The 55,701-nt window shown below is 60.0% G+C and carries 56 protein-coding genes (2 of these 56 only partly in view); 27 read left to right on the top strand and 29 right to left on the bottom strand.

Annotation, left to right across the window (positions count from 1 at the left end):
• The 3 genes in view from ED661_RS01535 to ED661_RS01525 are tightly spaced (each overlapping or abutting the next) and all read right to left on the bottom strand, a layout consistent with a single transcriptional unit that may run on beyond the window.
• Positions 1–5 carry the beginning of a DUF4159 domain-containing protein gene (locus ED661_RS01535; protein ID WP_122072187.1) on the bottom strand. Its footprint begins 2,800 nt before the window's first position, so the window shows 5 of its 2,805 coding nt (coding positions 1–5); the start codon lies at positions 3–5; its stop codon lies beyond the left edge, outside the window.
• Positions 2–913 (bottom strand): DUF58 domain-containing protein, encoded by a 912-nt coding sequence (locus ED661_RS01530; RefSeq protein WP_122072186.1) that lies wholly within the window; start codon positions 911–913, stop codon positions 2–4. The genes ED661_RS01535 and ED661_RS01530 overlap by 4 nt, the downstream gene beginning before the upstream one ends.
• Positions 910–1,917 (bottom strand): MoxR family ATPase, encoded by a 1,008-nt coding sequence (locus tag ED661_RS01525; RefSeq protein ID WP_122072185.1) that lies wholly within the window; start codon positions 1,915–1,917, stop codon positions 910–912. Before ED661_RS01525 ends, ED661_RS01530 begins: the two co-directional genes overlap by 4 nt.
• A 64-nt stretch (positions 1,918–1,981) precedes the next feature.
• Between ED661_RS01525 and ED661_RS01520 the strand changes: the two genes are divergently transcribed.
• From ED661_RS01520 to ED661_RS01510, 3 genes are all read left to right on the top strand, one after another.
• A complete protein-coding gene (locus tag ED661_RS01520) occupies positions 1,982–2,569 on the top strand; it encodes a DUF1285 domain-containing protein (RefSeq protein ID WP_122072184.1) in 588 nt (195 codons plus the stop codon).
• A gap of 132 nt (positions 2,570–2,701) precedes the next feature.
• The gene (locus ED661_RS01515; RefSeq protein WP_122072183.1) at positions 2,702–3,460 is read left to right on the top strand and encodes a hydroxypyruvate isomerase family protein; all 759 of its coding nucleotides are present in this window, start codon (positions 2,702–2,704) and stop codon (positions 3,458–3,460) included.
• Between the two features lie 101 nt (positions 3,461–3,561).
• Positions 3,562–3,798, top strand: a complete 237-nt coding sequence (locus tag ED661_RS01510; RefSeq protein WP_122072182.1) for a DUF2798 domain-containing protein — start codon at positions 3,562–3,564, stop codon at positions 3,796–3,798.
• Between the two features lie 397 nt (positions 3,799–4,195).
• Here ED661_RS01510 and polA read toward each other — a convergent pair whose 3' ends face one another.
• The 4 genes from polA to ED661_RS01490 form a co-directional block, all read right to left on the bottom strand.
• Entirely contained in the window at positions 4,196–7,003 is a 2,808-nt protein-coding gene (gene polA, locus ED661_RS01505) for a DNA polymerase I (protein WP_122072181.1), read from the bottom strand.
• 127 nt (positions 7,004–7,130) lie between these two features.
• Complete coding sequence (locus ED661_RS01500) at positions 7,131–7,616, bottom strand: flavodoxin family protein (protein WP_122072180.1); 486 nt, start codon at positions 7,614–7,616, stop codon at positions 7,131–7,133.
• Positions 7,617–7,674: 58 nt separating this feature from the next.
• Entirely contained in the window at positions 7,675–8,322 is a 648-nt protein-coding gene (locus tag ED661_RS01495) for a TIGR02117 family protein (RefSeq protein WP_254054732.1), read from the bottom strand.
• 44 nt (positions 8,323–8,366) lie between these two features.
• Positions 8,367–8,549, bottom strand: coding sequence for a zinc-finger domain-containing protein (locus ED661_RS01490; RefSeq protein WP_122072265.1), 183 nt, complete (start codon positions 8,547–8,549; stop codon positions 8,367–8,369).
• Between the two features lie 82 nt (positions 8,550–8,631).
• Between ED661_RS01490 and ED661_RS01485 the strand changes: the two genes are divergently transcribed.
• Positions 8,632–9,561, top strand: a complete 930-nt coding sequence (locus tag ED661_RS01485; protein ID WP_122072178.1) for an ABC transporter ATP-binding protein — start codon at positions 8,632–8,634, stop codon at positions 9,559–9,561.
• Positions 9,562–9,886: 325 nt separating this feature from the next.
• Here ED661_RS01485 and ED661_RS01480 read toward each other — a convergent pair whose 3' ends face one another.
• Together ED661_RS01480 and ED661_RS01475 are read right to left on the bottom strand one after the other, a co-directional pair.
• Complete coding sequence (locus tag ED661_RS01480; protein WP_122072264.1) at positions 9,887–10,669, bottom strand: IS5 family transposase; 783 nt, start codon at positions 10,667–10,669, stop codon at positions 9,887–9,889.
• Between the two features lie 110 nt (positions 10,670–10,779).
• Complete coding sequence (locus tag ED661_RS01475; RefSeq protein ID WP_122072177.1) at positions 10,780–11,244, bottom strand: DUF1203 domain-containing protein; 465 nt, start codon at positions 11,242–11,244, stop codon at positions 10,780–10,782.
• Positions 11,245–11,553: 309 nt separating this feature from the next.
• On the opposite strand from ED661_RS01475, the gene ED661_RS01470 reads away from it, so the two are divergent.
• The 8 genes from ED661_RS01470 to ED661_RS01435 all read left to right on the top strand — a co-directional run bounded on the left by ED661_RS01470 (position 11,554) and on the right by ED661_RS01435 (position 19,556).
• Positions 11,554–11,802, top strand: coding sequence for a hypothetical protein (locus ED661_RS01470; protein WP_122072263.1), 249 nt, complete (start codon positions 11,554–11,556; stop codon positions 11,800–11,802).
• A complete protein-coding gene (locus tag ED661_RS01465) occupies positions 11,799–12,206 on the top strand; it encodes a hypothetical protein (protein WP_122072176.1) in 408 nt (135 codons plus the stop codon). Before ED661_RS01470 ends, ED661_RS01465 begins: the two co-directional genes overlap by 4 nt.
• A gap of 110 nt (positions 12,207–12,316) precedes the next feature.
• Entirely contained in the window at positions 12,317–13,834 is a 1,518-nt protein-coding gene (gene gpmI, locus ED661_RS01460) for a 2,3-bisphosphoglycerate-independent phosphoglycerate mutase (RefSeq protein WP_122072175.1), read from the top strand.
• A gap of 27 nt (positions 13,835–13,861) precedes the next feature.
• On the top strand, positions 13,862–15,010 hold the full coding sequence (locus ED661_RS01455) for a murein hydrolase activator EnvC (RefSeq protein WP_122072174.1): 1,149 nt from the start codon (positions 13,862–13,864) through the stop codon (positions 15,008–15,010).
• A gap of 7 nt (positions 15,011–15,017) precedes the next feature.
• Positions 15,018–16,358, top strand: coding sequence for a S41 family peptidase (locus tag ED661_RS01450; protein WP_122072173.1), 1,341 nt, complete (start codon positions 15,018–15,020; stop codon positions 16,356–16,358).
• Between the two features lie 202 nt (positions 16,359–16,560).
• Positions 16,561–17,658 carry a ribosome small subunit-dependent GTPase A gene (gene rsgA, locus ED661_RS01445; RefSeq protein ID WP_254054731.1) on the top strand — a complete coding sequence of 366 codons (1,098 nt, stop codon included), beginning with the start codon at positions 16,561–16,563 and terminating at the stop codon, positions 17,656–17,658.
• Between the two features lie 90 nt (positions 17,659–17,748).
• Positions 17,749–18,813 (top strand): bifunctional transcriptional activator/DNA repair enzyme AdaA, encoded by a 1,065-nt coding sequence (locus tag ED661_RS01440; RefSeq protein ID WP_122072172.1) that lies wholly within the window; start codon positions 17,749–17,751, stop codon positions 18,811–18,813.
• Positions 18,810–19,556: an isocitrate lyase/phosphoenolpyruvate mutase family protein gene (locus tag ED661_RS01435; RefSeq protein ID WP_122072171.1), complete on the top strand. Its 747-nt coding sequence runs from the start codon at positions 18,810–18,812 to the stop codon at positions 19,554–19,556. Before ED661_RS01440 ends, ED661_RS01435 begins: the two co-directional genes overlap by 4 nt.
• A 32-nt stretch (positions 19,557–19,588) precedes the next feature.
• Here ED661_RS01435 and ED661_RS01430 read toward each other — a convergent pair whose 3' ends face one another.
• From ED661_RS01430 to ED661_RS01420, 3 genes are all read right to left on the bottom strand, one after another.
• Entirely contained in the window at positions 19,589–19,969 is a 381-nt protein-coding gene (locus tag ED661_RS01430; protein WP_122072170.1) for a hypothetical protein, read from the bottom strand.
• A 10-nt stretch (positions 19,970–19,979) separates the two neighbouring features.
• A complete protein-coding gene (locus ED661_RS01425; protein WP_122072169.1) occupies positions 19,980–20,741 on the bottom strand; it encodes a DUF6478 family protein in 762 nt (253 codons plus the stop codon).
• Positions 20,742–20,864: 123 nt separating this feature from the next.
• On the bottom strand, positions 20,865–21,821 hold the full coding sequence (locus ED661_RS01420) for a hypothetical protein (protein ID WP_122072168.1): 957 nt from the start codon (positions 21,819–21,821) through the stop codon (positions 20,865–20,867).
• 256 nt (positions 21,822–22,077) lie between these two features.
• Between ED661_RS01420 and ED661_RS01415 the strand changes: the two genes are divergently transcribed.
• From ED661_RS01415 to ED661_RS01400, 4 genes are all read left to right on the top strand, one after another.
• Complete coding sequence (locus ED661_RS01415; protein ID WP_122072167.1) at positions 22,078–25,275, top strand: ABC transporter transmembrane domain-containing protein; 3,198 nt, start codon at positions 22,078–22,080, stop codon at positions 25,273–25,275.
• Positions 25,272–26,162 (top strand): CPBP family intramembrane glutamic endopeptidase, encoded by an 891-nt coding sequence (locus ED661_RS01410; protein WP_122072166.1) that lies wholly within the window; start codon positions 25,272–25,274, stop codon positions 26,160–26,162. Before ED661_RS01415 ends, ED661_RS01410 begins: the two co-directional genes overlap by 4 nt.
• 74 nt (positions 26,163–26,236) lie before the next feature.
• On the top strand, positions 26,237–27,181 hold the full coding sequence (accD, locus tag ED661_RS01405; protein ID WP_122072165.1) for an acetyl-CoA carboxylase, carboxyltransferase subunit beta: 945 nt from the start codon (positions 26,237–26,239) through the stop codon (positions 27,179–27,181).
• A 100-nt stretch (positions 27,182–27,281) separates the two neighbouring features.
• Positions 27,282–28,556, top strand: a complete 1,275-nt coding sequence (locus ED661_RS01400) for a folylpolyglutamate synthase/dihydrofolate synthase family protein (protein ID WP_122072164.1) — start codon at positions 27,282–27,284, stop codon at positions 28,554–28,556.
• A gap of 172 nt (positions 28,557–28,728) precedes the next feature.
• Here ED661_RS01400 and zapE read toward each other — a convergent pair whose 3' ends face one another.
• On the bottom strand, positions 28,729–29,802 hold the full coding sequence (zapE, locus tag ED661_RS01395; protein ID WP_122072163.1) for a cell division protein ZapE: 1,074 nt from the start codon (positions 29,800–29,802) through the stop codon (positions 28,729–28,731).
• Between the two features lie 117 nt (positions 29,803–29,919).
• Between zapE and ED661_RS01390 the strand changes: the two genes are divergently transcribed.
• Both ED661_RS01390 and ED661_RS01385 read left to right on the top strand, forming a co-directional pair.
• Positions 29,920–30,489, top strand: a complete 570-nt coding sequence (locus ED661_RS01390; protein WP_162929995.1) for a hypothetical protein — start codon at positions 29,920–29,922, stop codon at positions 30,487–30,489.
• Positions 30,490–30,607: 118 nt separating this feature from the next.
• A complete protein-coding gene (locus ED661_RS01385) occupies positions 30,608–31,852 on the top strand; it encodes an MFS transporter (RefSeq protein WP_122072161.1) in 1,245 nt (414 codons plus the stop codon).
• Between the two features lie 53 nt (positions 31,853–31,905).
• Here the strand turns inward: ED661_RS01385 and ED661_RS01380 are convergent, their stop codons facing one another.
• The 9 genes from ED661_RS01380 to ED661_RS01335 all read right to left on the bottom strand — a co-directional run bounded on the left by ED661_RS01380 (position 31,906) and on the right by ED661_RS01335 (position 40,166).
• A complete protein-coding gene (locus ED661_RS01380) occupies positions 31,906–32,838 on the bottom strand; it encodes an alpha/beta fold hydrolase (RefSeq protein WP_122072261.1) in 933 nt (310 codons plus the stop codon).
• Positions 32,835–33,752, bottom strand: coding sequence for an ornithine cyclodeaminase family protein (locus tag ED661_RS01375; RefSeq protein ID WP_122072160.1), 918 nt, complete (start codon positions 33,750–33,752; stop codon positions 32,835–32,837). The genes ED661_RS01380 and ED661_RS01375 overlap by 4 nt, the downstream gene beginning before the upstream one ends.
• Positions 33,749–34,369, bottom strand: a complete 621-nt coding sequence (locus tag ED661_RS01370; protein ID WP_122072159.1) for an HAD family phosphatase — start codon at positions 34,367–34,369, stop codon at positions 33,749–33,751. Before ED661_RS01370 ends, ED661_RS01375 begins: the two co-directional genes overlap by 4 nt.
• A gap of 27 nt (positions 34,370–34,396) precedes the next feature.
• Complete coding sequence (locus ED661_RS01365) at positions 34,397–35,359, bottom strand: DMT family transporter (RefSeq protein WP_122072158.1); 963 nt, start codon at positions 35,357–35,359, stop codon at positions 34,397–34,399.
• Positions 35,360–35,923: 564 nt separating this feature from the next.
• Entirely contained in the window at positions 35,924–36,262 is a 339-nt protein-coding gene (locus tag ED661_RS01355) for a hypothetical protein (protein WP_122072156.1), read from the bottom strand.
• Positions 36,263–36,292: 30 nt separating this feature from the next.
• Entirely contained in the window at positions 36,293–36,751 is a 459-nt protein-coding gene (locus tag ED661_RS01350; RefSeq protein ID WP_122072155.1) for a YaiI/YqxD family protein, read from the bottom strand.
• Positions 36,748–38,265 (bottom strand): Si-specific NAD(P)(+) transhydrogenase, encoded by a 1,518-nt coding sequence (gene sthA / locus ED661_RS01345; protein ID WP_371412380.1) that lies wholly within the window; start codon positions 38,263–38,265, stop codon positions 36,748–36,750. The genes ED661_RS01350 and sthA overlap by 4 nt, the downstream gene beginning before the upstream one ends.
• A gap of 3 nt (positions 38,266–38,268) precedes the next feature.
• Positions 38,269–39,102, bottom strand: coding sequence for an S-formylglutathione hydrolase (gene fghA / locus ED661_RS01340; RefSeq protein ID WP_122072153.1), 834 nt, complete (start codon positions 39,100–39,102; stop codon positions 38,269–38,271).
• A 134-nt stretch (positions 39,103–39,236) separates the two neighbouring features.
• Entirely contained in the window at positions 39,237–40,166 is a 930-nt protein-coding gene (locus ED661_RS01335; RefSeq protein WP_122072152.1) for an AEC family transporter, read from the bottom strand.
• Positions 40,167–40,503: 337 nt separating this feature from the next.
• Between ED661_RS01335 and ED661_RS01330 the strand changes: the two genes are divergently transcribed.
• Positions 40,504–41,130 (top strand): TetR/AcrR family transcriptional regulator, encoded by a 627-nt coding sequence (locus ED661_RS01330; RefSeq protein WP_122072151.1) that lies wholly within the window; start codon positions 40,504–40,506, stop codon positions 41,128–41,130.
• 24 nt (positions 41,131–41,154) lie between these two features.
• Here the strand turns inward: ED661_RS01330 and ED661_RS01325 are convergent, their stop codons facing one another.
• Positions 41,155–41,694, bottom strand: a complete 540-nt coding sequence (locus tag ED661_RS01325) for a cytochrome c (RefSeq protein ID WP_122072150.1) — start codon at positions 41,692–41,694, stop codon at positions 41,155–41,157.
• Between the two features lie 496 nt (positions 41,695–42,190).
• Between ED661_RS01325 and ED661_RS01320 the strand changes: the two genes are divergently transcribed.
• From ED661_RS01320 to ED661_RS01310, 3 genes are all read left to right on the top strand, one after another.
• Positions 42,191–42,892 (top strand): helix-turn-helix transcriptional regulator, encoded by a 702-nt coding sequence (locus ED661_RS01320; protein ID WP_122072149.1) that lies wholly within the window; start codon positions 42,191–42,193, stop codon positions 42,890–42,892.
• Complete coding sequence (locus tag ED661_RS01315) at positions 42,885–43,334, top strand: hypothetical protein (RefSeq protein ID WP_122072148.1); 450 nt, start codon at positions 42,885–42,887, stop codon at positions 43,332–43,334. The genes ED661_RS01320 and ED661_RS01315 overlap by 8 nt, the downstream gene beginning before the upstream one ends.
• Positions 43,335–43,411: 77 nt before the next feature.
• On the top strand, positions 43,412–43,759 hold the full coding sequence (locus ED661_RS01310; protein ID WP_122072147.1) for a DUF2794 domain-containing protein: 348 nt from the start codon (positions 43,412–43,414) through the stop codon (positions 43,757–43,759).
• Between the two features lie 27 nt (positions 43,760–43,786).
• Here ED661_RS01310 and ED661_RS01305 read toward each other — a convergent pair whose 3' ends face one another.
• From ED661_RS01305 to ED661_RS01295, 3 genes are all read right to left on the bottom strand, one after another.
• The gene (locus ED661_RS01305) at positions 43,787–44,548 is read right to left on the bottom strand and encodes an NlpC/P60 family protein (protein ID WP_371412383.1); all 762 of its coding nucleotides are present in this window, start codon (positions 44,546–44,548) and stop codon (positions 43,787–43,789) included.
• Positions 44,542–45,948: a M17 family metallopeptidase gene (locus tag ED661_RS01300; RefSeq protein WP_122072145.1), complete on the bottom strand. Its 1,407-nt coding sequence runs from the start codon at positions 45,946–45,948 to the stop codon at positions 44,542–44,544. Before ED661_RS01300 ends, ED661_RS01305 begins: the two co-directional genes overlap by 7 nt.
• A 292-nt stretch (positions 45,949–46,240) precedes the next feature.
• Positions 46,241–46,600, bottom strand: a complete 360-nt coding sequence (locus ED661_RS01295; protein ID WP_122072144.1) for a hypothetical protein — start codon at positions 46,598–46,600, stop codon at positions 46,241–46,243.
• A 177-nt stretch (positions 46,601–46,777) separates the two neighbouring features.
• On the opposite strand from ED661_RS01295, the gene ED661_RS01290 reads away from it, so the two are divergent.
• Positions 46,778–47,428 (top strand): carbonic anhydrase, encoded by a 651-nt coding sequence (locus ED661_RS01290; RefSeq protein ID WP_122072143.1) that lies wholly within the window; start codon positions 46,778–46,780, stop codon positions 47,426–47,428.
• A gap of 4 nt (positions 47,429–47,432) precedes the next feature.
• Here ED661_RS01290 and ED661_RS01285 read toward each other — a convergent pair whose 3' ends face one another.
• The gene (locus tag ED661_RS01285) at positions 47,433–48,662 is read right to left on the bottom strand and encodes a DUF3095 domain-containing protein (protein ID WP_371412379.1); all 1,230 of its coding nucleotides are present in this window, start codon (positions 48,660–48,662) and stop codon (positions 47,433–47,435) included.
• Between the two features lie 81 nt (positions 48,663–48,743).
• Between ED661_RS01285 and ED661_RS01280 the strand changes: the two genes are divergently transcribed.
• The 4 genes from ED661_RS01280 to ED661_RS01265 all read left to right on the top strand — a co-directional run bounded on the left by ED661_RS01280 (position 48,744) and on the right by ED661_RS01265 (position 53,495).
• The gene (locus ED661_RS01280; RefSeq protein ID WP_122072142.1) at positions 48,744–49,916 is read left to right on the top strand and encodes an MFS transporter; all 1,173 of its coding nucleotides are present in this window, start codon (positions 48,744–48,746) and stop codon (positions 49,914–49,916) included.
• 79 nt (positions 49,917–49,995) lie between these two features.
• Complete coding sequence (locus ED661_RS01275) at positions 49,996–51,018, top strand: aspartate-semialdehyde dehydrogenase (protein WP_122072141.1); 1,023 nt, start codon at positions 49,996–49,998, stop codon at positions 51,016–51,018.
• Between the two features lie 127 nt (positions 51,019–51,145).
• A complete protein-coding gene (locus ED661_RS01270; protein ID WP_122072140.1) occupies positions 51,146–51,511 on the top strand; it encodes an aspartate-semialdehyde dehydrogenase in 366 nt (121 codons plus the stop codon).
• A 313-nt stretch (positions 51,512–51,824) separates the two neighbouring features.
• Complete coding sequence (locus ED661_RS01265; protein WP_122072139.1) at positions 51,825–53,495, top strand: DUF4139 domain-containing protein; 1,671 nt, start codon at positions 51,825–51,827, stop codon at positions 53,493–53,495.
• A gap of 264 nt (positions 53,496–53,759) precedes the next feature.
• On the opposite strand, the gene ED661_RS01260 is transcribed toward ED661_RS01265, so the two are convergent.
• A complete protein-coding gene (locus ED661_RS01260) occupies positions 53,760–54,830 on the bottom strand; it encodes a branched-chain amino acid ABC transporter permease (protein WP_122072138.1) in 1,071 nt (356 codons plus the stop codon).
• Positions 54,827–55,701 carry the 3' portion of a branched-chain amino acid ABC transporter permease gene (locus ED661_RS01255; RefSeq protein ID WP_122072137.1) on the bottom strand. The gene runs 157 nt beyond the window's last position, so only the last 875 of its 1,032 coding nucleotides appear in the window; the start codon falls outside the window, past its right edge; the stop codon is at positions 54,827–54,829. Before ED661_RS01255 ends, ED661_RS01260 begins: the two co-directional genes overlap by 4 nt.

Here is a 55,701-nt window from a genome sequence, read left to right as displayed (position 1 = left end):
GTCATATCTGACCCCGATCCATCGCGTGATAGAGCCACATCAGGGCGACAAGCGCCGGATCACTGCTGTGATGCTGTCCCATCCGCCAGCCTGCCACGCGACACAACCGCTCCAGCGCATCGCGACGCTCGGCCAGGCGTTCCAGGTATTCATCGCGCAGTGATGCGGCCTTGAGTGTTTCATGAGTAAGCGCGCCACTAACGCTTTCAAATCGGGTACGCCCGGCAAAGGGAAAGCGTTCCTCGGCAGGGTCCAGTACCTGCAGCAACACGCCATGCACGCCGCGATCCGCCGCTTTGGCGAGGGCGCGTTCCAGCGGTTCAAACGGGCCCAGAAAATCAGAAATGAACAGGGCGCGGGCATGGGGTGCCATAGCGCGGTCCTCAGGTGGGGCATAGTCCTGGCTATCATCAGCGCTCAGTGCATCTGCAAGGCGCAGGATCTGTAGATTGCCCCGCCGTGGCGGCAGGTTGCCCCCGGTGAGGCCAACCCGTTCCCCGCCGCGCAGCATCAGGATTGACAGGGCAAGCCCGATCAGTCGGGCTCGGTCAATCTTGCGGGGCAGGGCGGGCGTTGAGGCAAAGCGCATCGAGGCGCCCTGATCGATCCAAAGATGCACCGTCTGGGCAATCTGCAATTCGCGTTCACGGACAAACTGCTGGTCGCCCCGGGCAGAGCGGCGGTGATCAATCATGCGGCGACTGTCGCCCTGTTGCAGCGGGCGGTACTGCCAGAAATCATCGCCCAAGCCTGCGCGCCGCCGCCCGTGATCGCCGCCTAGCACCGAGCCGGCCAGTTGCTGCGCCTGCACCAAAAGCGGCGGCAGCGCACTGGCGGCAGTTTCGGCACTGCTGCGCAATTGAACTGCCTCGGTAGTAGACGTGACAGTTTTGGGGGCGGCGAACTGGGTCATGCAGCGATCCCGTTTTGGCCCAGATCAGCCGCGGTCTGGGCAATCAGATCGCTGAGGCTATCGCCGCGCGCCCGGGCGGCAAAGCTCAATTGCATACGGTGGCTCAGCACTGGCAGCGCCATGTCGAGCACGTCTTCGGCGTTAGGGGCCAGACGGCTTTGCAACAGAGCACGGGCGCGCACTGCCAGCATCAGGGCCTGGGCTGCACGCGGGCCGGGCCCCCAGGCGACAGTCTGCGCTACCCGCTCCGAGACATCGGGCTCTTCGGGGCGGAACGCGCGCACCAGATCAAGGATCATTTCCACCACTGAATCACCCACCGGCATGCGGCGCAGCAGCTCTTGTGCTGCGATCAGATCCTCAGGGGCAAAGACCTGATGTGCCTTGTCCTCTTCCAGCCCAGTGGTGGCCAGCAGGATCTCGCGTTCGGTGTCACGGGTGGGATAGGGCACGTCGATCTGAAACAAAAACCGGTCGAGCTGTGCCTCTGGCAGGGGGTAGGTGCCCTCCTGCTCGATCGGGTTCTGGGTGGCCAGAACATGAAAGGGCAGCCCCAGGGGCCTGTTCTCACCGGCGACGGTCACCTGGCGTTCCTGCATGGCCTGCAACAGGGCGGATTGGGTGCGCGGGCTGGCGCGGTTGATCTCATCCGCCATCAAAAGCTGGCAGAACACCGGGCCCGGCACAAAGCGAAAGGCGCGACTGCCGTCCGTCTTGGTATCCAGCACCTCAGAGCCGAGGATATCAGCAGGCATCAGATCCGGGGTGAACTGCACCCGTTTGCCATCCAGTCCCATGACGGTAGACAGGGTTTCCACCAGCCGGGTCTTGCCCAGGCCGGGCAGGCCCACCAGCAGACCATGGCCGCCACAGAGCAGAGTGGCCAGCGTCAGGTCCACGACCCTCTCCTGTCCGATGAAGCGGCGGGTGATCGACTCCCGCGCCAGTTGTAGCTTTGCTTCCAGAGCTTCAATCTGGACCAACAGATCGTCGGGTTCGGACATGACATTCCTTTCGCGGCGGATATATGCTCTTACTCTATCGCGGTTGAGGGAAATGGCAAAAGCAATGAGTGGACAAAAAACTGTGACACCATCGGCAGATGGGCTTGCGGCTTCGATCCAGGCGGCAGGCAAGGCCGGGGTACGCGGCGGATTGCCGCCGGTGCATCTGTGGAACCCGCCCTTTTGCGGTGACCTGGACATGCGGATCGCCCGGGATGGCACCTGGTTCTATCTTGGTACGCCCATTGGGCGCTTTGAACTGGTCAAGCTGTTTTCTTCGATCCTAAAACGGGAAGAGGGCAAATATTTCCTGGTCACCCCGGTGGAGAAGGTCGGCATCACCGTGGACGATGCCCCCTTTGTGGCGGTGGATTTTGAGGTCAGTGGCACAGGCGAAACGCAGCAGCTGCAGTTTACCACCCATGTGGGTGATCAGATGCTGGCGGGGCCGGATCATCCGATTCGGGTGGAGCGCAACGCTGAGACCGGTGAGCCCTCCCCCTATGTTCTGGTGCGCAGCGACCTGGAGGCGCTGATTGATCGCAAGAGTTTTTATCGGCTGGTGGAGCTGGGATGCCATCACGAGGATTGGTTTGGGCTCTGGTCGGGTGGCGAATTCTTTCCAGTGATCCCCTCGGATGAATTGCCCTGATGTAACGCCCTTAGGGCCACCCTGGTTATGGCGGGGCATCGTAGGTTAGAAAAAATGCGTTGTTTTCTCTGCTTGGCTGGAAGGTCGCGTTGGGGCTAGACCATTGGCGACGACAGACAGGAGGCCTCTGACATGCCACGATTTGCGGCAAATATATCAATGCTCTTTGCAGAGCTGCCCTACCTGGATCGTTTTGCCGCGGCTGCAAATGCAGGGTTCACGGCAGTGGAGATCCTGTCGCCCTATGAGTATGCCGCCAAGGAGACCCAGCGGGCCCTGCTCTCCAATGGGTTGGAGCTGGTGCTGATCAACGCGCCACCGCCCAATTATACTGGCGGTGAGCCGGGCTATGCGGCGCTGCCGGACGGGGTGGATCGGTTCCAGCGCGACATCCGCCGGGTGCTGCGCTACGGCGAGATGCTGAATGTGGGCCTCATCCATGTCATGGCCGGCTATGCTAAGGGCGATGAAGCCCGTGATACCTTTATCACCAACCTGCGCTGGGCGGCGGATTTTGCCCCAAAACAGCGCATTTCCATCGAGCCATTGAACGCCGGCGATCAGCCGGGCTATTTTCTGGATGATTACAACCTTGCAGCCGAGGTTCTGGAGGCGGTGAATCGACCCAATGTAGGGCTGCAGTATGATGCCTATCATGCCCAGATGATCCACGGCGATGCGGCCCAGGTCTGGGAGAGTTTTGGCAAACAGGCGGTGCATGTACAGATCGGAGCGGCGCCCAGTCGCTGTGAGCCGGGAACCGGACCAGTAGATTTCGCTACCCTGTTTCAAGCCATCGATGACAGCGGCTACCGCGGCTGGGTGAGCGCGGAATACACCCCATCCACCCTGCGGACCGAGGACAGCCTGGGCTGGATGTTGGTGGAGTGAGGTTTGAGTATTTACATATTGTTATTGGAATGTATATTGCGCAGTGACCGCGGGCATATGCCTGAGGTGAAGACTCCGATGCTTGATCAAGGACAGATGTAATGATCCCTGCCCGCCTTGCCCCCGCAGTTGTTGGTTTTATCCTCTCGGGGCTGATGTCCTGTATCGTGACTCTGGTGGCTTCCGTCAAAACGGTTGGTCTGGGCGATCAGGTTGTTTCAACCTGGCTGAGTGCCTGGTTCTTTGGCTGGCCGATTGCCTTTGTTGTGGTGCTATTCGCAGGACCGGGCGTGCGCCGACTGGTCGCGACTTGGGTAAAGCCCTCCCCTTCAGAGTAAGACCTGTGAGGCCGGTCTGCAGCTCCGCAATCGGGAAGTTGGTTTATTGTGTCGGTGGTGCTCCCGCCAATTCCGAGACATCCCGAGGGATGTCCCTTTTTTGTTGGGGGTGGCGCCGCGCTGACGCGCGGCGCAAAAAAAGAGCTGCTGAGAGGTGCTTCAGGGGCAGGTTTGCCCTAAAGCACCAGTGCCAGCGTCACAACAGTCCGAGTCGCCTCAAGGGCAAGCCGCGCAGGGCGCGGCGGCTCTGCCGCCCTTGACCCGAATCGGACCAACTCGGAGGATGGGTTGCGATTTGGCACTGCCGCGCCGCGCGTCAGCGCGGCGCCACCCCCGACGGGGGAGGACCAATCTTTGATTGTTCCGAGACGGGCGGGAGCCCCCCGCACAGGATTGCCTAATGGGCTTCGGCCCAGTTGCTGCCCTGTCCTGCGTCGACGCTGAGTTTCACGTCCAGATGTACCGCTGGATCCGCGGCGTTTTCCATGACTTGGCGGGCCGTCTCGATGGTTTCTTCCACGGCTGCTTCGGGCACTTCGAACAGCAGTTCATCGTGCACCTGCAGCAGCATGCGGGCAGGCAGATGGGCGATGGCCTGGGGCATCCGCACCATGGCGCGCCGGATCACATCGGCAGCCGTGCCCTGGATCGGCGCATTAATAGCGGCGCGTTTGGCAAAGCCGGCGCGCGGGCCTTTGGCTGCTATCTCGGGCGTGTGGATCTTGCGGCCAAACAGGGTCTGCACATAGCCGTGCTCTTTGGCGAATTCCACAGTCTGATCCATATAGGTACGGATGCCTGGGAAGCGCTCAAAGTAGCGGTCGATAAAGCCCTGGGCCTCGGCCCGCGGGATGCGCAGATTGCGGGCCAGACCAAAGCCGGAAATCCCGTAGATGACGCCAAAGTTGATCGCCTTGGCCTGTCGGCGAATATCCGAGGTCATCTGATCCAGCGGCACGTCGAACATCTCTGAAGCAGTCATGGCGTGAATATCCTGACCGGCGGCAAAGGCGGCTTTCAGCGCGTCAATCCCGGCCACATGGGCCAGTATGCGCAGTTCGATCTGGCTGTAGTCGAGCGACAGCAGCACATTGCCCTCTTCCGCCACAAAGGCCTCCCGGATGCGGCGACCTTCTTCGGAGCGGACGGGAATGTTCTGCAGGTTGGGATCCGACGAGGCCATGCGGCCGGTATTGGCCCCGGTCTGAATATAGGAGGTATGCACCCGGCCAGTCTCTGGATTGATATGGTCCTGCAGCGCATCTGTGTAGGTGGATTTCAGTTTGCTCAGCTGGCGCCAGTCCAGCACCAGTCCCGGCAGAGCATGTTCGGTGGCCAGATCCTCGAGGATGTCGGCACCGGTGGCATAGGCGCCGGTCTTGCCTTTTTTGCCGCCGGGCAGCTCCAGCTTGTCAAACAGGATCTCGCCCAGCTGTTTCGGCGAGCCGACATTGAAGGGCTGGCCGGCCAGTTCGTGAATCTCATCCTCCAGCCCGGCCATTTTCTGGGCAAAGGCATTGGACATACGGCTGAGCGTGTCGCGGTCGACCTTGATGCCGTTGCGCTCCATTTGCGCCAGCACGGGTACCAGCGGGCGCTCCAGCGTTTCATAGACCACCGTTACCTGTCGTTGATGCAGTTCGGGCTTGAAGTGTTGCCACAGGCGCAGGGTGATATCGGCATCCTCTGCGGCATAGGGCACGGCGTCGGCAAGGGGCACCCGGTCAAAGGTGATGGCGGATTTGCCAGTGCCCAAGAGCGGTTTGATTGGGATTGGTTTATGGTCGAGATAGCGCTCCGACAGGATATCCATGCCGTGGTTATGCTCACCCGCGTGCAGCGCATAGGACATCAACATGGTGTCGTCGATCGGCGCCACATCAATGCCGTAACGATGCAGGATCTTGGCGTCATATTTCATGTTCTGGCCGATTTTGAGCACCGCCGGATCTTCCAGCATTGGCTTCAGCATCGTCAGGGCCTGCTCCAGCGGCATCTGACCTTCGGCCAGCCCTTCGCCGCCAAAGAGATCATCGCCGCCTTGTTTATGCGTCAGCGGAACATAGCAGGCTGAACCGGGGTCAACACAAAGCGACACACCCACCAGATCCACCACCATTGCATCCAAGCCGGTGGTTTCGGTATCTACCGCCACATAGCCCCGCTCATAGACCTGGTCGATCCATTCCTGCAGGCCTGTCGCATCGCTGATGCACTCATATTTTTCGGCATCAAAAGGTACCGCTGCCGGGGCTTCTGTTGTGGCTGAGCCACCAGAGGCACTGGCCTCGGGGATGGCAGGGGCATCGAGACCCAGCTGGTCGGCCAGGCGTTTGGTCAGGGTGCGGAATTCCATCTCAGACAGGAAGCCCAGCAGCACTTCAGGGTCCGGGTCCAGAACTTCGAGATCCTCGATGGTGAAATCCAGATCCATGGCGCAGTCCAGCTGCACCAGGCGTTTGGACATCTCAATCTGATCGCGTTTCTCGATCAGGGTCTGGCGGCGTTTGGGCTGCTTTATCTCTTCGGCGCGGTCCAGCAGTTCTTCGAGCGAGCCATATTCATTGATCAACAGGGCAGCAGTCTTGATGCCGATGCCAGGCGCACCGGGCACGTTGTCGACGCTATCGCCCGCCAGAGCCTGCACATCCACCACCCGGTCGGGGCCAACGCCAAATTTCTCGTGTACCCCATCACTGTCGATGCGCTTGTTCTTCATCGCATCCAGCATTTCAACGCCGCCGCCGACCAGCTGCATCAGGTCCTTATCCGAGGAGATGATAGTGCAGCGCCCGCCGGCGTCGCGGGCCTGATGGGCGAGGGTGGCGATGATGTCATCGGCCTCAAAGCCTTCGACCTCTTTGCAGGCGATATTAAAGGCGCGGGTGGCGTCGCGGGTCAGCGGAAACTGCGGGCGCAGATCTTCGGGCGCTGGCGGACGGTTGGCTTTGTAGAGGTCGTACATGTCATTGCGGAAGCTTTTGCCGGAATGGTCAAAGATCACCGCCACATGGGTCGGCGCATCGGGACCGGTGTTGCCCTCGACGTAGCGGTGCAGCATGTTGCAGAACCCGGCCACGGCGCCAATCGGCAGCCCGTCCGACTTTCGCGTCAGGGGCGGCAGTGCGTGATAGGCCCGAAAGATAAAGGCAGAACCATCAATCAGATGCAGATGGCAGCCTTTGCCGAATTTACTCTCGCTCATGGCCCGTCGCGCTCCCCTGGGAAATTCGTTCGTGTTCCGTTTCCGGTTATCGGTGATCTGGCGGGCAAGAGCAATTGCCGTTTGGCCAGTTTCACAGAGAGGGAGGATGGGGCAATGGGTGCACTTGTCAAAACATTCCCATGGTGAGGCCTGCTCCCATGGCTTGGCCCAAATCGGCGCAGGGCTCCAGCTGAACCGCAGAGAGATGTTTTTCTGCCAGGATCGCCTCTGGCGTCTGGGCATGGGTACAAAGGATCAATGGCGGCTGCACCTCTTTCAGGCGCCAGCCCGTTGCAATACGGGCCAATTGGCGGGCGGCATTGGTGCCATCTGAACCAGCGCAGATCATCTGTGCATAGGCCCGTCCTTCGATCTGCCCCAGTACCGGGTAATAACAGCGGTCAAAGAACTCCTTCATCTGACCAGAGAGGGCAGCCAGATTCTCCGGCGCGCAGAAGATGTATCCCCCTGCTGCTAGCAGATCCTGCGGCTGAGCCTCTGAGGCCTCTAGCAACCGGGTGGGGCCTTCCGTCTGTGCAGTCTGATAGGCGGCCTCGGCCATCTGGCGCGTGCCACCGGTGCGGGAATGATAAATGATCAGCAACTGGGTCATCTCGGCAGCATAGCCAGTTTGGGGCAGGGGGCCAGCGCATAGGGAAAGCAGAGTTGCCCTATTCCTTCAAATAGAGCCATTGGGAGAGGCTAACGGAATAGGGTAAGGGCGTCCAAATGCCAAAACGACGGCCTGAGGCCCGGATCATGCGGGAGACCCAGGTATTGCAAGTGCGAAACAGGTGAAACTGTCCCTTGGCGGCATAGAACCGATCGCCCGGAGTGAAGCCGGGTACATCCAGGCTTCGCACGGGCGCTCTTTCGGGTCGTTCAAAACTGTCGGCAATGGCCAAAAGAAAGGCCTCGTATTCCGCATCATCAAACTGGAGGCTAGGTAAGTCTGGCAGGTTGGCCTGGTGCCCCAGAACCTCGGCGCGCATCACGGAGCGGTCACCAAAGGTCGCCTTCAGCAGGGTTGACGGCGTCAACTCCTGATAGCGCTCTGTGGTGTAAAAGCCGTGGGCGCCCCAGCCAATCACCAGCCAGCGCGCGTTCAGATGGTTCACGGGTAGTCCGCTGGCCTGCAGAAAACCAAACTGCGCGCGCGTTTGCGCATCCAATGGCAGCAAAAAATCATAGTGAATAGGGCCAGCAACCAGCAGAACCTGATGGCTGCGCGCAGTCGCGGGTATCTTTGCCGATCCGGAAGGGATCACCGCGCCCAAGACAGCTGCAAGGCAATAGGCCGTGATCAATCCAATTGGCAAAAGCAGGGCTCTTGCCAATTTCTTGACCAGGCTCAGCCGGGTGGTCAGGCGGCGGCCTCTACGTGGTCTTTGTGGATGTATTTGCAGTCGCAATAGGGGCATTCGACAAAGCCCTCGGCCTCGGGGATCTGCAGGTAAACCCGGGGATGACCCAATGCGCCTTCGCTGCCGTCGCAGGCAACGCGGTAGGTTTCAACGATCTTGGTTTCGGGCGCTTCAATAGTCATCGCTGGCGGTCCTTATGAATTTCGGCTAGGCGCATGGTTAAACCATGTATGTCTGATGCAAAAACCGGGGGCAAGTACTGCTATGAGAGATGATGCAATCCGTATCGAAAGCTTGCGCAAAACCTACAAAGGCGCCAAAGGCCAACCGGAAAAGCAGGCTCTCAAGGGGATTGACCTCACCATCCCGCGGGGCTCGGTCTTTGGTCTGCTGGGGCCAAATGGCGCGGGCAAGTCCACCATGATCAATATTATGGCGGGTCTGGTGCGTAAGACATCCGGTCGGGTAACGATCTGGGGCTTTGATCAGGACGCCAACCCGCGCCAAAGCCGCGCCGCTATTGGCGTCATGCCGCAGGAGCTGAACCTTGATCCGTTTTTCACCCCGCGCGGCGCATTGGAAGTGCAGGCGGGGCTATATGGCGTGCCAAAGGCCCAAAGGCGCAGCGATGAGATCCTGGAAATGGTCGGGCTGACCGATAAGGCCCAGGCCTATGCGCGCACTCTGTCTGGGGGCATGCGGCGGCGGCTCTTGCTGGGCAAGGCGCTGGTGCATCACCCGCATATCCTGGTGCTGGACGAGCCCACCGCCGGAGTTGATATCGAGCTACGTCAGATGCTTTGGGAGAACATTCGCAAGCTGAACCAGCAGGGCATGACCATCATTCTGACCACCCATTATCTGGAAGAGGCCGAAGAGATGTGCGACGAGATCGCCATCATCGACCAGGGGGAAGTCGTGGCGCGTGACAGCACCGCCAATCTGTTGGGGCGTCTGGATGCCAAATCCATGGTGGTTCACCCGGCCAGCCCGGTGACCAGTCTGCCACAGGGGGCGGGTATTACCTCAGAACTGCGTGACGATGGCGCGGTGCTGCTGCGCTACCACGGCAATGACACCAGTGCCGAAGAGGTTCTGGCAGCCGTGCATGGCGCCGGTATCTCCATCCGCGACGTCAAAACCGCCGAGGCCGATCTGGAGGATGTCTTCCTGTCGTTGACCAAATCGGGTTGAAAGGAACAGGTTCCAACGCGAAACTGAACACAACAATGACGGCAGATTTACATGATTTCTCGTACGAGATGGGCAGGTTCTGAGGGGTTAAACCTGCCTGCAAAGCCGGTTGCGTTGCACAGCTGCCCGACGTCTGAATCTGTCCCGCCGGGCGAGCCCATGAAGCTTGTAGCAATGCGGATCAAAAGGGACCGGATGCTCGACTCTAAGAAGCAGGCGGCTATTTTGGGACAACAAACTTGATGTCCAGCTCAAACAGCTTGGAAAGTGATGACAAAAAACCGGGTGATTGGGAAATAATGATCTTGGAGGCTAGGCTCAGGACTCATAACCAGAATATGACGGTTGCGGCGAGCGCGATGGCGGAGAGGAATACCTTAGGGCATCTGTCGTAACGAGTAGTCACGCGACGCCAGTCTTTCAGACGACCAAACATGGTCTCAATCCGGTTCCGCCTTTTGTAGCAGCGCTTATCGTACTTGATGATTTTGTCGCGTGACTTCCGGCCAGGGATGCAAGGCGTTATGCCCATATCTACAAGGGCTTCACGGAACCAATTCGCGTCATGACCACGATCCCCGAGCAGCCAATCGGCTTCTGGCAGGCTACTCACAGGAGCTCTCGCTCTAGTATAATCGCTCACCTGACCAGCTGTCATGAAGAACCGAATTGGTCGTCCTATTGTGTCGATCACAGCATGTAGCTTTGTGTTCATTCCGCCCGTTTTCGGGGTGTTTGATCCTGCAAACTCCGCCCGATCAGACGTCCACGCCCCGCCTCTTTTGACCCGTATGCTTGAGGCCATGCGGTGTGCTCTGGGGTAGGTCGCGTCAATCGAGATCGTCTTGCTGTCATGCGCTACGGCAGCCAGCCCCACCATGATGCGCGCAAAGCCCCCCCTGTCGCTCCACCGTTTCCAACGGTTGTAGAGTGTCTTATGTGGTCCATACTCCTTAGGAGCATCACACCAGCGCAAACCATTGCGATTGATGAAGACAATTTCGCTCAAAACGCGACGATCATCTACGCGTGGAACTCCATGGCTCTTCGGGAAATAGGGCCGAAGCCGCACCATTTGACCTTCTGCCAACCAGTAAATATTGCTCATAGTATCCCCTATAAGGGAAAATTGAATCATGCAGGCGCGGCTGTAGCAAGAAATTTAATAGGTCCTGATCCTAGTTGGTTGTTTCGGGGGGGGGGGAACAATTGGCGTCGCTAGTCGCGGTCGATGCGGGCTTGGTAGCAATTGTTGCGGGCAGAGCGGATATGGACATAGGCGACCCGTTTGTCTGTCAGAATTGCTTTTGCCTGCTGCATCATTTGGGCCTGTGGGATCACGATACCAGTGCCATAGACGATGCGATCTTCGCCATTGTAGCCCTTGATCAGATAGTCGGGTGCGTTGGTCAGCATCTCGGGCAGCGCGGCGCTGTCGTGACGGGTGCAGGGATCGGCGCAGAGGAAGATGGGCCCGGTTTCGGCATAGGGCTGCGCGGTGTCAAAGGGGCGATGAGCCAGAATCAACATTTCTGCCCCTTTGGGAATATGGCGCAGGCAGTGTCGACAGGGATTGCCGCCGCCGTCGGATACGGCGCGCTCTGGCGGCTGTCCATGGGCGTCCAGCCCACCGTTTTGCAGCCGTCGGGTGATCTCGGTGGAAAGGGCGGTGATCTTGGTCATTGTGGTGTCCTTTTGAGGATGGATCTGGAGTGATCCTGCCGCAGGTGCCGCTGTGTGATCGACCCGAAACATGCGGATAGATCAGCAGGGGCGCCCGTTTGATCCGTCGCGAGGTGGCAGCCGCCAAAGCTGCGCAGAACAGGGCGGCGGTGAGGGTAGTGAGCTGGGGAATTGTATATTTTGGGAAAGGTGAAACGGGCAGGGGCTCTGTTCTGGAGGGGGCAGAGTCTGATGGAAGGGTGGCAATCTTGGTACCCTGATACCAAGATCTAATTTTTTTATGTCTGTCTTTCAGAACAGGAGATGCTGATGAAAGCAATCACCCGGGTTCAAACTGGCCTGCGCCTGGAGACGCGGCTGTTGAAAACCATGAAAGCGCTGGCGGAATACCTAGATATCTCAGTGGCGGAACTGGTCGAGGGCACGGTTCTGCATGCCTTTGAGGGCAAGGCGCCCTTCTCTGAGGAAACGTTGAAGAAGATCGAAGCGCTGCGTGGTGTCTATGATCTGAGCCTGCGCGCCGAGGACAGTCACAGCCTGCGAGAGGATCCAAAATGAGTCGTGCAAATAGCGAAGGTCGCAGCGATTATGCCGTGATGGCACAAGAACTGAGTGCGGGGACACTGGGCCCTGTAGGGTTTAGCCATCGTGCGCATCTGGGCGTTGCTTATGAGATGATCACCCGTCATGAAGTTTTTGAGGCCATGGCGATCTATGCGCGAGGACTACGCGCCCTGACCGAGGCCGCGGGGGTGCCGGAGAAATACAATGCTACTGTCACACTGGCTTTCTTGAGCCTTACGGCGGAACGAGCGGCGGCCAAGGACTATGAAAGTACTTTGCAGTTTTTGACTGAGAATGACGATCTGCTCAGCTCGAATGTGATGGCACATTATTTCTCGCCCGCGCTCATGCGATCAGATCTGGCGCGTCGGGTGCCTTTGTTGCCGCGCCGGGATTGAATACCACGACTGATAACGCCACCTGTGACAGGTTGACGGTTCACCCCAAGAGGCCAAACGGTTAGAAGGCGGGGAACATTTTACCATCTGCCCTGCTTTGGAGCTTTGACATGTCCACGCCCAAACCCGTCGTTCTTTGCATTCTTGATGGCTGGGGCAGTGCGGCACCCGGGGAGGCCAATGCCCCCTATCTGGCGCAGACGCCGATGTTTGATGCGCTGATGGCGGCGGGTCCGCAGGCGCGACTGGTGACCCATGGGCCGGATGTGGGCCTGCCCAGCGGCCAGATGGGCAATTCCGAGGTGGGCCATACCAATATCGGTGCCGGCCGGGTGGTGGCGATGGATCTGGGCCAGATTGATCTGGCGATCGAGGATGGCTCCTTTGAACAAAACGCCGCCCTTTTGGCGTTCATTGCCAGGCTGAAAGAAACCGGCGGTGCTGCGCATCTGATGGGGCTGGTCTCGGATGGTGGCGTGCATGGCCATATCAATCACATTCTGGCGGCGATCCGGGCGATTACCGAGGCCGGGGTGCCAGTCTGGCTGCATGCCATCACCGATGGGCGCGATGTGGCGCCAAAATCGGCCTATGGCTATTTCGAACAGCTGAAAGAAGAGCTGCCTAAAGGGGCCAAGATCGCAACCGTCACCGGGCGTTATTTTGCCATGGACCGTGACAATCGTTGGGAACGGATTGGCGAGGCTTACGGCGCGATGATCAAGGGCGAGGGGCGCAGCGTTGCCGATGCCCATGATGCGGTGACCCATGCCTATAACCAGTCGGAAACGGATGAATTCATCGGCGCCAGTGTGATCCGCGGCTATGAGGGGCTGCGCGATGGCGACGGGTTCTTCTGCCTGAACTTCCGCGCCGATCGGGCCCGTGAAATTCTGCGTGCCATTGGTGAGCCGGGCTTTGCCGAGTTTGACACTGGCGCGCGCCCCAAACTGGCAGCCCTCTTGGGGATGGTGGATTACTCCAAGGGCCACAATGCCTATATGACCACCGCCTATCCCAAGGCTGAGCTGGTCAATACCCTGGGCGAATGGGTCGCCAAACAGGGCAAACGTCAGTTCCGCCTGGCTGAGACTGAGAAATACCCGCATGTGACCTTCTTTCTCAATGGCGGCAAGGAAGAGCCGGAACAGGGCGAAGACCGCGCCATGCCCAAATCGCCCAAGGTGGCCACCTATGATCTGCAGCCTGAGATGAGCGCACCGGAAGTGACCGAGAAGTTTGTTGCGGCGATCGAGGCGGGCTATGACTTGATTGTGACCAATTACGCCAATCCCGATATGGTGGGCCATACCGGCGATATTCAGGCGGCGATCAAGGCCTGCGAGGCGGTGGACCAGGGGCTGGCACAGGTGGTCGCAGCGCTGGAAAAGGCGGGCGGCGCCATGCTGGTGACGGCGGATCACGGCAATTGCGAGGTCATGCTGGATCCCGAAACCGGCGGCGCGCATACCGCCCATACCACCAATCTGGTGCCGCTGGCGCTGGTTGGCGGACCCAAAGGCGCCGGGCTGCGCAATGGCCGTCTTGCCGATCTTGCCCCCACCCTGCTAGAGCTTATGGATCTGCCCAAGCCGGATGAGATGACCGGTGAAAGCCTTTTGACCTGAGACCCAGACCAAAAAGACCTGAGCCATATGATAAAACGCGCCACCGGGCTGCTTCTATTTCTGACGATCAGCTTTGCCGCGCCGCTGCAGGGGCAGCAGGCGCCTGCCGAGGCGGCGCAGGCGGCAGCGGATCAGTTGGAAGCTGCAACAGTGGCTTTGGAAGCGGCCGAGAGCGCGCGGGACCGCGTCAAGGCGCTGACCGGCACGGTGCGCGCCTATGAGGCCGGGCTGGGCGCCATGCGGGATGGGCTGCGCCGGGTGGCACGGCGCGAATCGCAACTGCTGGCTCAGTTGCAATCCCGCGAAGACGAAGTGGCGGAGCTACTGGGCATTCTGCAGACCATTGAAACCTCAGCGCCGCCAGTGCTGATGCTACATCCTTCGGGGCCCTTGGGCGCGGCGCGTTCGGCGATGATGGTGGCCGAGGTGACTCCGGGGCTGTATTTGCGGGCCGAGGCCCTGCGCCGGGATCTGGACGAGGTGCAGACCCTGCGCCTGTTGCAGCAAAGCGCCGCTGGCACCCTGGAAAAGGGTCTGACCGGGGTGCAGCAGGCCCGCACCGCGCTGTCGACGGCGATTTCGGACCGAACCGATCTGCCGCGGCGATTTACCGAAAACCCGGTGCGCACCGCCATCCTGATTTCTTCGACCGAGACGCTGACCGGATTTGCCAGTGGCCTGGCCGAAATCGCGGGTGGTCCTGGGGAAATTATCCCGCTCACAGCCGATATCAGTGCCCAGCGGGGCGAGATCGACCTCCCGGTGGAGGGGCTGCTGCTGCGGGCCTTCAACAAGCGCGATGCGGCAGGCATCACCCGTCCTGGTCTGCTGATCGCTGCCCGCCCTCGCGCCTTGGTGAGCTCACCTACGGCGGCAACAATCCGCTACCGCGGGCCGCTTTTGGATCTTGGCAATGTGGTGATCCTTGAACCGCAGCCCGATACACTCTTTATTCTGTCAGGACTTGCAGAGGTTTACGGCTCTGCCGGTCAGGTCATCCCCGCAGGCACGCCGGTGGGCCTGATGGGGGGCAGTGCCCCACAGGCTGGTGCCATTTTGTCACTAAGCGGTGAAGGGGGTGGAACTGACCGGACAGAAACGCTCTATATAGAAGTCAGAATGGATAACAGCCCGGTGGATCCTGCAACATGGTTCCGCATCGGAAAAGGTGGATGAAGGTTTCATGAGAAAATTTGCCATGGCGGCGATCGGCGGCACGCTGGCCGGAATCGTTGCAACGACCTATGTGGCCGGCCCTCTGCTGGCGCAGGAAACGGATCGCGAAGCGACGGTCTATGAACAGCTGGATCTGTTTGGCGATATCTTTGAGCGCATTCGCGCCCAATATGTCGAAGAGGTTGACGAGAAAGAGCTGATCGAGGCGGCCATTGGCGGCATGCTGTCCTCGCTTGATCCGCACTCCAGCTATCTGAAGCCCGATGATGCGGCCAGCATGCAGGTGCAGACGCGCGGTGAATTTGGGGGCCTGGGCATCGAAGTGACCCAGGAAGAGGGCTTTGTCAAAGTTGTCTCCCCCATCGATGGCACCCCTGCGGATGAGGCCGGCATGGAAGCGGGTGATTTCATCACCCATGTGGATGGCGAAAGCGTGCTGGGCCTTGGCCTTGATGAAGCGGTTGATCTGATGCGTGGCCCTGTGGGTTCTGAGATTGTGATCACCGTGGTGCGCGAAGGCGAGGGGGAACCCTTTGACGTCTCGATCATCCGCGACACCATCAAGCTGACCGCCGTGCGTGCCCGCACCGAGGGCGAGACCGTGGTTCTGCGGATCACCACCTTCAACCGTCAGACCACGCCCAATCTGGAATCCGGCTTGCAAGAGCAGATCGAAGAGGCTGGTGGCATCGACAAAGTCAGTGGCATCGTGCTGGATCTGCGCAATAACCCGGGCGGCTTGCTGACCGAGGCGATCAGCGTTGCGGATAGTTTCCTCAACAGTGGTGAGATCGTCTCGACCCGGGGCCGCAACCCCGAGGACGGCGAGCGCTTTAATGCAACCCCTGGTGATCTCTCAGATGGCAAACCCATCGTGGTGCTGATCAATGGCGGCTCTGCCTCGGCCTCTGAAATTGTGGCGGGTGCGCTGCAGGATCATCGCCGTGCCATCGTCGTTGGCACCAAGAGCTTTGGCAAAGGCTCGGTTCAGACCGTGATGCCGCTGCGGGGCAATGGGGCGATGCGCCTGACCACGGCGCGCTACTATACGCCATCGGGTCGCTCGATCCAGGCGCTGGGCGTCTCTCCCGATATCGTGGTGGAACAGCCCCGTCGCACCGCCGAGAGTGAAGAGGCCGCAGAGGAAAGCGCAGCCCGCCGCACCCGCACCGAGGCGGACCTGCGTGGCAGCCTCAACAACGACAGCCTGACCGAGGATGAAATCCGCCAGATCACCGAGGATCGTGAGCGGGCCGAAAAAGCGGCTGAACTGCGCGCGCAGGACTATCAGCTGGCCTATGCTATCGACATTCTCAAAGGTCTCGTTGCTCTGGGGCCAAAGCAATAGTCATAGGGGCAATCTCTGGGGCGGAGTCCCTGAAATTGACCGGCTACAAAGATCAGAACCGCTCCTTTGGGGGCGGTTCTTTTGTGTCACCCTTTTGCCTTTGCAGCCGAAACAGCTGCAAGGGGGCTTTAGCTGGCTGGCAATATGTGATTCCTAGCGCGCGACCAATTTCGCCTCGCCTCCGCAAGAAAGCAGACCCTTTATGACAACACGGGATACCCCCCAAGAGCTGCCAAATGATGCTGCTCAGGACAGTCCGGCGCTGGGCGATGCTGAGTTGACCGCGCTGGAGAAGCTCGGCTGGCAGGAGTTCTTTGCGGACCAGGTGGTGGGGATCGACCTGGAGAAGACCCCTCCGGTACGCGTGGTGGAGGCCCATCGCAGCGGGTTGCGGGTGCAGGGGGATGGCATCGACCAGCTGGTGCCGCCAAAACTGGCGGCCACGGTGGGTGACTGGGTGCTGTTCAACCAGGTCTTGCCGACCTCCAGCCGGGTGCTGGAGCGCAAAAGCCTGTTCAAGCGTCGCGCGCCGGGTCATGACCGCAGCATCCAGCTGATCGCGGCCAATACCGACACCAGTTTTATCGTCAGCTCCTGTAACCCGGATTTCAATCTTGCCCGGCTGGAGCGCTATCTGGCCCTCGGCTTTGAGGCCGGGGTGACGCCGGTGATCCTGTTGACCAAACCGGATCTCTGTGAGGATCCGACACCCTATGTGGAACAGGCCGAGGCAATTTCGGCGCGGGTGCCGGTGGTTTTGCTCAACGCGAAAAGTGATGCAGCCAAGGCGCAGCTCGCCCCCTGGTGCAAACCGGGAGAAACGCTGGTGTTTCTGGGCTCCTCCGGGGTGGGGAAATCAACGCTGGTCAATGCGCTCTTTGGCAAAGAGACTGCCGAAACGGCAGAAATCCGCGAAGATGACGCGCGCGGTCGCCATACCACCCGGCACCGGCACATGCGCTTTTTGCCCAATGGCTGCGCGGTGATGGATACGCCAGGGATGCGCGAGTTGCAGATGGCCGAGGCCGAAAGCGGCATTGCCGATCTGTTTGAAGATCTGACTGCGCTGGCCACCCAATGCAAATTCCGCAATTGCAAACATGACAGTGAACCGGGCTGTGCCATCAATGCCGCTGTCAAACGCGGTGAGGTGAACCCGCTGCGCTTGGAGCGTTGGAACAAGCTTGCAGCGGAAGAGCGGTTCAACACCGCCTCTCTGGCGGAACGTAAAGGTAGCGACAAGGCCCTGCAAAAGACCATTCGCGCCGCGGTGAAACGCAAAAAAAAGCCGCGACGTTGAGGCGAATACACGCAAGCGTGACCTGAGATTTTCCACATTAACGCCCGGAAACCGGCGACGGCAGGGGCTGGGAGTGGTTAGTCTTGGGTCATGATGTTTGACCTGCCTGATTCCCAAACGCTGTACACAGCGCTTTGCACCCGCGATGAAAGCTATGAGGGGCGCGCCTATGTTGGTGTCTCCTCCACTGGCATCTTCTGCCGGCTGAGCTGCCCTGCACGCAATCCCAAGTTCGAGAACTGCCAGTTCTTTGCCACCCCTGGCGAATGTATCGAGGCGGGGTTTCGCGCCTGCAAACGCTGCAAGCCGCTCAAGGCCGCCGCCGGGGATGACCCCATGGTGCAGCCCCTGATCGACGCGCTGGAGGCCCGCCCAACCCATCGCTGGCGCGAGGGCGATCTGGTGCAGCTAGGATATGACCCCTCAACTGTGCGCCGCGCCTTTAAACGCCATTTTGGCATGACCTTTCTGGAGATGGCGCGGCAACGCCGCCTGCGTGAGGGCTTTACCGCCCTCTCCGCCGGAGAGCCGGTGATTGCGGCGCAGATTGATGCGGGTTTTGACAGCCCTTCGGCCTTTCGTGCGGCCTTTGCCCGGCTGGTCGGCATGGCGCCGGGCGCCTTTCGCAAAGAGGCCTTGCTGTTGGCGGATTGGATCGACACACCACTGGGGGCGATGATTGCCATCAGCTGTCAGCACCAGTTGCATCTGTTGGAGTTTGCCGATCGTAAGGCCTTGCCGCGCGAAATGCAGCGGCTGCAAAAGGCGCAGCCCGGCGGTGTCGGCTTTGGCCGACCTGAGCCCACGCAGCAAATCGCGGCTGAGCTGGCGGATTACTTCACCGGAACCCAGGCGCGGTTTGACACGCCATTGGCCCTGCATGGCACCGCCTTTGAACGCGAGGTCTGGCGCTATCTGCTGCAGATCCCAGCGGGCGAGACCCGCAGCTATTCGCAGATCGCGCAGGAACTGGGGCGCCCCTCGGCCACCCGTGCCGTAGCGCGGGCCAATGGCAGCAATCAGCTTGCCGTGGTCGTCCCCTGTCACCGGGTCTTATCGGCTGATGGCAGCCTGACCGGTTATGGCGGTGGGCTGTGGCGCAAGCAACGCCTGATCGAGATCGAAACCAGCTATACAGAGAGATTGACTGCATGACCTATTCCGCCCGCGCCCGCGCCTTTGCCGAGCTGCATCAACCCGGCACACCTTTGGTGCTCTACAATATCTGGGATGCCGGCAGCGCGGCGGCCCTTTCCAAGGCCGGAGCACAGGCGCTGGCCACAGGCAGCTGGTCGGTGGCGGCAGCACAGGGCTATGGCGACGGAGAGGATATCCCGCTGGAGCTGTTGTTGCAGATCGCCACCCGGATTACTGCCACCAGTGATCTGCCACTGACGGTGGATTTTGAGGGGGGATTTGCGCAACAGCCCGAGGCCCTGACTCAGAATGCCCAAAAACTGGTGGAAACCGGCTCAGTCGGGATCAATTTTGAGGATCAGATCATTGGCGGCTCCGGGCTCTATGGCGTCGAAGAACAGTCCCGCCGGATTGCCGCAATGCGCGCGGCCAATGGGGACTATTTTATCAATGCCCGCACCGATCTGTTCCTGAAAGAGCCCGAGGCTGGCAAACATGCGGATCTGGTGGAGGAGGCACTGACCCGCGCCGCCGCCTATGCTGCCGCCGGCGCCAGTGGATTTTTTATCCCCGGTCTGACGGATGTGGATTTGATTGCCCGGATTACCGCGGCCTCGCCGCTGCCGGTTAATGTGATGATGCGTGGCGGTTTGACCCTGTCAGCCGTGGCGGAGGCCGGCGTCGCACGGGCCAGCTATGGGCCGGGGCCCTATGCCAAGGCGATGAAACAGCTGGGCGAGGCTTTTGCCGCCCTGACCTGATCGGGATCTACAGGCAGGGGAGGTATGGCTGACTAGCTGGTTTCCAGGCAATGACGGCGAAAGGCGCGTTTCAGCATGTCCAGCTCGGCGCGCAGCAGTTCAATTTCGGCGCGCATGTCATCGACGGCGGCCTCCCCTGCGATCAAAGAGAAGCTCTGCAGCTTTTGCCCGCCGCTGCCACCCTCGGCGATGACAAAGGTCTGCACCCCGTCTGAAATGGCCTGGGCTGGAATGGCAATATGCAGGTTCCACTCGCTGGTGGCAGCACCTTCGGTGATCGAGATGCCCTCAAGCGGGCGATCCTGATAAAGCACCTGGATATCTGGCGGCAGGCCATTGTCCGCGGCGTTCTGGATGACCCCTTCCCAGGTGCCATTGTGAAAACGGATCTTGGTGATGGTCAGGTCGCTCATCTTTTGGGCCTCAGATATTGGCGCGGCGGTGGCGCGCAAAAGTCAGATCACGCAGCACCACCTGGTTCATGTCGGGGGCCTCAAAGATGAGGTCGAGCCAGATCCGCTCTATGCGCTTTTCGTTCAGGTCGGAGTAGGCAAGGTCAAACTCCACGGTGACGTTCTTTTCACCAAGAGGCAATTCCCGCACCAGCTGCTCGGTGTTGGGACCGTGGCGGATATTGAGGCGGGCAAAGATCTCGATCGGTTTTTCGGTCTCGATGATGCTGTCGATGCGCATCAGATGATGGCGCGACAGCCCCTCGCAGGCCTCGGTTGGCAAATCCACCACCAGCGACAGGAAAGAGCCGTCAAAATTGAACACATCCATGCGCAGGCCAAAGGGGGCGAGATCCTCTTCGCGGCTGTTGCGCAACTGGCGCAGGGTCAGTTCCGAAATGCTGCAATCGTGAAACAGGGTGATTTCTTCGCCGAGTTTGGATTTTGACGGCACCGAGGAAATCCCGGGTGTCGGCATCGGGCCGCGCCACAGCTCAGGGCGCCAGGACCAGTCGGTGCCATGGGGGCGTGGAAAGAAGGAGGAGCCAATCTGCGGCAGGGCCAGGCGCCCCTCAGCGATATGGATCAGCCGATCCAGCTGGCTGCGCAGGGCGCGGGCTTGGTTGCGTTGTTGGCGCAGCAGTGGCAGCGATATGTTTGCGGCGCGCGTTGCGCTATGCTGCCAGCGCCGCAAGGCGCGTCGATGAAACAGCTTGCTAAGAAACCCGCCCATATGCGTTCTGCACCCTTTGTTGTCTTTGGCCATTTGCCCGCGGCTTCTGCCTTGGGGATCGGTGTTGCGAAGATCTCTCCGCTGTTTGCCAAGTCGTTGGTTCAAAAGAGCCTTCGACCTTCTTCACTCTGTTGTCAATCTAGCCTCGGGAGAGGTCCGAAATAAACCGCCAATCCGCCTGCGCAGCGAGAGTTTTTGCGTCACAGCCGGGGAAAGAGCCGGATCAGACGCCCCGGCCTGGGACCCAGGGCGCGCCTTTGGCCGGGTGGTTGGGGATGCCGCCTGCTGTGCCGGGCGGCGCACATTGTCTTCGCGCGCCGAGATCGCAGCAGGCTGTGGCGCCGCCTGAAGGCTGGCCTTTTGACTGCGACGGGTCATATCGGTCAACAGTTTGGCGCCGGCCGCCCCCAAGAGATTGCTGCCTTCGGGGGCATATAGCGCCAGAACAACCAGGTGATTGTTCACCACAAAGGCGCCACGCCAATGCTCATCGCTGGCGCCGGATCCTCCCATGGCACTGTGACCAGGCCATTGGAGCCGAACCAATGGCAACAGGCCCTTATCATCATAATAGAGCAGCCTTGCCCCCTCGGCCGTCTGGGCCAGCTCTGTTGTCGAGGGCGCGGCGGCCCCCTGCGCCGGGCCAATGGTTGCGGTAATAACGGCAGCGCGATTTCGGCCAAAGAGCTGGGTGCCATGTAGTAGATTGCAACGGGGCAGCAGGGCAAAGCCACCAGTGGCTTCCTGTCGCAGCATCGTTGCGTCGATACAGTGGCCCTGAGGTGCGACCAGAGTGACCTGGCCCTTGGCAAACTGGGCCTGGGTCTTTGTCTGGACAACGGCGGTCTGGCTGCGCTGATCCCCGATCTGTTCGCCACGGGTGGCAAAGGAAATCCCCGATTGCGGCAGGGAGGAACAGGCGGAGAGAGCGCAGCACAGAGCCAGCATTGTCAGGGGGGCAGAGCCAGCAAAGTGATTGAGCACCCCCAGACCAGAGCGCCGGGCGCGCTGGGGGGTATTTGCAGCGGGAACTGGAATCATGTCCTGCCCAAGAGGTTTGATCGCTGTACTGAAAATCATCTCTGTTGGTCTTCTGACCTCTCGGGGCCAGCCTCTGTTGCCCCGCAACCGGGGTCTATTGATTTGCTAGCGCAATAATTTCGCACCTTTGTGGGTGCAACCGTAAAGGTGCGTGACCTAGTTCACCTTGGATTTTTTGAATCTGGTGCATAGGGTTAGCAAGTTTTGACATAGTGACCCAATTTCTGCTGCGGGCGGCAAGTCGGTGTCATTCGCAAGCCCCTGCCATGCAGCTTTTATGCAACAAGGACCAGACATGCCGCGCACGCTGTTTTCGTTTATCTGGCGCTACTCAAAGCGTCAGCAGCTGGGCCTGTTGGCACTGACCTTGCTGATTTTCCCCTTCCTTTACGCCTCGTTGGAACTGCCCAAGCGGATCATCAATGATGCCATTGGTGCGCCAGAATCCATTGTTCAGGTCTGGGGGCAGGAGATCAGCCAGGTAGAGTATCTTTTGCTGCTGTGTTGCGGGTTTCTGGCTGCGGTGCTTGTTGCCGGGGTCCTGAAGATGCGGCTCAACACCGCCAAGGGGGTGACGGCGGAGCGGCTGCTGCGGCGGCTGCGCTATACCTTGATCAACCGCATGATCCGCTTTCCCAAACCCTATTTCCGCACCACCAGCCAGGGGGAGCTGGTGTCGATGATCACCTCGGAGAGCGAGCCCATGGGTGGCCTGATGGGGGATGCACTGGCGCAGCCGGTGTTTCAGGCGGGGCAGATGCTGACCATCGTGGCGTTTTTGTTCATGCAAAGCGTCTGGTTTGGCCTGGTCTCCATTGCGTTGATCCCGCTGCAGGCCTGGTTGATCCCGCTGCTCCAGCGCCAGATCAACCTGCTGAACAAAAAACGCATTCAGGAGGTACGTGCGCTGGCTGCCGAGATCGGCGAGACCGCCGCCGGGATTTCCGATCTGCGCGGCAATGGCGGCTGGCGCTTTCGTCTGGCGCAGATCTCGGACCGGCTGGGGCGGTTGTTTGATATCCGCCGCCGGATCTACAACAAAAAATACTTCATGAAGTTCCTCAACAACACGATCGGCCATATGACACCTTTTGTGTTTTATTCGGCAGGTGGGGTGCTGGCGATCCGCGGTGAGATTACCGTCGGGGCCCTGGTGGCGGGGCTGGCGGCCTATAAGGATCTGTCGGCGCCCTGGAAGGAGCTGTTGACCTATTACAATCAGGTGCAGGACATGGGGCTGCGCTGGGTGATCATGACCGAACGCTTTGCCCCCAAGGGGATGATTGATGCCGCCCTGATTGAGGGCACGCCTAAGAGCCTGCCACATCTGCGCGGTGATGTGATTTTCCGCAATGTGTCCCTGCGCGACGCTGAGGGCAACATGGTGATCGAGGATCTGTCCTTGACGATCCCCCAGGGCGCCCGGGTGGCGGTCAAAAGCAGCAGTGATGCCGAACGGGCGGCCTTTGCCCAGCTTTTGACCCGTGAAGTGCAGCCGACGCGGGGGTCGATTACCGTGGCCGGGCATCGGCTGGAGGCACTACATCAGGGGGTGCTGGCAGCGCGGATCGGCTATGCGCATTCGCATCCCTATCTGTTTTCGGGCTCACTGGGCGACAATGTGCTGATGCCCCTGCGCAGCACGCCCAGCTTGCCGCGCCCCTCAGCCGAGACCGAACGCCAGATTGCCGAGGCTCTCCGCGCCGGCAATAGCCCGGACTCGCTGGAGGCAGATTGGGTGAACCCGGCGCTGGCGGGATTGGGTTCCGAAGGCGATATGCGCGACTGGTGGTTTCAGCTGATCGAGGCCATGGGGGTCGACCAGCAGTTGTTTCGCCGCACTCTGCACGCCCAGCTACAACCTAGCACACACCCGATGCTGGAAAAGCATATCGTGCGGCTGCGCCCCTTGATCAAACAACGCCTGATCGAGGCTGGACTGGACAGCACCGTCTACCATTTTGACCCGCAGGAATTTAACCCGGCGGTGCCGCTGGCAAGCAATATGCTCTTTGCCACTCCAACGCGCGACATTGCCCCCGAAGAGCTCCTGGCTCCGGGGCAGTTGTTTCATCATGTGATCCGGGATCAGCAGCTGGCGGAGGAGACCCTGGGAATTGGTCTGGGGGTGGCGGAAACTCTGATCAAAACCTTTGGCCGCGAGAATCTGGATCACCCGCTGTTTCAACGTCTGGGATTGGAAGAAGAGCTATATTGCCGACTGTGCAGTGCCGCCGAAGAACACGCCGCACTGGAGAACACGCCAAGCGGTGAGGTCAAAGTCCGGGGACGACACAGGGGCGGCAGCCAGGGGCTGAGCGAAGCCTCCCGGGTGGCGCTGATGACGATCCCCTTCCTGCTCTCGGCGGAGCAGATCGGCCCTGGGTTTCCCAGCGCCTTCAAGGCCCGCATTCTGAACATCCGGGCCACCAGTGGCGGCGCGCTCACCGCCCGATCAAAAGGCATGTTCTCGGCTCTGGATTCCGGTGTCTATGTCCCGCGGCTTTCGGTGATGGAGAACGCGCTGTTTGGCAAGATTTCGCTCCATGCGGGGGATAAGGCACGCCAGGTCGAGGCCATCGTGAGCGAGGTGGTGATGGCGCAGGGGTTGCAAAAACGTCTGGCCCTGATTCTTTATGATCTGCCCACCGGGCTGGGGGGATCGCTGCTGGACCCCGTGTTTCAGGAACGCGCGGCCTTTACCCGTGCAGCAATCAAGCGCCCGGATCTGTTGATTCTGGATCGGGCCCTGGCCAGCCATAATTCGGACAGTCGTCTGCGCACCCGCGACAGGCTGCGGGCGCTAATGCCTGCCTCCACGATGATCTTTCTGGAAGATGAGTTCCGCCACCCCGAACGCTATGATCTGTTTGTTGAAATCCGGGATGGCCATATTGATGGCCCGACTGAGCGTGTTGAGCGACGGCAGCAGGGCCGCCCAGAGGGGTTGGTTGCCGAAGACTTCCACCAAAAGCTGGATGTGATTGGCCGGGCTGATCTTTTTGCTCAGCTGGATTCGCGCAACCAGCGCCTGCTGGCTTTTTCGGCGCAATGGCATCGGGTTGCGCAGGGCGATCTGGTCTTTGCACGCGGTGAAATTGGCGATGCAGTCTATCTCTGTCTTGAGGGGCAGGCGGAATTGGACTGGCCGGATGCGCCGGAGGGCATGGCGCCAATCTCGGTCATCGAACCGGGGCGTTTGATTGGGGATTTGGCTGTAATTCTGCGGCAGCCACGTGAACTGGATCTCCGGGCTGCCGCACCCTGCCTGTTCCTGCGCATCGGTGCCGAAGAATACCGCGCCGTGATCGAAAGCGATGCGGGCGTCGCCACGCAGTTGCTGGAAACGGTCTCGGGGCATTTGGTGGCTCTGGCGACCAAGGTCAGAGAAGAGGGCTTGTTGACCATGGGTTTATCGGGTGAGGTGGCGCCAAAAGTTGAGCTGCCAAGCGGCGATACAGGGTTTGAGCCGAAAGAGGATGAAACACGATGAGCCTTGGATCAGCTTACCCAGCCCATGAGGCGCTGGTGGCGCCGGGCCGGTCCAAGCCGCAGCTCTGGCGTTTGCTGCTGGGGCTCGGGATGATTGCTGCACTCAGTTATGCGCTCAATCTGGTGCTTTTCCTGACCCTGCTGCGCTTTACCTCCCTCGACTGGCTGATCGCGCTGGAACAGGGCCGCACCCCGCTTGCCCTGCAGGTCCTGCTGGCAAGCTTTGGTTTTCTGACCCTCGGGGTCGGGCTGGCAGCAGCTATGCTGCAGCACCGAAGCCTGCTCAGTCTGGTCGGGGCGCCGGGGCTGATGCTGCAGCAGTTCGTGCGTTGCAGTCTGGCGGGATTGGCGATCTTTGCCACCCTGCTCATTCTGCCACCCTATGATTTTGGCGCGCCGCTGACCGCCAATCTGAGCTGGCCGGTCTGGCTCGGCCTGTTGCCCCTGTCACTGCTGGCCCTGCTGGTGCAGGTCAGCGCTGAAGAACTGGTGTTTCGCGGCTATCTGCAACAAGGGCTGGCGGCGCGATTCCAAAACCCGCTGGTCTGGCTTGGGCTGCCCGCAGCTCTGTTTGGCGCGGCCCACTACATGCCACAGGTTGCCGGGGACAATGCCCTGCTGATCTGTCTGTGGGCCATGGGGTTTGGCCTGTTGATGGCAGATCTCACGGCGCGCGCCGGCACCCTGGGACCCGCCATTGCAGTGCATTTTGTCAATAACATCGTGGCCTTGCTTGTCCTCGGGTCACCCAGCAGCCTGCATGGGCTGGCGCTCTATTTGCTGCCCTATGAGATGTCGGATGTCGCGGAAATGCGCCCCTGGCTGATGGTGGATTGCGCCACCATGCTGGTTCTGTGGCTGGCGGCACGGCTGGTGATACGGCGCTGATTGCAATTCTGAGCAAGGCAGCTTATCTGGTGTCCAAACTGGCCGCCGCCAAACGGCTCTGACAGAGGCATGATATGAACTGGATCACCAACTACGTCCGCCCAACGATCAACTCGCTGTTTTCGCGTCGCGAAGTGCCCGAGAATCTTTGGCAGAAGTGTAGCGAATGCGGCACCATGCTGTTTCACCGTGAGCTGAGCGACAACCAGAATGTCTGCACCAGCTGTGGGCATCATATGCATATCACCCCGCGTGATCGTTTCACCGCGCTGTTTGATGGCGGGGTCTTCACCGAGGTCACGGTGCCCGAGCCGATCGCCGATCCGCTGAAGTTCCGCGACCAGAAAAAATACCCCGACCGCATGAAGGCGGCGCAGAAGAAGACCGATGAAAAAGAGGCCATGCTGGTGGCCGCCGGCGAGATTGGCCGCACCCCCATTGTGGCCGCAGCGCAGGACTTCTCCTTTATGGGCGGCTCCATGGGCATGTATGTCGGTAATGCGATCATCGCCGCAGCTGAAGAGGCCGTCAAACTGGGCCGCCCGCTGGTGCTGTTCTCAGCGGCTGGTGGCGCCCGCATGCAGGAAGGTATCCTGTCGTTGATGCAGATGCCCCGGACCACTGTTGCGGTGCAGATGCTGAAAGAGGCCAACTTGCCCTATATCGTGGTGCTGACCCATCCCACCACTGGCGGTGTGACGGCGTCTTACGCGATGTTGGGGGATGTGCATATTTCCGAACCCAACGCGCTGATCTGCTTTGCCGGTCCCCGGGTTATTGAACAGACCATCCGCGAAAAACTGCCCGAAGGTTTCCAACGCGCCGAATACCTGCTGGATCACGGCATGCTGGACCGGGTGATCCCGCGCACCGAAATGCGCGCTGAGCTGATCACCATTATTCGCATGTTGATGGGGATGTCGCCACAGGTGGTCGGTGATCTGCCAGCACCAGAAGCAGGCGAAGAGGCCGCGAATGAGGCTAAAGATGCCGCACAGACCCCTGCAGCAGAAAGCTGAATAGCCCTATAGTGTTTTGACGCGGCCCGCCTTCTAAGGGCGGGCTGTTTGCCGTTTTGGTGACCTTTTTCTCTCCCTTTGCTGTTGTTGAGTATGCCCCATGACCCAGCCGACCTCTGATGCCATCCTCGCCCGCATGCTGGCGCTGCACCCCAAGATTATTGATCTGACTTTGGATCGGGTCTGGCGCCTGCTGGAGCGTCTGGACAATCCGCAGGAAAAACTGCCGCCGGTGATCCATCTGGCGGGCACCAACGGCAAGGGGTCAACCCAGGCGATGATCCGCGCTGGGCTAGAGGGCTGGGGCAAATCTGTACATGCCTATACCTCACCACATCTGGCGCGCTTTCACGAACGCATCCGCTTGGCAGGAGAGTTGATCACAGAACAGCATCTCACCGAGGTTCTGGATGAGTGCTACGTCACCAATGGCAGCGAGAGCATCACCTATTTTGAGATCACCACCGTGGCGGGCCTATTGGCCTTTGCCCGCAACCCGGCGGATTATACCCTGTTGGAGGTGGGCCTGGGTGGGCGTCTTGATGCCACCAATGTGATTGCCCAGCCCGCCCTCACCGTGATCACGCCAATCTCCATCGATCACGAGCAGTTCCTCGGTGATACCCTGACCAAGATCGCGACTGAGAAAGCCGGGATTATCAAACGGGGAGTACCGGTAATTGTCGGCCCGCAGCCAGATGAGGCACTTGAGGTGATCGAGGCCACAGCCGCAGGCTTGGGCGCGCCCCTGATTGCCTATGGTCAGCAGTGGCATGTCAGCCAGGAGCGGGATCGCCTGGTGTTCCAGGACGAACGGGGCTTGCTGGACCTGCCGATGCCCGCACTTCTGGGGGCGCACCAAGTACAGAATGCCGGGGCTGCCCTGGCCGCGCTGCGCTATCTCGGCGCAGATGACGCTGCCTGCGAGGCCGCCATGACACAGGCGCGCTGGCTCGCACGGATGCAACGGCTGAAAACCGGCCCATTGGTTGAGATGGCGGCAGAGGCCGAACTCTGGCTGGATGGTGGCCATAATGCAGCCGCCGGACTTGCCCTGGAACAGGTCTTGGCGGGCTTGCCAAAACGACCAACCCATCTGATCTGCGGTATGCTCAATACCAAGGATGTCAGCGGATATCTGGCCCCGCTGGCCCGGCAGGCTGCAAGCCTCACAGCAATCTCAATACCGGATGAGATCAACACGCTACCCGCCGAGGCAACCCAGGCTGCGGCGCAATCGGTGGGACTGGAGGCCGCAACTGCCAATACCACGGCAGAGGCTTTGCAGGCAATCTTGCAAAAAGCACCGGACTCCCGCGTGTTGATCTGTGGCTCCCTTTACCTTGCAGGCCATATCCTGCGGGAGAACGGTTAATCAGAGCTGGCGAAGGGAGGCTCCCGCCCGTCTCGGAACATTCTTGCAGAATGATCCTCGCCCCTTGGGCCCAGCGCCGCTGACGCGGCGCGGTCTCTCTTTCATTTGGCCCAAAATATCCTGGGGGTGAGCGCCTTTGGCGCGAGGGGGCAAGGCCCCTTTTTCAGCTTGCCTACTGGTCCTGTCCCCAATCTTGGTCCTGCATTTCGCGCAGCCGTGAGGCGGTGCGTTCAAATTCAAACGCTCCGTCTCCCTCGACATAGAGAAACTCCGGCTCGGCCGCCGCCGTGCAGATCAGCCGGACCCGCGCCTCATAGAGGGCATCTATCAGGGTCACAAAGCGTTTGGCCTCGTTGAAGTTGTTGCGGCTGAGCCGGGGGATGCCCTCAAGCACCAGCACCTTCACCTCCTCAGCAATCGCCAGGTAATCGCCAGGGCCAAGCATTTTGCCGCAGAGGTCAAAAAACGTCGCCCGTGCCACACCGTTGCGAAAAGCCGGGAGCACCACTTCACGCCCCTTTACCTCCAGAGTCAGGGGTTGTGCCTTACCGCCTGAGAGATCCTGCCAGATCGATTGCAAGGCCTCTCGCGCCGCAGCATCCGCCGGGGCAAAATAGACCTCGCTGCCCTTCAACCTGTCCTGACGGTAGTCCACCGGGCTGACCATCTCCCAGACTTCCATCTTGTCTTTGATAAGATCAATGAAGGGCAGGAAGAGCTGCCGGTTCAACCCGTTTTTATACAGCTCATCTGGTAGCCGGTTGGAGGTGGTGACAACACAGACATCCGCTGCAAAAAGGGCCTCAAACAAGCGGCCAACAATCATCGCATCGGTGATGTCAGAGATCTGCATCTCGTCAAATGCCAAGACCCGGACCGAGGCGGCCACCTCCTGCGCGACCGGCGACAGTGCATCCTGCACGCCGTCCTGGCGGGCGGCATGCATCTTGGCGTGGATTTCCTGCATGAAGGCATGGAAATGCACGCGCCGAGACGGGATATCACCAAGGCTGTCGACAAAGAGATCCATCAACATGGATTTGCCGCGACCAACTCCGCCCCAAAGATACAGACCCTTGGGTGCGGGGGCGGGGCTGGCGCGACGGAACAGCCCGCGTTTCACTGGCTCGGCCTGCAACCCGGCCGAGATCCGGTCGAATTGCGGCAGAACCACTTCCTGGGCGGGGTCGGGGCGCAGATCACCATTGGCAATCTTTTGGGCATAAAGCGTGCTGAGATCAGTCATGGGCTAGGCTTACCGCGAAGGCCTGACGATGGGAAGTCTGCGCAGTCTCTTCTGGAGTGACAGGATCGATACCGGATGGCATGATCTCCTCTGAGCTGAGATTGAACAGGACGAGGCATGCGACAGAGCAGATTTCCTTTAGCGACCCTTGCGGTGATGCTTCTTCTTTTTGTGTTTTCAGGTCTTTCGGCCGCCTTGTCAGCCCAAGCAGGCGAAAACCGGTTCTCCCTTGTCACAAAGACGCCGCAGTTCCAGCGCATGGAGGAGGCTGGTGTTTGGGACACTACAGTCTTGCCGGAGGCAATTGAATTCTCCTGTTTGACCTGCGGCGGCGCGGTGGTCGCGCGGCTTGAAACCATCTCGCCTTATGTTTCTGACCTCTATGATTCACTTGAGCAGATTTATCTGGCCGACCGCAGACAGTTTTGCGCAGATCTTGTCTCTGGGCGCGATAGGCGCTGTATTTCTAGCTCCCAGATCCGATGGAATTTCTCTCTTCGCGGTTTCCACTCAGAGTACGAAACGGCCCTGGAGAATGTCATTGAACTTGTGCTGTTTCACCGAGGGTACGAGGGGGAGTTTGAGATGCTCAAGACAACAATTCGGGTGGAGAAGGGGGCAAACCCACCAGCCAACTACAGTGGTATGTTTCTTCATTATATGTCGCGGTTGTCTCCTTTCTATTGAAGACACGCGAAACCTTTAGTTCATCACATCAAATTTGCTTAACTGGGCAAGCAATATCTTTGATTTGACGAGACAGGGAATTCCCATACTCTCGCCGCTCTGATCAGGAGAATTGCCGATGTCGCGCAGCGCCACCCCTTTGTTCACGCCGGTCTTGATTGTCGGCTGCGTCATCATCATGGCCAGCTTTGCCGTGCGGGCCTCCTTTGGGGTGTTTCAGATCCCCATTGCCGAGGAATTTGGCTGGCTGCGTGCCGAGTTCTCATTAGCGATTGCCATTCAGAACCTTGCTTGGGGTATTGGCCAGCCGATCTTTGGCGCCATTGCCGAAAAAATCGGTGATCGCAAGGCTATCGTTCTCGGTGCGCTGATCTATGCCGCCGGCCTGGTGCTGAGCGCCGGGGCCACAACGCCGTTTGAGATGCAGGCCTATGAATGGCTGGTGGGTTTTGGCATCGCGGGCACCGGCTTTGGCGTGATCCTCGCCGTGGTGGGCCGGGCCAGTTCTGATGCAAACCGATCCATGTCGTTGGCGATTGTCACCGCTGCGGGCTCTGCCGGGCAGATCGTCGGCGCACCAACGGCGGAGTTCCTGCTGTCGATGATGAGCTGGCAATCGGTCTTTATGGTCTTTGCGGGCGCGGTGCTGGCACTGGTCCTGACCCTGCCGCTGATGCGCGCACCGCAGGCCGCCAGCAAGGCCGAGCTGGAGGCCAGCATGGGCTCTGTCCTGAAACATGCCTTCAAGGATCCGTCTTTTACGCTGATTTTCCTTGGCTTCTTTTCCTGCGGTTATCAGCTGGCCTTTATCACCGCGCATTTCCCCGCCTTTGTCACCGAGATGTGCGGGCCAATCCTGCCGGGTGGGGCGTTGCACAGCATTGGCATCACCACCACATCGGCGCTGGGCGCGGTGTCGATTGCCCTGATTGGCGCCGCCAATGTGGGCGGTACGCTCTTTGCCGGCTGGCTGGGCAATCGCTACAGCAAGAAATACCTGCTGGCCGGGATCTACACGGCGCGCACTGTGGTGGCGGCGGTGTTCATCTTGCTGCCGATCACGCCGATGAGCGTGATCATCTTCTCTGTCGTCATGGGCTCGCTCTGGCTGGCCACGGTGCCGCTGACCTCTGGTCTGATCGCGCATCTCTACGGGCTGCGCTACATGGGGACGCTCTATGGGATCGTCTTTTTCAGCCACCAGCTGGGCGGCTTCCTGGGGGTTTGGCTGGGGGGACGGATGTATGACACCTATGGCGATTACACCTTTGTGTGGTGGATCGGCGTGGCGGTGGGGGCCTTTAGTGCTCTGGTCCATCTGCCAGTCCGTGAGAAGCGCCCAGAAGCGGCCCAAGCGGTTTGAGTCCAGCAGATCGGCAGGCGCCGTCCCTGATTGCCAGGGGGCGCCTGCTGCGCCTATTGCAGTCCCTGACGGTGGTTGGCGGCGATGAGGTCCAGCACCTCCTCCGTGTGGGTATAGGGCAAGCCATGACCTGCGCCCTCAACGACCTCTTGCTGGGCCGAGCGCGCCTGTTCGGTCATCCGCCCAATTGAGCTGACCGGTATCACCTCATCTATCCCGCCCCAGATCGCCAGCAGCGGCACGCCTTGGCGGTGGATATGGCGCAGATCATCGCTCAGATCCTCGGACAGAATGCCACGCAAAGAGGCCAGAACTGCTGGGATATAGCCCCTGTAGCGCAGCTCGTTCTTTTGCAGATCAATGATGCCGGGAACCGAGGTGGGCAGCGGGCGTTCCGCCTCGCAGCCACGGCGGTGCATTCTGGGAAAGAGTGCCAGCATCAGCCAGTTCCCCAGGTGCGGGTGGTCGCGGATGAACAGGGCCATCTTGCCGGGGTTGGTCTTGAGCCCTGCCGAGGCCAGCAGTACCAGTTCGCGGATTTGATCGGGATGGGCCGAGGTATAGGTAATGGCGATGGCGCCTCCCATGGAATAGCCGACAAGGGTGAAATCGCCGGTGACGCCTTCATGCTCCAGCAGCTCCTCCAGTTGTTGGATGAAAAAGCTGCGGTCCTGAACCCCTGTGGGGCGATCCGAAAATCCGCGCCCGTATAGATCATAGGTGAGCACACGATATCCATTGGCGACCAGCCCATCGGCCAAGCCTCCCCAGACAAAGGAGGGCGTGGTCAGCCCATGCACGCAGACCGCAACGGGCCCCCGCGCGGGCCCGTGCCACTGGTAATGGGTCAACCCGCGCGACAAATGGGCAAAGCTGCCGGGGGCGGCATTGCGGGCGCCAGATCCCATAGGCCTGCGCAGATATTCGTGCAGCAGCGGAAACAGACCCAGCCCAATCAGCACGCAGGGGAGCAACAGCCAGATCATGCGGAGGCTTTCCATTTTTCCAGAATATGATGGCTGGTCATCAGGTCGAGATGCGCACCACCTCCGTTTTTGAACAGGGTAATCGCGGATGGATCAAAGGCGGGGAACTGGTCGATGCTGTAGAAATCCGCCAGCACATCGCTGCGCTGGATGACGCCCTCGGCCAGGGGGATCTTGAACTCGCCAATATGGTCCAGGGTGGTGTCAAAGCTGTCGCAATAGATCTGCGCGCGGGTCAGGGCAGTGTCGTCGGCCTCGCGCATGTCAGGGCGATAGGCGCCGATCATGTTCAGATGCTGACCGGGGCGCAGCCAGTCGCCTTTGATCACCGGGGTCGAGGACATGGTTGAGGTGACAATGATATCCGCCACCTTGACTGCGGCTTCCAGATCTGTGGCCACTGCGGTGCCGGGATAGCGTGCGACCAGCTCTTCGGCCTTTGAAACCGTTCGGTTGCTGATGCGGATCTGCGCCTGAGGATAGGCGGCGCCAAAGGCCTCGATCAGCGATCCAGCGACGGTGCCGGCCCCCACGATCAGGATCTCGCGGCTGTCAGGATTGGCCAGGCGCAGCGCGCCGAGCAGGCTGTCGCCGGCGGTCTTCCACTTGGTCACCAGATGGAAATCCACCAGCGCCTCTAGCGTGCCATCCTGATCAGAATAGAGACAGACCGAACCATTGATCATCGGTTTGCCCGCATCGGGGTTGCGCGGGAAGATATTGGCGGTTTTCACCGCCAGCCCCATGCCATCAATCCAGGCGGAACGGCTGAGCAGTGTATCCGGGTCGCGGTAGAGGAAAGTATCGCCGATCTCTGCCTTGGGCAGGTCGTGGCCACGGGCCAGGGCCTCGGTAAAACCGATCCAGTCCAGTAGGGCTTCGCCGGCTTCAAAGGTGATCATGGGAATGCTCATTGGGCGTCTTCCTGTGTTAGTAGTCCGGCTTTGATCAGGCAGGCGGCCCAGTCTTGCGGGGTGGTGAAAAGATGGCCTTGCCAGCCGCGCGCCTCGGCGGCCTGGATGTTTTCGGGGCGGTCGTCAGCAAAAAGCAGGCGGTCGGCTGGCAGCCCAGCCCCCTGTTCCAGCCGCTGGTAGATTTCAGCCTCAGGTTTGATGCAACCCAAATAGCCCGAGATATAGGCCTGATCAAATTCAGCTAGGAACGGATAGGCCTCAAGGGCGAGTTCAAAGGTGCCGATGCCAAAGTTGCTCAGCGCCAGAACCGGCAGGCCCTTGGCGCTTAGGGCGCGCAGAAGCCGCACTGAGTGCGCAATTTCTGTGTGGGCAAACTCCAGCCAGCTGTCGTGCCAGTGGCGGATCTCTTCGGTCCAGTCGGGGTACTGATCTGCCAGGTCATAGACTGCGGGGCGAAAGGGATCGCCGCGATCCAGGCCGAGGTTCATTTCATGCAGGGGGACCTCGTCAAACAGCCGCTTGCGGGCCTCTTCTCCGATACGGGCGTCATAGAACCGCTCGGGGTTCCATTCGATCAGCACATTGCCAATGTCAAAAACGACGGCTTCGATGGTCATGGTGTCAGCTCTTTCTCGCCAGTCTTCCTAGCCAGTGGATCGGGGACGTGGGCGACTGGTGGGGCGGTTGTTGCGGGTTTCACGCCAGAGGGAAACAAGACCGGCGCCAATGATCAAGCCACTTCCGAACCAAACTGGCAAATCGGGCCATTCCTGAAACACCAAAATACCCCAGAGCACCGCCATGGGCATGGCAATATATTCAAAGGGGGCCACCAGACCTGCCTCGCATTGGCGATAGGCATAGCTGATCAGATAGCCGCCGATTGAGGCAGTGAATCCAAGCGCGACAAAGGCCCACCAATCGCCGGATGCAGGCCAGATCCAGGCGCGCAGGATGAAATCCAGCGCCGCGCTATCGCCAGTGGCAAAGCGGCCATCGCCGGTGCTGAGCCCGACAATGGCGCTGACTATCAGGAAACCGAGCGAGGGGTAGAACGAGAGGGCAGCCGCGCTGTCGGCGCCACCGGCACGGCGGGTCAAAACATGCAGGGTGGCATAGCCGCAGGCGCCAAAAAACGGCAGCAGGGCGACAACCTGAAATGTGCCGGGACCGGGGCGCATGATGACCAGCACACCGATGAAGCCCACAGCAACCGCGCTCCAACGCCAGATGCCGGGACGCTCCCCCAGCAGCACGACGGAGAGCAGGGTGACAACAAGGGGCGTGGCAAAGGCAATGGCCACCGCATCGGCCATCGGCATGGTCGCCAGACCCGTGTAAAAGCAGATATTGGCAAAGAGCACGGCGCCGCAGCGGATCAGGTGCAATTTTGGCTGCCGTGTGCGCAAGACGTGAAAGCCGCCCTCCAGCGGGACGATGATCAGCAGCAGGATCGGCATCGCCACCAGTGAGCGCAGCAGCACCACCTGATACAGGGGGTAGTCACCCGAGAGGAATTTGACCAAGACATCGATGATGGAAAAACAGATGGCCGAGCCCGCAGCGGCCATAAGCCCGAGAATGCTGACTTTCATTGCCTCACTCATCCGCGCCTCCCGTTGCGATACCCTTTGATGCATCGCGTAAATTCTGCGCTGGGGCAATGGCTGCGCTGCGCTGGCGTGAAAAGATTCTGCCGTGCTTCTGGGGCGCTAAGGGCTGGATTCTGCTGAGAAGCGGTTTGAGGGGGCATTCTGCCCATCAAACACGCCTGCTCCAGTCTATACCGGCTGCTCCCGCCTCAAGGACAAGCCGCTGACGCGGGGGCTTGCAGCCCTCCTTGACCCGGGACCTGCCGGGAGGCGCGCCTATGGCCAATCGAGTTCCAACCAGTCAGTGCAGCCGCCGTTTTGGGCGCAGGTCTGCAGGGCCTTTTGGTAGGCAGGGGTTTTGGTGTGACGGGAGCTCAGGGGGCAGATTCCTGTGCTGTCCACTGCTGGAAATGACAGGTCCAGATCTCGGATCAGGAAAACCTCTGGCTCTCCCCCGATAACCGGGTAGAAATCGCAAAACTCATGGCAGTGATAGTCAAATGAGAGGTCAAGGTTGTGCGCCTCCCATTGATGCTGGTGATTTAGGATCACGCCCTCAAACCGCAAGGCCTTGGGAAATCAATAGCTGATACTGACATGGCCGACTTCAATCTTGCCCATCCCATCGGGAAAGTGATCAGAAGCACTTTTGACCTCTTGAAAGGCTTCTGTGAACTTGGGGTCGATGGGCGTGAGTGTTCCAATCGCGATGTTTTTATCTGTTTCGGCTGTGGCCTGCGGCAGCCCGTGATAGGCATAGGCCGCGTGTTGTTGGATCAGGTCACGCTTGCTGAGGGTCACCTCAGCCAATTGCGTGTCGGTCCAGTCTATCGGCGCGCCACACATAAGTGCCTGGCTGGGTGTTGCCGCCAACAGGGCCAACGTGAGCGCAATAGGGGTGATCTTTAAACCTTGCATTGAAATTCCTTATCAAAAGAGATCTCAAATCTAGCTTGCAGATTTCGCCGCGCGGATCTCCCGTTCTAATGCGTCCAGAAAACGCGAGCGATCCGTCTTTGTAAAGCCCTTGCCAGAGCCGCCTGCACCAAGCGGGTTGGCAGCACGCAGGTCGGCCATCAGATCGCGCATCGCCAATTGCTGGCCGATATTGGCCTGGGTGAAACGCTCGCCATTGTGGCGCAGTACCTGGGCGCCGGCCTCGATACATTTGGCGGCCAGCGGGATGTCACCGGTCACCACCACATCGCCCGGCCCACAGCGTTCGGCGATCCACATGTCAGCCACATCGGCGCCATCTGCAACGATGACGTTTTCCACCAGCGGATTGCGCGAGGGACGCAATCCGCCGTTGGAGACCACATACATTTTTAGTTTGTGGCGGGTGGTGACCCGCTCGGCCTCTTCCTTGACCGGGCAGGCATCAGCATCAATGTAGAGCGCGCTCACTTGGCAGCCTTTTTGTCTGCACCGTCAGCGGCGCTTTTGGGCTTTGGCTTTGTCGCGGCCTTGGCGGGTTTTTTCGCCTTGAACTCGTCCGGGATCGGCATCCGGTTAAAGGCGTCCAGGCCGGCGATTTTGTAGGCCTCGGCCAGTGTGGGGTAGTTGAAGGTATTCTGGACGAAGTAGTCCACCGTGCCCTGCAGGTTCATCACCGCTTGGCCAATGTGGATCAGCTCGGTGGCGCCTTCGCCGACGATCTGCACCCCCAGAACCCGGCGGGTTTTGAGGCTGATCAGCATCTTCAGCATGCCGTGTTCCAGCCCCATGATATGCCCGCGCGAGGTCTCGCGGAAACGGGCAACGCCGATCTCATAGTGAATGCCGCGCTCTTGCAGCTCTTCCTCCGACATGCCGCAGGTGGACATCTCGGGCACCGAATAGATGCCATAGGGATACCAGGGGCTTTCCGGCAGCGTCGGGGTCTCCAGCGCGTGACAGGCGGCAACGCGCCCCTGCTGCAGCGAGGTGGAGGCCAGCGAAGGGTGGCCGATGACATCACCGGTGGCATAGATATGCGGCACGGCTGTCTGGTAGGTCTTGCGCTCGACGCTGAGGCGGCCCCGGTGATCGGTTTCCAACCCCACAGCCTGCAGGTTCAGCCCGTCGGTATTGCCCATGCGACCAGCGGCAAAGAGCAGCATTTCACCGCGCACATGGCGGCCATTATTCAACGAGACTTCGATATGGGTACCGGCGTCTTCGATCTTGTCGATGGCCGCACCAAGGCGCAGGTCGACACCGTTTTCACGGATCTGATGGGTGAAGTCCTGAATGAGGGTGCTGTCGATGAAATCCAGGAAGGTCTCGCGGGGCTCAATTAGGGTGACGCGCACATCCAGGGTCGAGAACATGGTGGCATATTCCACCCCGATGACACCGGCCCCCACCACAATCAGCGAGCGGGGGATCGACGACATTTCCAGGAACTCATCGCCATCGACAACGGTCTTGCCGTTGAAGGGCACATCATCCGGTCGGTAGGTGCGTGTCCCGGTGGCAATGAGGAATTTCTCGCCAGTGACCCGGGTGGTGTCGCCCGCCTCAGTGGCAACCTCGACCTCGTTTGGCCCCGTGAATTTGGCAAGACCCGCCAGCCATTCCACATGGTTGCGGTTGAACTGGTGTTCCAGCACATCGACCTCATGATCCAGGGTCATATGCAGACGTGCCTTCAGGTCTTCGGCTCCGATCTGGTCTTTCACCCGGTAGGAGCGGCCATAAAAGCTGCGCTCGCGCCAGCCAGAAAGGTTGAGCACGGTTTCGCGCAGAGTTTTGGACGGCACGGTTCCGGTATGGACCGAAACCCCACCCAGCCGATCAGCCCGATCAATGACCAGAACCCGGCGCTTCAGTTTGCCCGCCTGGATGGCGGCGGTGCGCCCCGAGGGGCCGGAGCCGATGATCACCAGATCATAGTCATAGTCGAAATCGGTCATGGAGGGGGTTGCGGAAGTTGTCATGGTTTAATCCCGGTACAGGGCTTCGGCGTGGAAGGTGACGTGATCTTCCATGAAGCTGGAGACAAAGAAATAGCTGTGATCATAGCCGGGCTGCAGACGCAGGATGGCCTCCTGGCGCTTTTCCGCTACGGCGGCTGCCAGGGCTTCGGGGCGCAACAGGTCGATGAACTGATCCGTGGTGCCGGTATCCACCAGAATGGGGCCGTCAAAGCCTTTGTCGCGCATCAGCAGTGAGGCGTCATGTTTGGCCCAAGCGGCCTCGTCGTCGCCCAGATAGGCGCTAAGCTGCTTGCGACCCCAGTCGGCGCCGGTGGGGTTGCAGATCGGCGCAAAGGCGGAGACCGATTTGAAGCGGCCCGGCAGGTTCATCGCCAGGGTCAGTGCGCCATGGCCCCCCATGGAATGTCCGGTGATGGCCTGACGGTCGAGATCAATAGAGAAGTTTTCAGCCAGAAGGGCTGGCAGCTCTTCGGCGATGTAATCCCACATCTGGTAATGCGGCGCCCAGGGCTTCTGGGTGGCATTGACGTAGAAACCAGCGCCTTGCCCCAGGTCGTAGGCGTCATCATCGGCAACACCTTCGCCGCGGGGGCTGGTGTCGGGAAAGACAATGGCGATGCCCTGTTCGGCGCACCAGGCCTGAGCGCCTGCCTTGGTCATGGCGTTTTCATGGTTGCAGGTGAGGCCAGAGAGATACCACAGGATTGGCACCGGACCGTCCTTGGCTTCTTCCGGCAGGAAGAGACCAAAGGTCATATCGCAGTTGGTTGCGGTGCTTTTGTGACGGTAGACACCCTGCTGGCCGCCAAAGGCCTTGTTTTCCGAGACGGTTTCCATGGTGAGGCTCCTATAAATGGTTGCCTTATCGCTACCTGTCAGCGGCGCGCAGGTCCAGTGGCGGCAGCGGCAGCTGCACCTGTTTTTGCGGCAATCGTGTTACAATAGTCTGAAGAGCTTGACCCAGCGCAAGCTCAGAGTGCGGAAACCCAGGCGATCACCATTGGGACTGTCAGAATAGAGGCAATGGTGGAGATCAGAATTGCCGCCGATGCCCGGTGTGGGGCAACGCCGTAGTGCTGTGCCAGCATATAGACATTACCTGCCACTGGCAGTGACGCTGCAGCAATGGCGACCATGGCCGAGAAGCTGCTGACAGGTAGCAGGTAAAGAACGCAGAATGCGACGCAGAGCGGGTGCAGTACAAGTTTGGCAAAGCTGAGCCAGACGGCGATCTCCATACGTTCTGCAGATTTGGACGCCAGCGAGGCACCAATGGCAAAGAGCGCCCCAGGGGTGGCGGCGCCGCCCAGGATCGACAGAAAATCATTCATTGGCACCGGGATTGGGATTTCGGCAGCAGACCAGGCAAGGCCTGCGCAGATGGCCAGGATCATCGGATTGCGCAGCAGGCCCAGCACCACCAGTTTGAGCGTCGCCAGGCCCAGGCCTGAACCGCGCCCGAGGTTGATTAGAATGACAATCAGCGAGGAAAAGACCACCAGATCAACGCTAAGCACTACCATCATTGGGGCGATGGAGGCCTCGCCAAAGAGCATGGCCATCATGGGCAGTCCTAGGAAGCCCACATTGCCGATGGCGGCACATTGTGCCTCGACGGCGGCGGTGGGCATATCCATACGGCGCAGCAGGGCGACCAGCGTGACCAGCAGATAAACCACCATGGTGCCCGCGAGATAGGCCAGCACCAGGTCAGGATCAAAGATCTCAGCAAAGGAGAGATTGGCGGCAAAGCGGAAGATCATCGCCGAGAGCGGGAAGAAGAAGATGAATTTGGTCAGATAGGCGGTGGCCTCTTCAGTGAAGAACCGGGTGCGCCCAGCCCAGTACCCGAGGCCGATGATTGCAAAAAAGGGCAGTGTTCTAAAGAAAATATCGACCATTGTCAGAGTGGTAGCTTCTCTGGGTGAAAAGGCAAGGTGGAAAGGCGGCGTATTTTTCGAAAGCCAGGAGAGATTTGGGTTTGAGGGAGCCATAAAAAGAGGGGGGCTCCCGCCCGTCGTTTGGGCATCAAAGATGCCCGCCTCCCGTTGGGCTCAGCGCGGCGCCACCCCCAACGGCCCTGGCCTTCGCAAGAAGGGTGAAAGGGCGGGCGGGAGCGCTTCCTTGCCTGTGGCCTTTGGGGTACCCGCGAAGGCTGGTGCTGTGAAGAGAATGCTGTTGCCTCTCCGTTCTCTCAGGTAGGGTGGGTTCCATTCCGCCAGCGCCACGAGGTCAGCCATGAACGAACACGCCAGCATTCTGCGCACCGGACGCAAGTTCGATCAGGTTCTGAAAGGCGCCCGTGAAGTCTTTCTGGCAGATGGCTTTGAGGGCGCCAGCGTGGACGATATCGCACGGGCGGCTGGGGTCTCTAAGGCGACTCTCTATAGCTATTTCCCAGACAAGCGTTTGCTGTTCATGGAGGTCGCGCGCAGCGAATGCGCTCGTCAGGCGGATGCTCCGATGGATCTGGCCACCTGTTCCAGCACCCCGCGCCAGATCTTGCGGGCCGCAGCCGGGCATATCCTGTCGGCCAGCCTGTCTGATTTTGGCATGCGGATGTTCCGTATCTGTGTGGCCGAGGCCGATCGCTTTCCCGATCTGGGGCGTCAATTCTATGAAAGCGGCCCGATGTTGATCCGCAGCAGGATACGCGACTATCTGCGTAGCGCCGCTGCCAAGGGCGAGTTGCAGATCGAGGATTTTGATCTTGCCGCCGATCAGTTTGCAGAACTCTGCCGCGCTGATCTGGTGCCGCGGTTTCTGTTCAACATAGACGCCAGTTTCACGGAGGAAGAGCGCAGCAGGATCATCGAAGGTGCGGTTGAAACCTTCCTGGCCCGCTACGGGGGTGCCCCGACCTGATCACTCTCCGCGCGCCCCTGCGCGCTAATGTGTAATCGCCCGGTTTGGCACCGTCCGATAGATCTGATGGCAACTCTGGCAGGCCTGCATCATCGTCGGCAGACTGCGGCGCAACCCGCTGATTGAGCTGGCGTTGATCTGTTTAGCGGCCTGCCTTGCGGCCTCGGCCCGGGTCTCAAAATCCTGCCAGTGTGCCCAGATCTCGGGACGGGCATGGGAGTTGTTCTCCAAGCGCTCTTTGGCAAAGTGTCTGGGGATTTTGCGGGTGTTTTCAATCAACACACGCCGCGCCGCCCTGGCCCGCTGCGGAGTAAAGGTCCGGCGCCCGGCCGACATGTCGCTCAAGGTGAGGAGCGCCGCTTTTTGGTCGCGCATCAATGCCAGGCGGGCGCGGATATGTTTATCGGTGATGACCGCGCTGCCTGCATATAGATCGGCGCTGAGCATCACCAAGCTGAGACAGAGTGCAGTGAGGGCGCCGATGACACGATGGCTGATCCATCTTGGCCGGGCAGGGGATTTACGACGTTCCCTTTGTCGGTGAGTGTTGAAGCGGAAAATCATTGAACCTCTCCACTTGCGTCTGCACGGGTCGGTGACGCGGGCAAACGGGGCGGGCTGGAGCGAAGCGCGTCTTGGGCGCGACGATCTGGCATGAGGCCAGCGCCCTCTCGGCAATAGCGTGAGGCTGGATCAGATGAACCCCGGAACCCCGCTCTGATAAGTGGAGTGTGTTTTACATGGGCCATCAACGCATCTCGCCTCTTGGTTTCCCTTGGTCTTGCTTCCCACGGCCTGTGAGCCAACGGATCTTGGGATCGGCACCTGGCGGGCAGAGTCCCGGCCATTGTCCGGCAAGTCTCCAACACTCAGGTTATTTCCACGTTAAACAGCTCAGCGGCGGAGATTGGTCAGTCCAGCTGGGAGGGGCGCCCTTGGCTGTTCTTTGCCCAGGGCAGCGTGGCCTCGCCTGACATCACCCGCCCGCCCCTCGGATAGTTCGCTCCAGAGCGAAGGGATTTTTATGGGCAACAGGGCTTCTCTTGGCTAGCCTTGGAGCATGACAACACCACGCTTTGATATCATTGGCCAGGCGCTGAGTGACGCCAGCCGCACCCGGATGCTTTGTGAGCTGATGGAGGGGCGCTCCTTTACCAACAAGGAGCTGGCCTCGGCTGCCGGCATCACCGCTCAGACCGCCACCGCACATCTGCGCCTGTTGCAAAACGCCGGGCTGGTGCTGGCAGAGAAACGCGGGCGCTGTGTGTTTCACCGGCTCGCCAATGCCGAGGTCGCACAGGTGCTGGAGCAGCTGGCTGCCCTTGCGCCCAGCTCGCATCTGCATCTGGCCCAGCGGCGCAAGGCGGGCGATATTGCCCAGCTGCGCAGCTGCTATGATCACCTGGCCGGCCCGGTGGCAGTGGCGATGACCGGGCAGTTTTTGGACCGTGGCATGCTGGTCGAGGAAAACGGCGGTTTTCGTGCCTGCGGGCATGAGATCTGGCCCAAACTCGGCGTGAGCCTGCCGCAGAAGCCCTCAGCAGTGGCGCGCCATCAGCCCTTTGCCCGCCCCTGCATGGACTGGACCGAGCGGCGCCTGCATGTCTCGGGGCTGCTGGGCAAACAGATCCTGACCCATTTCTTTGACCAAGGCTGGGTGCGGCGCAACAGCCACAAGCGCGGGCTGCAGATCACCGGGCTGGGGCTGCGGGCGCTTGAACAGGTTCTGGGGCTGCGTTGTGAGGCGTTGATCGATGCCTGAACCCCTCTGCAATATCGCCTCCAGCCGATTTTCTATTGAGCAGGGGACTCGCGTGCTGGTCCAGGTGCCACAGGAGGCTGCAGGGCGTCTGTTGCAGGCCATTCTGGCGCAGGAGCCATTGCACTGGGGCGATTATGATCAGGTGGCCTATACCAGTAGCGCCGGGGTGCAGCAGTTTCGCACCCTGCCGCAGGCCCGCAATCGGGCGACGGAACAGGCGGTTGCGGTGGCCTGTGTAGAGCTGCAGGTCTTTGTGCCCAAGCGGGGGCAGGATCTTGAGCCGCTGCTTTGTGCCATCTATCACGCCCATCCCTATGAGGAACCGGTCATCCAGCTGATCCCAGCAGCACGCAGCCTGCATCGGCGCGGCCAGGATGAGTCAAACCCAAACCGGTTTTGGAACCAGGAAGCCGCTGATTGGGTGCCTGAAATACATCGCTGAGGTTCAGACTTGAGGTTCAGGTCTGCGTAAAATGGCTTGATTAATCCTGTCGTTGCGGCGAGTCTTGGCGCATGACTATGGATGCTATTCCGCCCAGCCCGGCTAGCCCGGGCGCGCCTATCCCGCAGCAAGTGGCCTTTGACCGGCGTGAGATGTCGGTGATCATGTCGCTCTATGGCCGTATGGTGGCCGCCGGAGAGTGGCGCGACTACGGGATTTCCTGCCTGCGCGATCTTGCGGTGTTTTCGGTGTTTCGCCGCACCGCTGAACACCCGCTGTACCGGATCGAAAAACACCCCAAACTGCGCAATCGCCAAGGGCTCTATGCGGTGGTGGGCATGGACGGCCAAATCCTGAAACGCGGCAGCGACCTCAAAGCGGTACTGCGGGTGCTGGAGCGCAAGCTGATTCGGGCGGTGAAATAGCGGCACCTTGACCGCGGCGCCGCTGACCTAGGCCAGCCGACGGTGCGCCGTCACCGGCCCATCGCCTTGCTCTGCAATGCGGGCAATGGCGGTGTCCAGCGGTTCCAGCGCCACGGCCATGGCATGCACATTGGCATGGAGCAGGGTGTCCGGATCATGCACCAGAGCCACATGGCCTTTCCAAAACAACAGATCATTGCGCTGATAGGCACTGCCCTCGGGCAGCAGTTCCCCGAGCTCATGCTCCTGCGGGCCACTGTCGCCGGGACAGGCAATGCCACAGGCCAGACAGGCGGCCTGCACTAGCCCAGAGCAATCGATGCCAAAGCGGCTGTTGCCACCCCATAGATAGGGGGTGCCCAGGAACAGCAGTGCCACCGACACCGGATCGCTCATGTGCTGCCCCAGAGGGGTGAGATGTACCTTGGGGATGTAGCCTTGATCGGTCTTGGCAAAGCGGTCTTCATATCCCGTGACCTGGACCTGGCTGCCCAGACTGAGTGCCACCAGCTCGCGGGATTTGAAATCGGCGGCGGAATAGGCATGGCTGGCAGGGGCACTGATCCAATGGCTATTGGACTGCGCAGGCGCCAGGGCTGCACTGGGCAGGTAGCCTTGATACCCGTCCTTGGCGGCGCGGATATGATGCCAGTCTTGGGTTTTGTCCAAAACCTCTACCCTCTCACCACATAAGAGTTGCCGATCGCGCGGCCCATCAGGCGCGCGCAGCAGATCGACAACCGGCAGGGCGATGCGGGCCTGCCCGGGGGAAAGATCCTCGCTCAAGATTTGAGCTCCAGCATCGCTGGCAGCGCGGCAAAAAGCGCACGGGCGCCTTGCAGGGCACCGCCCTTGGGGCGGGCAGGGGCGGCGCTGGGGTTCCAGCCGTAGATGTCAAAATGCATATAGCGGCAGTCGCCGACAAAGCGGCGCAGGAACAGCGCCGCCGTGATGGAGCCGGCAAAGCCACCTGCAGGCGCATTGTCGAGATCGGCAATGGCGGGCTCGATCATACTCTCATAGGGGGCGTGGAACGGCATCCGCCAGACGGGATCCGCCTGCGGACCAGCGCTGGCAGTGAGCGCTGCAGCATCCGCATCGTTATCAGTGTAGAACGGCGCCAGATCGGGGCCAACCGCCACCCGCGCCGCCCCCGTCAAGGTCGCCATCGAGATCACCAGATCGGGGGCGCCCTCATCCGCCAGGGTCAGGGCATCTGCCAGCACCAGGCGGCCCTCGGCATCGGTGTTGTTGATTTCAACCGTCAGCCCCTTGCGGGAGTTCAGCACGTCACCCGGGCGAAAGGCATTGCCGGAGACCGAATTCTCCACCGCAGGAATCAGCACCCGCAGTTGCAGCGGCAGCCCTGCCGCCATGATCATCCGTGCCAGACCCAGCACATTGGCGGCACCGCCCATGTCCTTTTTCATCAACCCCATGCTGGCACCGGGTTTCAGGTTCAACCCACCAGTGTCAAAGCAGACACCTTTCCCAACCAGGGTCAGTTTAGGACCAGAGCTGCCCCAGTGCAGATCAATCAGCCGGGGCGCCTGATCGGCGGCGCGGCCAACGGTATGGATCAGCGGCAGATTGGCCTCCAGCAGGTCCGCGCCAGTGATCACCCCGACCGAGGCCTCAAATTTATCCGCCAGGGCCTCAACCGCCGCTTCCAACTGGGCAGGGCCCATATCGGCGGCAGGGGTGTTGATCAGATCCCGCGTCAGCCATTCGGCAGCGGCCAGCGATTCGATTGCCGCTGCATCGACAGCCACCGGGGCGATCAGGCTTGCCGCCATTGCGGTGGCGCTTTTGTAGCGGGTGAAACGGTACTGGCTGAGCAGCCAGCCGAGGCATTCGCTTGCCAATGTCTCAGGATCCAGTCGGGCAACATGCGGCGCCTCGGTCTGGAGCTGATAGCAGCCTGCGGGCAGCTTTTCTGCAGCTGCCGCAAGGGTAAAGCGTTTGCGCAGCCGTTGCGCGGCCAAGCCATAGCCGGCCAGCGCAAAAGCAGCGGCGCCACCCTGCCCGGGAACCAGCAGCGCCTGACCGCTGCCTGCGGTAAACCCATTGGTGGCAACCCAGTCCTGCACCAGCGCGGGCTGATCGGTCAGCCAGCTTTGCAGTTGATCCTGCTCAATCAGATAGAGGGAAACAGCTGTGTCAGAGGCAGGGGCAAAGCAAGGGGCCATGAGGATACTCCATTTGGGCGCGGCTGCCGGTAGACTATCCACCCGTCAGCTGCCTGCAAGCCCCGTGCGTGGTCCGGGCCGGGAGAATCTCCTGAAACCCGCGCGGTCTGCGCGAATTTGGAAACGGGTCTAGAAACAGGCCAAGGCCGCCGGAGACCATTTTGGTCTCGAGGCGGCCTAGCATGTAGGCATTTTACGCTACAAATCTGTGTTTTCAGTCTTTCTGTTCAGTCCAGCCGTTCAGAAAGTGCGTTTGGTCGTGTCTTTGGTCTTTTCCGTTTGGTCTGTACGATCAAACAGTGATGTCTTGCTGATCCCAGACGGCTGTCAGAGAGCGCTCTCCGACCCGAAGCAGGCGGAACAGGATCGCGGCCACGGCCGGCGCATCCTCGTTATCGACTGAAACGGTTACATCGCGGGCAATTGACGCCATCGCGTTCATCCCGATCTGTTCCGATATCGCGATCAAGGACCGCGCGTTCTTGCGCAGATCAACCATGTTGTCCTGTCGCCAAAGTCTTTCGCAATGCGTCAGACGTACGGCCAGTTCCTCGATGGCGCGACATACGACATCTTCGGCTCCGGCTTCGCCCAATTGTGCGTACAGCTCACCCAGTTTGTCTGGGTCGAGACGCACGTTTTCTACTTGCATGACAGATAATATATTCGCCACCACATTCACCCTAAATTTAATGTACCCCCACGGCACAGTGCCAATTTGCCTACCAGTAGTTGTCAAAAGGTTTCCGCATGACTGTTCAAATCGCTCGAATTTGCTAACAATTCAGGGTATCAGCACCGCCAACACTCACAAAAGGGGATGCTACATATGGAATTCGCCAAACCTCTACCGACCTATCTGGTCACCCGCTACCATGGCTGGAAGGCCACGTCCTATGCCGAAAACCAGGGCTGGTACCGCCGCCTTGCCACCGAGGGCCAGCGCCCGCGCGCCATGGTGATCTCTTGTTGTGACAGCCGGGTTCATGTGACCTCGATCTTTGGTGCGGATCAGGGAGAGTTCTTCATTCACCGCAATATCGCCAATCTGGTGCCGCCCTATGCGCCCGATGGCGACCATCATGGTACCTCGGCGGCCATCGAATATGCGGTTACAGCGCTAAAAGTGTCCCATCTGATCGTGCTGGGCCATTCGCAATGTGGTGGTGTGCAGGGCTGCATCGACATGTGCAAGGGCAATGCCCCGGCGCTGGAAGAGAAGACCAGCTTTGTTGGCCGTTGGATGGATATCCTGAAACCCAAGTTTGAGGGCGTCGCCGATATCGATGATCCCGTAGATCAGGCCCGCCAGTTCGAGCGCCAGGCGGTTGTTGCCTCCTTGGAAAACCTGATGACTTTCCCATTCATTGAGAACTCGGTGAAAGAAGGCAGCCTCAGCCTGCACGGGTTGTGGACCGACATCGGTGAAGGCGGCTTGGAATGCTTCGACCCTGATGCCAAGAGATTCCAGAAAGTCTGAGGGATTAATCCATAGATTTTTTCATATTGATGGCGGCGCGGGTGTACCCACCTGCGGCGCCATCAACAAAATGCACGTGATCATCGCGGCTGGCGGAAGGCACGATGCAGGTGAGTCGCGCCTCGCTCTGGTCATGAAGCCCGAAGTGAATGAGACCTTTCAACTCTGCACTTTGCAGGATTCTTCCGATCTGCTCTCGCGCCTTGGGGGCGCAATCCAGGGTCATCTTCAGCCCGTCATCGAATTTCTGATAGTCTGCATTGGCGCTCATCACTGCCATATAGTGGCTGGGGTCGAACTGACCCAGGGGCTTGCCCCGACGAAACAGCCAACTGGCCAGAGGAGCAGCGGCAAGCAGATAGAGTTTTTTGCGCCACAGTGCCCCTTTGCCACGGGTGAGGTGGGCCTCGATATCCAGCGCTTGTGGCAGGGTATCAATTCCCGGCCCCTCCAGGGGCACGGGATGGCCGCCACGGGGCAGCCTTGCCGCACAGTCCAATATCTGTGAGGCCACTTTGGAAAACTGCGCCGGAGTAGTCTTGCTGGTCGGCAGCATCACCAGTGACAGAATCCCCCCGTTGCGTGCCGGAATAGTGTTCCAGCGACAGGATAACCCGCTCAGGTCAGGGGGCTCATATTCGGTGAGGTCAGCTATCACTGCTGCGCCCTGTTTCATCTGTGCTTCGGCCCAGGTCAGGCCGCCGCCTGAAAACATCGCGTAATCGGCATTTGGCGAGACCGCATGGCGCGCAACGGTCACGTCCAGCCCCTGCGCCCGCACCTCTGTGACGGGGATAGCCGCCACCCGCAGAGCAATATCAAACTCTTGCAGCACCCAGTGGCGCAGCCGGGCCAGGGTGGTGCGGGCGGTCTCGCCATGTTCGGGTGGGACGGCAAAAGAGGTGCCATCGCCGCCAAAGACAAAGGGGAAGGCCGCCCCGTGCAGCGCGTTCTGCATGGCGGCAATCACTGAGGCACCGATCATGTTGACCATCTTGTATTTGCCAGCCGCAATCAGCCCGGTGGAATCGATGATGTCGCTGCAACAGATCACCCAGCCATCCGGCAAAGGCGTAAAGGCCGCAGCGCTGGTCAGACTGGCAAAATGCGATTGCCGGGGGAGAGCCTCATAAAAGCTGTCCAGATCCTTCATCCCATCCCCATCCTTATTGCGTTCCTTACGCGGCGTTTCGTAAAAGGCTTCGCAAAACAATTGTACCTCAGCGTCAAACATGCAAGCTCGCGTCGCGGGGATGTGACTGGTGATGATCAGCCCGCAAGAGGCAAGTCCCATCCGAAAGAAGGAGCGCCGCCTATGCAGGTCGGTTTGATCATGTTGTGCCTGGCCTATGTGCTGAGCCAGTTTTTCCGTGCTTTCCTAGGTGTTCTGACCTCGGTGCTGGGGCAGGACATCGGCGCAACACCCAGCGATTTGGCCAATGCCTCGGGCATGTGGTTCCTGTCCTTTGCGGCGATGCAATTGCCGGTGGGCTGGGCATTGGATCATATCGGACCACGGCGGACCTCTGCCTGGCTCTTGTTTCTGGGGGGGACCGGTGGGGCGGCGATCTTTGCGCTGGCCAGCTCTCCCTTTCATGTCAGCATGGCGATGTTCTTTATCGGCATTGGTTGCTCACCCGTCCTAATGGCCTCTTACTATATCTTTGCCCGGCAATACCCGGCGGCACGCTTTGCCACGCTGGCGGCGCTGATGTTGGGCATGGGATCGGTGGGCAATCTGGTGGCCTCTTACCCCACTGCCTTTGCGGTGGAGCACCTTGGATGGCGGGCGACGCTTTGGGGGCTGGCGCTGGCCTCATGGTTGGTTGCTGCCGGGATTTTTCTGACGGTTCAGGACCCGGCCAAACCCGAAGGCGATCAAAAAGGCTCGGTGCTGGAGCTGCTGAAAATGCCGGTGCTCTGGGCGATCTTCCCGCTGATGTTTGTCTGTTATGCGCCCTCCGGCGCGCTGCGGGGGCTGTGGATTGGCCCCTATCTGAGCGATGTCTATGGTCTGGATACCGGCGAGGTTGGGCTGGCAGCACTGGTAATGGGCGTGGCCATGGTGGCTGGAACCTTTGTCTATGGACCGCTGGACCGGATCTTTGGCAGCCGCAAATGGGTCATCTTTGGTGGCAACGCGCTGGGCGTTCTGGCGTTGCTGGCGCTGATTGCCGTCACCGGTGCTCCTATCTGGACGCCAATCGCGGTGATGGCCTTTGTTGGTTTTGTCGGCGGATCCTTTCCGGTGATCATCGCCCATGGGCGGGCCTTTGTACCGCCGCATCTGGTGGGACGCGGTGTGACGCTGCTGAACTTCTTTGGCATTGGCGGCGTGGGAATCATGCAGTTTGCCTCCGGCAGGCTGCATGCAAACATGGCCGGAGCGGAGCCATCGGCCCCCTATCTGGCGATTTTTGGCTTTTTTGCCGCAGCTCTGGCGGTGGGTTGTGTGATTTATCTGTTCAGCCGCGACCGGCTGGACTGACCAGGCCCTTTATTTGCAGGGCATTTGCCTATAAGAGACCCCAGCCGGCCATAAGGCCGGGTGATACTGGAGAAACGATATGGGTTATCGCGTCGTCGTCGTTGGCGCCACAGGCAATGTGGGCCACGAAATGTTGAACATCCTGGCTGAGCGCCAGTTTCCTGCGGATGAGGTTGCCGTTCTGGCCAGCCGTAAATCGCTGGGAACCGAGGTGACGTTCGGCGAGAAGACGTTGAAGACCCAGGATCTCGACACCTTTGACTTTACCGGCTGGGACATGGCGCTTTTTGCCGTCGGCTCCGAGGCCACCAAGGTCTACGCCCCCAAAGCCGCCAAGGCTGGTTGCGTGGTTATCGATAACTCGTCGCTGTACCGCTACGATCCCGATATCCCGCTGATCGTGCCCGAGGTGAACCCCGAGGCCGTGCATGGCTACGCCAAGAAGAACATCATCGCCAACCCCAACTGCTCGACCGCGCAGATGGTTGTGGCGCTGAAGCCTTTGCATGACCGCGCCAAGATCAAGCGCGTTGTGGTCTCGACTTATCAGTCGGTGTCCGGCTCTGGCAAAGAGGCGATTGATGAGCTGTGGGAGCAGACCAAAGCCATCTACAACCCCACCAAAGAGGTGCCGCCAAAGGTCTATCCCAAGCAGATCGCCTTCAATGTGATTCCCCACATTGACGTCTTCCTGGACGATGGTTCCACCAAGGAAGAGTGGAAAATGGTCGCGGAAACTAAGAAAATCATCGACACCGCGATCAAAGTGACAGCCACCTGTGTGCGTGTTCCTGTCTTTGTGGGTCACTCTGAATCAATCAATATTGAAACAGAAGACTTCCTTGATGAGGACGAGGCCCGCGACATCCTGCGCGAGGCCCCCGGCGTTATGGTGATCGATAAGCGCGAAGATGGCGGCTATGTCACACCGGTTGAATGCGTTGGTGATTTTGCCACGTTTATCAGCCGTATACGTCAGGACTCGACCATCGATAACGGTTTGAACCTTTGGTGTGTCAGCGACAACCTGCGCAAGGGTGCAGCCCTGAATGCGGTGCAGATCGCTGAACTTCTGGGCCGTGAAGTGCTCAAAAAAGGCTAAAGATCTTTACACTTTGGGTTAGGGGGCTGCTTCGCAAGAGGCGGCCCTTAATCTTTTGCAGGGCTGCCCAAATCTGGCCACAAAACTCAATATCCTAAGGGTGGGATATCAAAAGGGGACGTGAGCCATGTACTCGAAAGACTTTGAACGCGAAACAGTGACCACCGGGGATGCAGCCCTGCAACAGACCGCCTGGTCCAGCGCCAGCGATGAGGACCGCATGGATACCGAAATGGCGATCCAGTTGCGTATTCTGCTGACGCCGCATTTTCAAAAGGCCAAGACCTGGTCAGAGCTGCGTAGCGGCTTGCAGGTTGCCGGATTCTACATGAAGCGCAGCAAGGGCCATATGCATATCTATGACTCCGCCAGCCACGTGCAGATCTGTAACTGCGCTTTCCTGGGCTTCCCTTCCAAGGATCTCGAAGAGCGTTTCAAACGGGTGCTGCCCGTGCGCAAGCCCGTGCGCCAGCTGGGTGGGGTGCAGCACTGATCTGAACGCGTCCCTAGGGTCTGTCCGGCAGGAAGCCCCTGCACAGATCACAACATGACCAGCGGCAGCGCCCTATGATGGCGGCGGCCCCTGCGGATCAAAACGGTGCCAGAACGGCGCCGTTTTTGTTTTGTCTGTGACGGCCTGGTTGGACTTCGGCAGATTTGCGCCAGATCGCAAGGCGCTGGCAACTGTTGCTTTAATCTGTGCAGGGACACTCTACTATCAGGACAATTGAGCAGGCTGGCGGGTATTCCAAATGGGACCAGCTAACGACATAGCCTGCGCCCCAAAACCTGATTGTGAGATACAGATGCGTTTTCCTCTTTCCCTACTGTCGCTGCTGGCCAGTTCGGTCGCAACATCCGCCTGGGCTGACGACATTGCCGTCAACAGCCGGGTGGCAGAGGTCATCGTCCATCCGGAGGTGGCTGCGATCACCCGCCGGGCCGAGTTTGATTTGCCAGCTGGTCGCCATCGTCTGATCTTGAATAATATTCCTTATTCCGCCGACCTCGAGACTTTGCAAATAGACCTGACTGGTGCGCGGCAGACCGCTGTATTGTTCCGCGAGGATGGGGCCCCCCCCCGGCGGGCCGATGACCCCGAGGTTCTGGCAGCTAAGGCTGCGGTCAAAGAGGTCAAGATGCGTATTCAGGCGGTTCGGGATGAGGCAAGCCGGGCGGCGAGCGAAGCGACAGCGGCCAAGACTGCAATTGGTTTTTTGGAACAGCTGGGCAGCAATGAAGGGTTGGCGGAGGCTGGCGCGGAGGCCCTGCGTGATATCACTCGGATGATCGCGAGCGAGGCTGATGCTGCTGGGAAACAGGCCCTGGAGGCGCAGATTCGCGCCCGCGCCATCGAGGATCAGCTGGAGGATCTGGCAAAGGAGCTGAGATATGCTGAGCAGGCTTTGGAGGCCATCGCTATTGAAGATTCAAACCGCCTTTATCTGGTGATTGAGGTGGATATGGCCGCTGCTGGCCCAAGTGCGCTGGAGCTGAAGTATTTTACCAGTGGTTTGGTCTTTTCGGAACCAAGCTATGAATGGCATCTGGCGACAGGTGAGAGTTCTGAGGTCACCCTGAAGCGCGGGTTCGGCGTGTGGCAAGCGACCGGCGAGAACTGGAACGGTGTCGATCTGACGATTTCGACCCTACAACCGGGCGAACGTGGGGCTCCTTCCCAGATCAACGCGCTAAAACGCCGGGTGCAGGACCCGCGTCCAGAACCCAAATTGCGCAGCCAAGCCTCTGCCGCATATGATGAGTCGACCATGGGAGTCGGTAACCTAGCAGAACCCATCATCGAACCTATGATTATCGAAGAGGCTGCTGGCGGCGTGCGCTGGGGGGCAGATACCAGTGGTCCTGGGGCCACCTATCACTTTTCCCATCCTGTCTCCATTGCCTCAGGCCCTGATGTTCTGAAGCTTGAAATGGACAGCCTGACTACTGAGGCCGAAGTGCTGGCGGTTGCCGTACCGATGCAGGATGAAACCGCTTACCGGGTTGCCAGGGTGACCAATGATTTCGACGGAGACCTGCTGGAAAGTGATCACGTTCCGATGTTTGTCGATGGTAAACTGGTGACGTTTTCAGATTTTGCGGGCTTGGCCGTGGGGCAAGAGATCGAATTGGGTTTTGGCGCTCTGCACGGTCTGCGCCTATCGCGGGATGTTTTGCAGAAAAGCGAAGGCGAGCGCGGGGTGATCTCGCGTAGCAATCAGCAGGAGGAGGTGGTTGAGATCTCGGTTGAGAATCTGACCGGGGAGACTTGGCCGCTGCGCCTGTTGGACCGGGTGCCCTATAGCGAGCAGGAAGAGCTGGAGATCACTTGGAACGCCCAACCGCGTGTCAGCGCGGAGAATGTCGATAAGCAGCGCGGCATTCTGGCCTGGGAGTTCGATCTGGCTCCGGGAGAGGACAAGCTGATCCGTCTGGAAACCACTTTGAGCTGGCCCGAGGGCAAGCTGCTGCGCTGAACCATTGTGCGGCGTGGGCCTTGCCCGACAAAGGGGGGGCGCTCCCGCCCGGAGTTGGGATGGATCACAGATCCACCCGCTCCCGTTGGGCCCGGCACCGCTGTCGCGGTGCAAAAGAAAGAAGATCTGCTGAGAAGGCCCTCAGGGGCAGGCCTGCCCTGAGGAGCCTTTGTCGATTTTAAGAACAGTTGCGCGTCAAGGGTAAACCGCGCTGGCGCGCGGCCGCCTTTCGCGGCCCTTGACCCGTGAGGAGGCGCCTACCCTTCAGGCCTTTTCGCGCAGGCGGCCCACCACGCCGGTTGGGAAGAAGTATACGCTGAGGATGAACAATACGCCCAACCACAAAAGCCAGCGATCGGCGCTGAGCAGTTCAGGCAGCAGCGGCAGCCCTTCGACCAGGCCGGAAGCGGCCCCCATCAGGTTCTGCAGGTAGTTCTGCGCCAGCACAAAGAGGGTGGCGCCGATCATGGCACCGTAAAGCGTGCCCATACCGCCAATGACGACCATCAGCAGGATATCAATCATGATCTCCATCGACAGCACGGTGTCAGGGCCGACATAGCGCAGCCAGACCGCATAAAGCGCGCCTGCCAGGGCGGCAATAGACGCCGAGAGGCAGGTGGCAGCGACGCGGTAATAGACCACCCGGTAGCCAATGGATTCGGCGCGAAAATCATTCTCGCGGATAGCCTGCAATACCCGGCCAAAGGGCGAGTTCACCACCCGCAGCATGGCAAGGAACAACAGCGCAGCCCCGAAGAAGACAAAGTAATAGGCCAAGAGCTTGCCGTTCAGCTTGACGCCGAAAAGCTTGCCGTCAAAGGCCTCCTTGCCGAACTTGAAGGCCGGGCCAAGCTCGCGCGGGGTTTTGAAGGTGAGGCCGTCTTCACCACCGGTCAGGCCAGAGAGCTGGCTGACCAGAACCGCCACCGCGGAGGCCACGGCGAGGGTGATCATGGCAAAGAAAATGGCCCGCACCCGCAGGGAAAACAGCCCGATCAGCAGCGCCAAAGCCGCCGCCAAACCGGCGCCAGCCAGAGCGCCGATGGCGATGGCGTCAAAGCCACGACCCATATGGGCCGAGGTCAGGGCGACGCCGTAGGCGCCGATGCCAAAAAACATGGTATGGGCAAAGCTGACGATACCGCCATAGCCCAAGAGCAGATCATAGCTGGCCACCAGCACAATGAAGATGCAGATCCGCGCGGCGGTATCCACGGTGCGCACGCCGGGAAATAGAAAGGGGGCCAGCGCCAGGCAGATCAGGATGCCACCCAGGACCAGAGCCAGCGGCAGGGAACGCGGCATATCGCCGGAGAGAACAGAGCGGATCATTTTGCTTTTACCACCGGAATCATACCCATAGGGCGCCACATCAGGATGGTGACCATCAGGGCGATGTTGGAAATCAGGGCTGCTTTTGGCTCGATAAAGGCGATGTAGTTCTGCATCAGACCAACCAGCAGGGCGCCAATAAAGCAGCCCTCAACCGAGCCAAGCCCGCCAATGATCACCACGATGAAGATCAGGATCATCGCGTGGTTGCCCATATGGGCGGTGATGACCTCCTGATAAAGCGCCCACATGACGCCGCCCAGGCCCGCCAGGGCAGAACCGGCGATAAAGACGCCGACAAAGACCAGTTTCAGCCGATAGCCAAGCGCCTGCACCATCTCGCCGTTCTCAACCCCGGCCCGCACGATGAGGCCGATTTTGGTGCCGCGCAGCACCCAGCGCATGGCGGCAAAGACCAAAAGCCCCATGGCCACGGCAACCAGGCGGTATTTCTCTATTGCGGCCCCGGCAAAGGTGATCGCGCCTTTCAGGGCTTCGGGGCGGTTGAAGTAGATCTCTTCGGGGCCCCAGGCGACGATGATCAGCTGTTCGACCACGATCAGCCCACCCATGGTGACCAGGATCTGTTTCAGATGGTTGCCATAGACCGGCGCGACGATGACTTTTTCAAAGGCCCAGCCCATGGCGCCGGTGGCGAGAATGGCGCCAATCACCGCCAGCAGGATGGCGCCGAGGTTCAGCATCAGCGAGGGGGCTTCGGTCATATGGCCCAGGGTCATCAACACGGTGATGCCGACAAAGGCCCCGACCGAGACAAAGGCGCCATGGCCAAAGTTGATCACATCCATCAGGCCAAAGACCAGAGTCATGCCCGAGGCCATGAGGAAGATCATCATCCCCATGGCGAGAC

Origin of the sequence: Pseudophaeobacter sp. EL27, from assembly GCF_900313025.1 — a bacterium.
Lineage (GTDB): Bacteria > Pseudomonadota > Alphaproteobacteria > Rhodobacterales > Rhodobacteraceae > Pseudophaeobacter.
Note: the sequence above shows the minus strand (reverse complement) of the source record. Positions and strands in the feature narration are given on the sequence as shown.

What these genes read in the sequence shown, in the direction of transcription:
- ED661_RS01530 (WP_122072186.1), bottom strand. Translation starts at nt 913, where the DNA reads ATGACCCAGTTCGCCGCCCCCAAAACTGTCACGTCTACTACCGAGGCA.
- ED661_RS01525 (WP_122072185.1), bottom strand. Translation starts at nt 1,917, where the DNA reads ATGTCCGAACCCGACGATCTGTTGGTCCAGATTGAAGCTCTGGAAGCA.
- ED661_RS01520 (WP_122072184.1), top strand. Translation starts at nt 1,982, where the DNA reads ATGAGTGGACAAAAAACTGTGACACCATCGGCAGATGGGCTTGCGGCT.
- ED661_RS01515 (WP_122072183.1), top strand. Translation starts at nt 2,702, where the DNA reads ATGCCACGATTTGCGGCAAATATATCAATGCTCTTTGCAGAGCTGCCC.
- ED661_RS01510 (WP_122072182.1), top strand. Translation starts at nt 3,562, where the DNA reads ATGATCCCTGCCCGCCTTGCCCCCGCAGTTGTTGGTTTTATCCTCTCG.
- polA (WP_122072181.1), bottom strand. Translation starts at nt 7,003, where the DNA reads ATGAGCGAGAGTAAATTCGGCAAAGGCTGCCATCTGCATCTGATTGAT.
- ED661_RS01500 (WP_122072180.1), bottom strand. Translation starts at nt 7,616, where the DNA reads ATGACCCAGTTGCTGATCATTTATCATTCCCGCACCGGTGGCACGCGC.
- ED661_RS01490 (WP_122072265.1), bottom strand. Translation starts at nt 8,549, where the DNA reads ATGACTATTGAAGCGCCCGAAACCAAGATCGTTGAAACCTACCGCGTT.
- ED661_RS01485 (WP_122072178.1), top strand. Translation starts at nt 8,632, where the DNA reads ATGAGAGATGATGCAATCCGTATCGAAAGCTTGCGCAAAACCTACAAA.
- ED661_RS01480 (WP_122072264.1), bottom strand. Translation starts at nt 10,669, where the DNA reads ATGAGCAATATTTACTGGTTGGCAGAAGGTCAAATGGTGCGGCTTCGG.
- ED661_RS01475 (WP_122072177.1), bottom strand. Translation starts at nt 11,244, where the DNA reads ATGACCAAGATCACCGCCCTTTCCACCGAGATCACCCGACGGCTGCAA.
- ED661_RS01470 (WP_122072263.1), top strand. Translation starts at nt 11,554, where the DNA reads ATGAAAGCAATCACCCGGGTTCAAACTGGCCTGCGCCTGGAGACGCGG.
- ED661_RS01465 (WP_122072176.1), top strand. Translation starts at nt 11,799, where the DNA reads ATGAGTCGTGCAAATAGCGAAGGTCGCAGCGATTATGCCGTGATGGCA.
- gpmI (WP_122072175.1), top strand. Translation starts at nt 12,317, where the DNA reads ATGTCCACGCCCAAACCCGTCGTTCTTTGCATTCTTGATGGCTGGGGC.
- ED661_RS01455 (WP_122072174.1), top strand. Translation starts at nt 13,862, where the DNA reads ATGATAAAACGCGCCACCGGGCTGCTTCTATTTCTGACGATCAGCTTT.
- ED661_RS01450 (WP_122072173.1), top strand. Translation starts at nt 15,018, where the DNA reads ATGAGAAAATTTGCCATGGCGGCGATCGGCGGCACGCTGGCCGGAATC.
- rsgA (WP_254054731.1), top strand. Translation starts at nt 16,561, where the DNA reads ATGACAACACGGGATACCCCCCAAGAGCTGCCAAATGATGCTGCTCAG.
- ED661_RS01440 (WP_122072172.1), top strand. Translation starts at nt 17,749, where the DNA reads ATGATGTTTGACCTGCCTGATTCCCAAACGCTGTACACAGCGCTTTGC.
- ED661_RS01435 (WP_122072171.1), top strand. Translation starts at nt 18,810, where the DNA reads ATGACCTATTCCGCCCGCGCCCGCGCCTTTGCCGAGCTGCATCAACCC.
- ED661_RS01430 (WP_122072170.1), bottom strand. Translation starts at nt 19,969, where the DNA reads ATGAGCGACCTGACCATCACCAAGATCCGTTTTCACAATGGCACCTGG.
- ED661_RS01425 (WP_122072169.1), bottom strand. Translation starts at nt 20,741, where the DNA reads ATGGGCGGGTTTCTTAGCAAGCTGTTTCATCGACGCGCCTTGCGGCGC.
- ED661_RS01420 (WP_122072168.1), bottom strand. Translation starts at nt 21,821, where the DNA reads ATGATTTTCAGTACAGCGATCAAACCTCTTGGGCAGGACATGATTCCA.
- ED661_RS01415 (WP_122072167.1), top strand. Translation starts at nt 22,078, where the DNA reads ATGCCGCGCACGCTGTTTTCGTTTATCTGGCGCTACTCAAAGCGTCAG.
- ED661_RS01410 (WP_122072166.1), top strand. Translation starts at nt 25,272, where the DNA reads ATGAGCCTTGGATCAGCTTACCCAGCCCATGAGGCGCTGGTGGCGCCG.
- accD (WP_122072165.1), top strand. Translation starts at nt 26,237, where the DNA reads ATGAACTGGATCACCAACTACGTCCGCCCAACGATCAACTCGCTGTTT.
- ED661_RS01400 (WP_122072164.1), top strand. Translation starts at nt 27,282, where the DNA reads ATGACCCAGCCGACCTCTGATGCCATCCTCGCCCGCATGCTGGCGCTG.
- zapE (WP_122072163.1), bottom strand. Translation starts at nt 29,802, where the DNA reads ATGACTGATCTCAGCACGCTTTATGCCCAAAAGATTGCCAATGGTGAT.
- ED661_RS01390 (WP_162929995.1), top strand. Translation starts at nt 29,920, where the DNA reads ATGCGACAGAGCAGATTTCCTTTAGCGACCCTTGCGGTGATGCTTCTT.
- ED661_RS01385 (WP_122072161.1), top strand. Translation starts at nt 30,608, where the DNA reads ATGTCGCGCAGCGCCACCCCTTTGTTCACGCCGGTCTTGATTGTCGGC.
- ED661_RS01380 (WP_122072261.1), bottom strand. Translation starts at nt 32,838, where the DNA reads ATGATCTGGCTGTTGCTCCCCTGCGTGCTGATTGGGCTGGGTCTGTTT.
- ED661_RS01375 (WP_122072160.1), bottom strand. Translation starts at nt 33,752, where the DNA reads ATGAGCATTCCCATGATCACCTTTGAAGCCGGCGAAGCCCTACTGGAC.
- ED661_RS01370 (WP_122072159.1), bottom strand. Translation starts at nt 34,369, where the DNA reads ATGACCATCGAAGCCGTCGTTTTTGACATTGGCAATGTGCTGATCGAA.
- ED661_RS01365 (WP_122072158.1), bottom strand. Translation starts at nt 35,359, where the DNA reads ATGAGTGAGGCAATGAAAGTCAGCATTCTCGGGCTTATGGCCGCTGCG.
- ED661_RS01355 (WP_122072156.1), bottom strand. Translation starts at nt 36,262, where the DNA reads ATGCAAGGTTTAAAGATCACCCCTATTGCGCTCACGTTGGCCCTGTTG.
- sthA (WP_371412380.1), bottom strand. Translation starts at nt 38,265, where the DNA reads ATGACAACTTCCGCAACCCCCTCCATGACCGATTTCGACTATGACTAT.
- fghA (WP_122072153.1), bottom strand. Translation starts at nt 39,102, where the DNA reads ATGGAAACCGTCTCGGAAAACAAGGCCTTTGGCGGCCAGCAGGGTGTC.
- ED661_RS01335 (WP_122072152.1), bottom strand. Translation starts at nt 40,166, where the DNA reads ATGGTCGATATTTTCTTTAGAACACTGCCCTTTTTTGCAATCATCGGC.
- ED661_RS01330 (WP_122072151.1), top strand. Translation starts at nt 40,504, where the DNA reads ATGAACGAACACGCCAGCATTCTGCGCACCGGACGCAAGTTCGATCAG.
- ED661_RS01325 (WP_122072150.1), bottom strand. Translation starts at nt 41,694, where the DNA reads ATGATTTTCCGCTTCAACACTCACCGACAAAGGGAACGTCGTAAATCC.
- ED661_RS01320 (WP_122072149.1), top strand. Translation starts at nt 42,191, where the DNA reads ATGACAACACCACGCTTTGATATCATTGGCCAGGCGCTGAGTGACGCC.
- ED661_RS01315 (WP_122072148.1), top strand. Translation starts at nt 42,885, where the DNA reads ATGCCTGAACCCCTCTGCAATATCGCCTCCAGCCGATTTTCTATTGAG.
- ED661_RS01310 (WP_122072147.1), top strand. Translation starts at nt 43,412, where the DNA reads ATGGATGCTATTCCGCCCAGCCCGGCTAGCCCGGGCGCGCCTATCCCG.
- ED661_RS01300 (WP_122072145.1), bottom strand. Translation starts at nt 45,948, where the DNA reads ATGGCCCCTTGCTTTGCCCCTGCCTCTGACACAGCTGTTTCCCTCTAT.
- ED661_RS01295 (WP_122072144.1), bottom strand. Translation starts at nt 46,600, where the DNA reads ATGCAAGTAGAAAACGTGCGTCTCGACCCAGACAAACTGGGTGAGCTG.
- ED661_RS01290 (WP_122072143.1), top strand. Translation starts at nt 46,778, where the DNA reads ATGGAATTCGCCAAACCTCTACCGACCTATCTGGTCACCCGCTACCAT.
- ED661_RS01285 (WP_371412379.1), bottom strand. Translation starts at nt 48,662, where the DNA reads ATGTTTGACGCTGAGGTACAATTGTTTTGCGAAGCCTTTTACGAAACG.
- ED661_RS01280 (WP_122072142.1), top strand. Translation starts at nt 48,744, where the DNA reads ATGCAGGTCGGTTTGATCATGTTGTGCCTGGCCTATGTGCTGAGCCAG.
- ED661_RS01275 (WP_122072141.1), top strand. Translation starts at nt 49,996, where the DNA reads ATGGGTTATCGCGTCGTCGTCGTTGGCGCCACAGGCAATGTGGGCCAC.
- ED661_RS01270 (WP_122072140.1), top strand. Translation starts at nt 51,146, where the DNA reads ATGTACTCGAAAGACTTTGAACGCGAAACAGTGACCACCGGGGATGCA.
- ED661_RS01265 (WP_122072139.1), top strand. Translation starts at nt 51,825, where the DNA reads ATGCGTTTTCCTCTTTCCCTACTGTCGCTGCTGGCCAGTTCGGTCGCA.
- ED661_RS01260 (WP_122072138.1), bottom strand. Translation starts at nt 54,830, where the DNA reads ATGATCCGCTCTGTTCTCTCCGGCGATATGCCGCGTTCCCTGCCGCTG.